Source organism: Candidatus Nitrosotalea sp. TS (assembly GCF_011319465.1).
In the GTDB taxonomy this organism is placed as follows: domain Archaea; phylum Thermoproteota; class Nitrososphaeria; order Nitrososphaerales; family Nitrosopumilaceae; genus Nitrosotalea.
Genome location: NZ_RCMB01000009.1, coordinates 107,090 through 155,224, shown reverse-complemented (window position 1 = coordinate 155,224; position 48,135 = coordinate 107,090). Strand labels below are relative to the sequence as shown.

Sequence of the window (48,135 nt, the reverse complement as noted above, 5' to 3'; positions counted from 1 at the left end):
TAAAGAATTCTGGATCAGTATATCACTAGTTATCTTTTACAGGATAAAATTCAGATAAAATATCAGTACATGTACAAAACAATTTTTTACTGCAACCAATTAGAAATCTTTTAAAATCACGGCGTGCTTTACTTTTTCATGAGATCCATTCATTGGGTCTCAGTTGAATGAGAGCTTCCCCCTCAAGAATTGATGTCTTGACAGGTGCAAAAATTATTCATAGGGGGATATCAAAACGCTTATACGCCCTCTCTGCGCTATTTACCTATTTTTCCCAATTCTGCCAAAAGGGCAGAAAGTTGAATCTCGGGATTGGCTCCAATTACAAGGCGATAATCGTATTTGGCAATTGATTCTAGAATCTCTGAAAGATTATCTGTCTTTAGTTTGTAGCATTCTTCGTTAAGATACTTTAGAAAATCAGATTCTGACATTCCATATATCTTGATTAGTTCCACCATCTTGTTTCTTGCATCTGTCAACTTTCCAGCCAATGCAGTCTTCAATATCTCTCCTACATCGCTGATCTTTGTAAGCCCAGAAGATGCCTTTACATTATCTTCATTTATCATTCCAAGACTTGCGGTTGCCTGCAGCATGTTGATGGAATGGCGCATATCTCCTTCTGAATATGAATATAGAGATTTGAGACCTTCCTTGTTGTACTTGATCTTTTCTTTTTTACAAATTTCTTCCAGATGGCCTATTATCTCTTCTTCTGAGATTCTGGTAAATTTGAATACCGCACACCTGCTTTGAAGCGGTTCTATAATTTTTGATATGTTATTTGCAATCATGATGAATCTGCAATGGCCTGCTGTGTCTTCTATGATTCTCCTAAGGGCAGTCTGTGCATCTGAGGTCATTTCGTCTGCTTCGTCTAGTATGACAAGCTTGAATGGTATCTTGGTATCAAGACCTGAGAATCTGGCAAATTTTTTTACCCTGTCTCTTACCATGTTTATTCCCCTTTCGTCTGAAGCATTCAACTCTAGAGTGTACTCTCTCCATGAATCTCCCAAGATTTCTCTTGCAAGACATATGGCAGTGGTGGTCTTGCCAACTCCTGCAGATCCAGAGAACATCAAATGTGGCATCTCGGATATATTTTTCAAAAGAGATTTCAGACTGCCTACTATCTCTTTTTGGTTTATTATGGATGATAGTTTGATGGGGCGGTATTTTTCAACCCACATAAATGACTCCGTCATATGGTCCTACCTCTTTGCCCTACTAATAAAATTAAGTCTATTATATCACATGAATAAATTGTTCATGATATAGATCTGATATAGAAATCTGGGTATACCATAATTACCCTTCTATTAAGATGGGCAGAATGGATTATTTCTAGAGCGATCACCAGTTGAACTTTATACTAAATGCCGCGAGACAGGATGATGGAAAGCAGCGTACTAACAACTAGATCAAATGATCAGAGTAAATGGTTAACAGAATTGATCGATCGATCCCTTAGAGGTCTAATGGAGAATCATGAAGTAAATTGGACATCTCAGAACTAATACAGATGCATAGTATAGGATATCGCCTACAGGATGTCAAGGTCAGCTTTGGGTATGATCTAAAGATAGATGCCCCAGAAGTATCAATTGACGCCAAACACGGTGAAATTTTGAGCATCCCAAGATGGGTGGCTGATGTATTATCGTCAGAAAAACTTGCTGAAGTACAGGATACCGATATGGTAGTAGCATTGAAACAAGCTATAGTAAAAGAAAATGTGCAGGGGGACTTTGATCTTTCTACCCTAGAGCCAGAATTTTACATAAAAATGAATTCGTTTCTGCAAAGATTGCCACAGGAAAACCATGACAAGCTGGGAAGCATGCTAAATTCCCTTGTTCGTAAAAGACAAGGAAAGATAATTCGATTGGCAGATTCATCCAAAATGGCTGCCGAACTTGCAAAGAAATTGACAGTTGAAGAGCGAGCCCTGTTTGATTATATTCACGATAACAGTGCGGAATTTAAAAAACAAGTTATAGGTGATAAAAAATGACCGTCCAGTCTGAATCTATTTCATCAAGCAAGCTTCAGGATCAGGTAAGGGAGTTTCTAAGTCAATTCAAGGATAAATTGGGTTCGTACAAGTATGTTGATGAAATTGACCAGATGATGGCAAAGAAGATCCAATACATTGTGGCAGATTACAATGATCTGGTATCATACCAAGAAATTGAGTCTGTTTTCAATATGGATCCAGATGAAATTCTTCATGCTTTCAATGGGGCAATAAAGGACATTCTCAAGGAAAGATTCCCACAATATGCAGAAAAGATTCGACATGACATCAGAGTTAGGATTTCAAATTATCCGGCACAGCGAAGTCTGCGTGAAGTAAATGCAGAGGTTATAGGAAAAATGATAAGCGTTTCTGGAATGGTTGTAAGATCTTCTGAGATTAAACCGCTTGCAAAAGAACTAGTTTACATCTGTCCAGATGGACATCAGACAAAAAGAATTCAGGAAAAAGGACTTGAATTCAAAGAGCCTCTAAAATGTGATAATGGAAAATGTACCCATCGGGATCTAGACTTGAATCCTGAGCAAAGCAAATTCATTGATTTTCAAATGGTAAGACTTCAGGAATTGCCAGAAGACCTGCCTCCAGGACAGTTGCCTCATTATCTTGATGTTACAGTGCTTCAAGACTTGGTTGACAATGCAAGACCAGGAGACCGTGTAATTCTAACAGGAATTGTAAGGATTGAACAAGAACACATCCCTTCTATGAAGGGAAAAAGTGGGATCTACAGACTGCGAATTCAGGGAAACAATATCGAGTTTCTCGGTGGTAAGGGAAACAAGAGCTCAAGAAGCACGGAAAGGGAAGAAATCTCTCCAGACGAAGAGAAGATAATCAAATCGCTTGGAAAAAACGCCGACATTTACGACAGGCTTGTAGCTTCGTTTGCTCCTCACGTTCATGGTCATGACATTATAAAAGAATCCATCTTGTTGTTGATTGTAGGCTCCACTCAAAAGCTTCTTGCTGACGGTGCCAAGATTCGTGGAGACATCAATGTATTTCTTGTAGGTGATCCTGGAACTGCGAAGAGTGAGATGCTAAAGTTTTGCGCAAGGATTGCCCCGAGAGGTCTGTATACATCAGGAAGAGGTTCTACTGCAGCAGGACTCACAGCAGCTGTAGTGCGAGATAAGATTGGTATAATGATGCTTGAAGCAGGTGCAGTTGTTCTCGGAGATCAAGGCCTTGTTTGTATAGACGAATTTGATAAAATGAAACCAGAAGACAGAAGTGCATTGCACGAAACTATGGAACAGCAATCGGTAAGCATTGCAAAAGGTGGAATTGTTGCAACACTGAATGCAAGAACCTCGATTTTGGCTGCCGCTAACCCAATGTATGGAAAATATGATCCCTTCAAAAACATCACAGAAAATGTAAATCTTCCAGTCCCACTTTTAACACGTTTTGATCTCATCTTTGTAGTCAGGGATATCCCATCAAAAGAAAGAGATACAAGAATTGCACGACACATATTGAATCTACACCGAACTTCAGGAACTGATATCAAATCATTAATTGACGTAGATATTCTTACAAAGTATCTGACATATGCGAAAAGATTTGATCCTATACTTACACCAGAAGCAGAGGAGAAGATTCTGGAATATTATATGACAATGAGAAATGTGGAATCGGAAGGAATGATTACAGTAACTCCAAGACAATTGGAAGGACTTGTAAGATTAGCTACTGCCAGAGCAAGGTTATTGATGAAGACACAAGTTGAGGGTGAAGATGCAGAGAGGGCAATATATCTAATACAGAGCATGCTTCAAGACGCAGGAGTAGATGTAAACACTGGAAAGGTAGACCTTGGAGTTCTTCAAGGCAGGCCTCACAGCGAAGTCTCAAAGATGCAGCTATTCATGGATGTAATGAAATCATTGGAAGGAGATGAGAAGAGACCCGTGGAAGAAAAAACCTTTGTAAAAGAACTGGTCAAGACAGGCAAATTCACTGAAGAGGAAGCAAGAAAATACATCAAGAAATTGCAGCGAGAGTCAGCTATTTATGAATCAAAATCCGGTCATTATAACCGGGTATGAAAATATCGGAATTAGATATCCCCAAGCCTGCAATTGAATTTCTTTATGAAAGTGGATTTGTTACTCTTTATCCGCCGCAAGAAAAGAGTGTAAAGGCCGGACTATTGGATGGAAAAAGCATAATTGTTTCTGCTCCAACTGCAAGCGGAAAGACGCTAATTGCCATGCTTGCCATAATAAAGCACATTTCTGAGAAAAAAGGCAAGGTGGTGTATCTCAGTCCTCTAAAAGCACTAGCTTCTGAAAAGTTTTCTGAATTTAAAAAATTAGAATCTGTAGACCTTGATGGAAAAATTAAGATTCAGATTTCAACAGGTGATTACGATCAGGCTGATAAAAATCTGGGATTGAGCGACATTCTTGTTCTTACTAATGAGAAGATGGACTCTGTCATGAGGCAAGGCGCAGAATGGTTAAATGAGATCAGTCTTGTTATTGCAGACGAGGTCCACTTGCTAGGGGATGAGGATAGGGGACCAACACTTGACATTGTGCTCACAAAACTAATGTCGCTTCAGAAAAAACCACAGATACTAGCACTTAGTGCAACCGTGACTAATGCTGATGAGATATCAAAATGGCTTGGCTGCAAACTTGTGGAAAGCGACTGGAGGCCGGTTCCCCTCTGGGAAGGAGTCTACGATCAGGGCATGGTGACAATGCACAACAAGAAAAACTTTCAAGTTGAAACAAGCGTTAGGGGGGCACCAGTTGACCTAGGCCTTGGATTCTCTCAAAAATGGAGGTCAGGCAATTCTGTTTGCTGAGACTAGAGCACGCTCTGTAGCTCTTGCAACAAAGGCATCTGATGCAGTCTCAAAGCATATCACCGAAGAAGAGAGCGAAAAACTCTAGAAAAAATCTCGCAAAGACTTCTTGAAGACAATGAGCATACTGAACTCATTAGAAATCTAGCCATGCTAGTGAAAAAGGGTGTCGCATTTCACCATGCAGGGCTGAACCAGAATTGCAGAGATGTTATAGAATCAGAATTCAGGAATAGAGGATAAAGATCCTCGCTTCTACACCAACGCTGCTGCCGGAGTGAATCTTCCGGCAAGAAGAGTGGTGAATTTCAAGTATCAATAGATACGACGTAAAATATGGAGTCAACAAACCTATCAGTGTTCTTGAATACAAACAGCTTTGTGGCAGAGCTGGGAGGCCTCAATATGATGAATATGGGGAATCAATTATTGTCGGAAGTTCTAACAGCCGATGATCTTTTTGATTATTACATTAATGGTACACCTGAGAGATATTTCTTCAAAGCTAACCGATGACAAGGCACTGCGAATTCACATACTGAGTCTGGTCTCAACTACTCCTGGAATAAAAAATGAAGAAATTGTAGATTTTTTTTCAAAAACACTTTCGGGATCTCAGGAAAGAAAATCAACTATAAAATTCAAGATTCAGATAGCAATGCGCTATCTTGAACTAGAAGAACTCTTGAAGCAAAAAGGAGGAAGATTCATCGCAACAGAATTTGGAAAAAAGACTTCAACTCTGTACATTGATCCACTCACGGCTGTCTACTTTCGAAAAACACTTCGGCAAATTACAAAAGGCAGAAAACATACTCTTGGTATATTACATATTATTACAAGTTGTGAAGATTTCTTCCCCAAATTTTCGTTAAGGAGCAAGGATCATGAGCTAATCGGTACGCTTCTTGAAAACTATTCTGACCAGTTGATTGAAAGCATTTCAGAATATGATTGCAATCGAAGCCTGCTTGCAATGCATGCCTGGATTACTGAATCAAGCGAGATTTCTCTTTCTGATAATCTGGGCATGGAATCAGGAGACATGCATAGGATGTCTGAAACGGCAGACTGGCTAATTCATGCATTTTACGAGCTTGCAAAGCTTGAGAAACTAGATAACGTGATGGATGAACTGGCTGCCTTACGAACCAGAGTGGTATATGGAATAAAAGAGGAATTAGTTGATCTTGTTAGGGTACGGGGCATTGGAAGAGTACGTGCAAGAATCCTATACAAGAATGGAATCAAGAACTTGGATGAATTAGAGTCCGTTCCTGTTGAAAAACTTGCCAAAATTGATAAGATTGGGTCTGGAATTGCAGAAAACATAAAGACACAACTCAAAAAGATAAGATGATGCTTGACAGGACAATAGCGGCCATAGTAATCTCAGCAATAGCATTTATCACAGTTTACGCCATTACTCCAACCCTTATCAAAACTCTTGAAAAAAGAAAACTTGTAGTCAAAGATTACAATAGGATTGGGGGTGCAATGGTGGCAAGGCCTGGAGGTCCGTCCATTCTTGCAGGAATCTTGGCATCAGAAATTGCCCTTTATGCATTCTTTTCTTCAATAGAAGTGCTGGCAATAATTCTCACTACTCTCCTAGCATTTTTTGTAGGTCTGGCAGATGACAGGAAGGTATTGGGTGGGTGGTTCAAGCCTCTTGCTCTTGCTGCTACTGCAATTCCAATCATTTTGTTAGGGGCGCATGGCTCGCATTTGGACTTTCCACTATTTGGTTCTGTGAACATTCCTGAATTGTATCTGGCCTTGATAATCATCATGATTCCAATTACTGGAAATACGGTAAATTCCATTGATGTACTAAATGGTGTTGCAAGCGGATTTATGACAATTGCAAGTTTTGCACTAACAATATGTCTGTTTATTGTTCATCATTATGACATAGCTATTGCAAGTTTGCCTTTAGGTTTTGTATCTCTGGCTTTTTACAAATATCACAAATTTCCCAGCAAAATATTTCCTGGAGATTCCTGGAGCACTCACCTTAGGTGCAATGTATGGGGCAATTGCCATAGTGGGTCATGTGGAAATAATTGCCGCAGTTGCTTTGTTGCCAGCAGTGATAAACTCATTTCTATTTCTGTCAAGCGTAAAAAGAATAGTTGAACACCGACAACTAAAATCAAGTCCTGTTGAACACACAGAAGATTTCAAATTGAAAGCTACTGAACATAAAGATGCTCCAGTGACATTGGTACGTTTGATTGTAGCCAATGGACCTATGACAGAAAAAGAAGTGGGATTTGCAATTTTCAAGTTGGCACTATTTTCTGCTGCACTTGCAATTATTACGGCATTTATGACAGGTATCAAGATATGAAAGGACAGATCTTTTACTACATCTTCATAATGTGGGTGATGATTTTGGCAGGAGGGGGGTTACTTGTGATAACAATTGCACCAATAACAATACACGGTTTTGGAAAGTATAGCGATGAATTTTTAGATTCAGGCATAAAGGCAGTGATTGCTGTCTTTCTTGTAGTACTCTGGATATTCATCATGTCAAAGATAAAGAACTGGATATTTCACAAGCAAATTAGAAGTTAGCTATCTTCCCAGCCTTTCTTCTTTTTGTCGTATTCTTCACGAGAATACTTGATTTTGGCCGGAACTCCGACAACTACAGTATTTGCAGGCACGTCTTTGATAACTACTGCTCCCATTGCCACCACGCTATTTTTTCCAATTGTTACACCAGCCTTGATGACCGCCCTTGAGCCTATCACTGCACCGTCTTCTATGGTGACTCCAATCATTTTCTTGCTTGCTGGATATGGGTCGTTTGTCAGAGCAGCAGCAGGTCCTATGAATACATTTTTTCCTATTCTGGAAAGAGGAGGAATGTATACCATGCCTTCTATCATGGTATTGTCCCCAATCTTTACATTATAATCCACATGAGCAAGAGAGCCAATCTTTACGTTATCTCCAATCTCTGCGTTGTCACCAACATATGCAAAATGCCATATTTTCACATTCTTGCCCAATTTTGCTTTCTCTGACACAAAATTTGTAACCATTTTTCATCACAAATGCCAAGGAGTGCCCTTGCTGACAATCTTTTCAGGTAGTTTGTCTTTGTACTTTTTCAAGAATTCCATCTCTTGATTTTTGTCCCTTAGCTCATCTGGTAGCATGATTGGAATCTCATCTATTATGGGATAAAATCGAGAACACTTGGAACAAAATATTGCACCTTCTGAAATAACATCTTCTTTTGATAAAACCTCAAAAATGTCCAGTGGGAAATGTTTGTCTATTGGACATGCGAGAATTTCCATCATTTTCTTGTTCATTTGAGATCTAGATAAATTGGAGTTCCTTTCTGACTAGATAAAAGTGCTGCCTCAGCTATTTTTGTTGTATTTAATGCGTCTTCTGGCCTTACCCTTATGTTTTCTTTGCCCTCTGATGCGGCGATAAAATTTTTAATTTCCAAAAGAAGCGGCTCTTCTACATCTTTACGTGGAATCTCAGCACCTATGTTGGTTTCTATCTTTACTTCTTGCGTGATAAAATCCGAGGAAATTATCGCATCGCCACAAACAGCATTGAATTTTCTAACTCTGATTGGAGTTATCCAGTTTGATGAAATGATGGCCACTTTATTTTCTCTAAATCCTAGCATTATTGTGGCAAAGTCTTCGTGTTCATGTCTTATCCTGCCGGATCTTGCAAAAACTACTTCTGGAACATCATCAAAAAGCCACATGGCTGTATCTATGTCATGAACTGAAGTGTCATAAATTATCCCGACATCTTTGATGTGTGGAGGCATTCTATTTTCTCGATGAAATTCAAGCATGATTAGTTCGCCATATTTTTTTGTCTTGACGTATTCCTTTACAAGAGATACTGCGGGATTGAATCTCTCAATGTATCCTGATGTCAGGGTTGCCTTGTTCTTCTTTGCCAACTCTAGCAGTTCTTCGCCCTCACGTGAGAGGTATGTCATGGGTTTTTCCACAAATACATTTTTCTTCTTTTGTAGTAACGTCTTGGCAATTTCAAAATGAGTTGAGGTGGGAGTGCAAACAAAGGCGGCATCAAATTGTTCTGATCCTAAAAGAGAATCAACGCTTGAATAATGATTAACTGAATATTTTGTTCCAAATTCCTTGGCTTTTGATGAATCTGCATCACATACTGCTGAAAGAACTCCTAGTTGGGAAAGAATTCTTGTATGATTCTTGCCAAAGCCTCCAACACCAATTTGTACAATTTTCATTTTAATACACCGGTGTTATCCAACTGTAATGCTTTTTGTTTCTTCCCATTACTATTTCTGAATACGTGCTCTGTATTTTCTGTGTTAGTTTTCCAGCTTTGCCATTTCCTACGCTCTTGCCATCGACTGAAACAATAGGAGTTATCTCAGCTGCTGTACCAGTCAAAAATACCTCATCGGCAAAATAAATCTCTGTTCTTGGAATGTCACGTTCTACTGTTTCGTAACCAAGTCTCTTGCTATTTTAATCACAGAGTCTTTTGTAATCCCTTCTAGTGCTGAAGAACTGGAGGATGGCGTCAGCAATTTCTCATCTCTTATGATGAATATGTTCTCGCCAGGGGCTTCGCTGATATTTCCAAGATGATCCAGTAGGATTGCCTCATCATATCCATTTCTCTTACACTCCTTGGGTTGCCAATATTGAATTCAAATAATTGCCGCCCATCTTTGCAAGGGGAGGCGTAGAAATATCGTGAATTCTTCTCCATGATGAAATACCTGCTTTAATCCCGTTCTTGTTGAATAGATCTCCGAAGGGAAACATCACAACTGCAGCATGAGTTGGGCTTTTTTCTGTCACATGAAGATTTATCCCGTATTGTCCTACAAAATAAAATGGTCGTATGTAACACGATTCTCTTACGTTGTTTTTCTTGCAGAGACCTATTATTGCATCAGCTATTTGTTTGTCTGTAAATCTTAGCGAAATGGAATATACCTTTCCTGAATTCCTAAATCTTTTGATATGATCCTGTAATCTGAAAATATAGAGATTTTTTGAGTTCCAATAACCACGTAATCCTTCAAAGACAGAAGTTCCATAATGGATGGCATGAGTCATCACCGAAACTCTTGCTTCATCATCCTTTACAAATTTCCCATCAAACCAAACAAACTTGGGAACAAAAGTTTTCATACACAAAACCAATTCTGCCTATAATTAATTTATTTCTACCAAAACCCTGTACTTGGAAATTTCATGCCAAGTACTCTATACGTCTGGTCAGGCGCGTTTGCGAATTTCTTTACAACATCCCAATTTTCATGTATGATCTTTACAATTTCAGGTTCCACATACTGTTCCCAATCTGTATCTTTTCCCATTGCAGATTCAAACATTTTTTGTTTTACAAATGAAGCCGACGTTTCTTTTCTTTGACCGACCTTTGGATTCAATCCATAAAGCCTTAGTACAAAGGCTTCTGCCTTGTCTCCAGTGTAGGTAAAGTAATCTGTTTTAATTTCATCCAAAATTTGCTTTTTGATATTCCACGAATAAGGTGAAATCAATGGTGGCATGTATTTTGAAAATGGTGAATAAAATGTGTAGTTTGATACTATGGATATGGAATCTCCAAACACTGATTCGAGCATCTTTTTTCTCAATTCATAGCTAAATGGAAAGCTCTTGCTGTTGATTTCACTGCCATCCAGTTTTGAATATTACTGGAAGAACCCTTACCTCGTTGTCATTTTTTAACTCGTTGATGATTTCAACGTGGGCTTTGGTAACAGGATTCAGATGAGCAAGGTAAATTGCTATAGTCAATTGTTTTCTATATTTGTCTGGTATATTTCAATCCTTGATCGAATTTGATCAAAACATCCCAATTTGTAGAAAATGGGGACGATGGGACTTGAACCCACGACATCCAGCGCCCGAGGCTGGCAGTCTGCCAAGCTAACCTACGTCCCCGTAGTCTCGCCAGAATGATAGAATATTATCTTTTCAAATGAAATTTGACTTATCCGTAGGACTCGTATTTTATCTCAAAGCTTTTGTCAGGTCTCTTGCTTCTCTCAGTTACAAATCCTTTCGGAGTCAACACATCAAGACATCCGTCTATGGTTCCCTGCCAACCACAAATGAAAAACACTGTATTATCCTTGGTAATTTTCTCTCCGACTAGTTTCTCAAGTGGTGACATTTCTTCATTTTTTGACTGCAAGAAAGTCTCTACTCTTCCTTTTTGTCCGTTCCAAGTTCTGTTGAACCATTCATCAGGTCTACTGATAGTTGATCTATATCTAAAGCTCCACTTGTCTTTGCCTCTGTCTAGACTTTCTTCTTCAAGTTGGGTGAGTTCCTCTCTGTAGCCAAGCTCATCTACATAGCTTGCCCCATGCAAAACAACTATCTCTCTCTTGCTTCCTGTATCGTGAAGATGACGTGCATAGCTGACAAATGGTGCCAAACCAGTACCGCCTCCTAAGCAAACGATTCTTCTGTCATCTGGTTCACCATTTGGTTTTTTTTCTTCAATGGTAAAGGCCCCGGTAGGCTTTATCCAAGTAATTTCATCTCCTTCTTTTGCGCTAAACAAAACTGTTGTAAGACGACCCGGAAGTGGCTTTCTGACCCATCTTATGTATAACTCGATGTATTTTCTGTTTTCTGGATTTGAGGCAATTGAATAAGCTCTTCTGATAACCTTGTTCTCTGATTGTACATGTGCACCTAGAGTTAAAAATTGGCCTGGCTTGTATTGAGGCAGGGTTTCTCCTTCTTTTGGTTTGAATCGGAAAACCGCCAAATCTTCTTTTTGAATTTGAATGTAGGAAATTATCGCTTTACTTTCTACTACCACGCGAAGAATTCCATTCTTGATAGTTAAATATCTTATGCTATTTTGGTCAAGCTAATTTTTGGGTCACGCTAAACGTTAATAACCTCACAAAAAAAGTTAATGCAAATCAGATTCCTACTCTGATTAAAATCGGGCCGGTCGTCTAGCCTAGTAGGATACGCCCTTGGCATGGGTGAGATCGTGGGTTCAAATCCCACCCGGTCCACTTTTTTAAAAATCAAGTTACAGTCATGTTAAATGTTGACACTGGTGCAAGTGGATCTATGTCGCGCAAATTATCCCAGATTAGTACCTCAATTTTGTATGTTCCGCTTGTATGGGGTGTCCAAGAAAGAGCTGCAGTAAGGGTTTGATTGGCAACAAGGGAACCTGTGGCATAATTTAGATCTGATGTAGCTCCGCTTGAATCGATTACCTGAACAATGTATGCCCAGTCTACCTCTTTTTGACTCACATTTTTCAATGATGTTTGCAAGTTAAGTTGTTGATCCACTACTGGAGAATTGATCTGTTCCCCAAGAGAATTAACTATTTTAAAATCAGATGCAGGTAACTTCACCATATCCATATGCTGAATTAATTCCAATTATTGCAAGAGCAAAAAATAACGCGAGAAAAAACTTCATTGTAGCAATTCTTGCATTCTTAGATTTAAATTATCCCAAGAGACAGAGACCGCATGTCCGAATCTAGAGAAACTATCTACATCGGCAAGAAGCCACTGATGGCGTACGTTACTTCTTCGCTCATACAGTTGGCAAATCAACCAAAGATATCTATCAAGGCAAGAGGACTAAGCATTGGTCGTGCAGTTGACGTAGCACAAATAATTGCACGAAAGACAGAAAATGCTGGTTACTCAATCGGAAACATCAAGATTGGATCAGAACAGCTTCAATCACAAGATGGACGCTCTAGGAACGTTTCTACTATAGAAATAGAAGTAAAAAGAAACTCTTAGGAAACCTTGACTGAAACCTTTCTTTTTTGTTATTTTCTATGATTTTGTTTCGTACTTGTCTTCCATCTTCTTGAATTTAGACAATTCTACAATTTCATTGAACTGATCAAAATTAACAAGATTATCTTTTAGCTTCTTAGTAGTTCCACTTTTCCTTAATTCTTTTAGAATTTGCATAGTTGCAAATGTATTGGCATACAATACGGAGAGTGGGTAAAGGATGAGATTGAAGCCCATCTTGTGTATCTCACTTGAAGAAAGCACTGGTGTAGCTCCGCCTTCTATCATGTTGGCCACCAATGGTGCTTTTATCGATTTTCCTATCTTTCTCATTTCATCAACTGATCTAGGAGCCTCTATGAATATTGCATCTGCTCCGATATCCTTGTACAAAAGGCCTCGCTCAATTGCAGCATCCAAGCCTTCAGTTGCACGAGCATCAGTCCTTGCTACTATGACAAAGTCATTGCTTTTTCTAGCATCTACTGCAGCCCTGAGTTTTTCGCTATACTCTTCTTTGGCAATCACTTCCTTCCCTGACATGTGCCCGCATCTCTTTGGCCATTTCTGATCTTCTAGGAAAATACCAGCAGCTCCGACTGCTTCTAACTCGTTAACAAGTTTCCATACACTCAAAGGGTTTCCATAACCTGTATCAGCATCAACTATCACTGGGACAGATACCGATTTGCAAATACGTCTTGCATTTTCAATAGTTTCTGTGGATCCAATAAAACCATAATCTGGCATCCCAAGCAACGCGGCTGAAGTTCCGTATCCTGTTTGAAACATGGCCTCAAACCCTGCTTTTTGGGCTATTCTGGCCGTAATCGCATCATAAACGCCAGGAAAAACAAGAGGTTTTGACTTGTCGTATACTAGTTTTCTAATACTTTTCAACTGTCGCTATACGGTTTTACAATTATTTATTGCTTAATTGATCTTGATTTCCTTGCCCTGTGATTTTTTTTCAGCCAAGTCCATCTTTCGAAGCTCGGATTCTAGAAACTTTCTGTATTTCTGGGTCTCATCCTTGGTCATGTATGAAATGTTTGAACTAAGTGAGGTTCCAATTGTATTGATTCGTTCTATCAGATCCATGGCTATGAATTTGCCAACATCGCCCATTCTAAAAATAACATCAAGTTGATTCTTGACTATCTTATCCAGCGACTCAAGGTCATCTGAAACTATTCTTCCTTTCTTGGTTATCTGGTATTTGCCGTCTTTTGTCTCTTCTACAAGACCTTCATCTAGCAGTCTCCCAAGTAGAGGATATATCAGTCCGGGAGAGGGTTTCCATTTTCCTTCACTTTGGGCAATTGCCGCATCTATTATCTCCTTTCCAGTGCTTGGTTTCTTCTTTAGTGCCTCTAAGATGAAGTATCTTGAAAATCCTCTAGGAATTGAACTTCCTACTCTTTGAAACCAATCCGAAATCATCACTAGTGATATCGCTAGCGATATATATTAATGATTCTGCTCCAGTCCTTCACAAGACATATTTATGAAGTGTGAAAAGGAAGATGTCGAATCATGGTTAACAGTATTGACAGTGATCTTCTGATCGTAGGTTCTGGTCTTGCTGGACTGAGGGCAGCGATTCAGGCAGCAAAAGTTGCTCCACATATCAAAATTGCCGTCATCTCAAAACTACAAGTCATGCGTTCGCATTCTGTTTCTGCTGAAGGTGGTACTGCAGCTGTTCTATATCCTGAAGATGGAGATACAATAGAGTCACATGTTTATGATACTGTAAAGGGAAGCGATTTTCTTGGCGATCAAGATGTAATTGAAAGACTAGTCAATGAGATGCCATCTGAGGTCTATCAACTTGAACATTGGGGAATGCCATGGTCAAGAAGAGATGACGGAAGGATTGGCCAGAGAAACTTTGGAGGATATAGCTTTCCAAGGGCAACATATGCTCAAGACAAAGTAGGATTTTACGAGATGCAAACTCTGTATGACACATGTCAAAAATTTGATAACATTGAATTCTATAACGAATGGTTTGTTACATCGATAGTCCATGACGGCCAAAGATTTTGCGGCCTCACTGCTATCGAGATGTCAAATGGCACTTTCTATACATTCAAGGCAAAGGCATTGATAATTGCAACTGGCGGAGCAGGAAGAGTATACAGCTTTTCAACTTACGCGCTAGCTTCGACTCCAGATGGTCTTGACATGGCATACAGGGCTGGAATGGCATTGAAGGACATGGAGTTTGTTCAGTTCCATCCTACTGGCATACTGCCTTCGGGAATCTTGATAACTGAAGGTGCCAGGGGAGAAGGAGGGTATCTTCTTAACAACAAGGGCGAGCGTTTTATGAAAAAATATGCCCCAAGCAAACTAGAGCTTGCATCAAGGGATGTTGTATCACGCGCAATGATTACTGAAATTAACGAAGGGCGAGGCTTCAAACATGATACTGGCGTGGATTGCCTGAAACTGGACTTGAGGCATCTGGGAAAGGAATTGATTATAAGAAAACTTCCTGCAATACGTGAGATATCGCTGAAATTCTCAGGAATAGACCCTTCTAATGAACCAGTAGATGTCAGGCCGGTATGCCATTACATGATGGGTGGTATTCACAGTAACATTGACGGTGCAACTGAAATTCAAGGTATATGGGCTGCAGGTGAAGCTGCATGCAACAGTGTTCATGGTGCAAATAGATTGGGTGCAAACTCTACTGCCGAATGTCTCGTGTGGGGTAAAATCACAGGCGAGCTTGCAGCTAAATACATCTTGGAAGAAAAGTCTTCTCCGCCATTTCCATTACATTTGGTTGCAACTGAGGAAAAAAGGATCTATGATGGAATATTTCGGGGTACAGGTAGTGTAAATCCATACGAGGTTAGGCAGGAATTAACAGAGATAATGAATAACAAGTCTTATGTTTTTAGAAATGAAACTGATCTTGTTGAGGGCCTCAAGTTAGTAAGAGCATTAAGACAAAAAACATGGAAACATGTAGACGACAAAGCTAAAGAGTACAATACCAACTTTACAAATGTGATGGAGCTTGATTCCATGTTTCGTGTATCTGAAGTAATTTTAATGGGTGCAATTTGGAGAAAAGAATCTCGAGGGGCGCATGCAAGAACTGATTATCCTGACAGGGACGACAAGAACTTTTTGGCTCACACTCTAGTTTACTATGACACAAAAGAGCCAGTCATCAAGACTCATCCTGTCACTATTACTAAATACAAGCCAGTGGAGAGAAAATACTGATGGCCGAACAGTTCTCTAACCGTGAAGGCATCAAGGGAATGATAAATCCTACTCGTTATGGATTGCACAGAGTAGCATATTGGCTACAAAGACTGAGTGGGCTTGGCCTGCTTGCATATTTGATTGGCCACATTTACGAAACAAGCACAATTCTAAACGGAAAGGCTGCATGGAACAACATGCTATCGCTAACGGAGACTCCTGGTGGTCACTTGGTACTTGTACTTGTAATAGGAATGTGTGTTTTTCATACGGGAAATGGAATACGACTAATGATAAGTGAGGGCGGAAAAGGCGTAGGAAAGCCCGGACAGCCTGAATATCCGTATCGTGCTTCTTCATTGAACTCAAAGCAGAGACTTTGCATCTGGGTATCAATAGCGCTTGCAGCGTTGGCAATGATGTATGGTGCCGGAGTATTATTTGGTAATTAAAATGAAAGAAAGCATAATCATGAAGATACATTATGGAACTGCGCTTGGAGCAGTGGCACTAGTAGCTGTGCACATTCTCATGAGACTGTCACAAAAGTTCTCTGATTCGTTACAATATCAAAATGTACTTGCAAATTATCACTTTCTACCATATGCGCTTATGCTTGAAGTCATACTGATCTTGTTGTCTGTACATGGATTCAATGGACTGCGAGTTATTCTGTTGGAGCTAAAACAAGGTGTTGCATATGAAAGAGCAATTAACTATGGTTCAATTGTTGCAATGATTGTTTTGGTAGCCTATGGTTCAAGAACTATATTGATGGCAGGAATGGGGCTCTCATAACAATGGCAACAGTAGAAGTTCCAAAGGAGCAAAAAGTAGAACCAACTACTCCAGCTCCTGCACCATCAAAGCCAAAGACAATAACACTTCGAATATCGCGGTTTAACCCGTCTGAGCATGCTGAAACAAAGTTTGAAGAGTTCAAGATTCCAGTCCAAAAATGGACTACTGTACTTGAGGCAATTCTGTATGTAAAACAAAGCCTTGATCATTCCGTTGCTGTCAGATATTCTTGCAGACAGGCATCATGTGGCTCATGTGGGATGAAAATTAATGGCAAGCCTCGCCTTGCTTGCTATACAAAGGTCTCTGAACTTGAATCAAATGTTATTACTGTAGAGCCAATGAACAACTTTCCTATAATTCGAGATTTGGCAGTTGACTTCAAGCAACTCTTCTCTACACATAAGAAGATGAAACCATTTATCATAAACGAGGAATCGGAGGTACAGCCTGGCACCAAGGAGTTTGTCCAGACACCAAAAGATCTTGAAAAGTTTCTGCAATTCTCATACTGTATAAAATGCGGTTTGTGCAACTCTGCATGCCCAACTATGGCAACAGACAAGTCGTTTATTGGTCCACAAGGCCTTGCCCAAGCATATCGATACACTGCAGATAACCGAGATCAAGGCAAAAAGGACAGGCTCAAGATAGTTGATCAGTCTCATGGAATATGGCGGTGTCACTTTGCAGGCTCGTGCAGTGATGTGTGTCCAAAGGGAGTGGATCCTGCAATGGCAATACAATTACTCCGAGGATACATGCTAGGATTTAGAAAATAGAATCTCTCTAAGGCTTTTTAGGATTTTTGCTAGAGTTTACCTGATTGTTGATGGCTTCGGCCATGAAATGATTTGAGACATTTAGTTTCACATCATTTACTCCATCTATCTTCAACAAGTTGTCATGAACATCTTGGGCAATCTTGAATCCAAATATTGCCGGACAGAAAGGACTGGTCAGGTGCAAATCTACTTTGACTTCTGGGCCTGCAATGTCGAATGTTATCTATCAATTCAAGCTCCATGATTGAGACATTGATTTCCGGATCAACTATTTTTGTCAATTCTTCGAAGATCTGTCTTCTCAAATCTGTAGACGCCTGCGACATAAATCAAAAAAGCGTCTATGCTATATATAACCATTCTAATTCCTAAATTGATGTACAGATCTAGATTAGACGGAAAGTTAGACGATGTAACATTAGAATTTCTCTCATCAATTTCTGACGACTTTGTAATTGCCCAGTATGATATTTTGGGAAGCCAAGCTCACACACTGATGCTCTTAGAAAATAAAATCATCAACAGGAAAGAGACAATCAAGATTCTAAATGCGCTTGAGAGGATAAAAAAAGAAAACATCTCAGAAAAATCTGAAGCCGAAGATATTCACGAGCTCATAGAGTCTCTGGTTATAAAAAAAGCCGGAAAAGAAGCTGGAGGAAAAATGCATACTGCAAGATCACGAAATGATCAAGTGGCACTTGATATTCGAATGAAGATTCGTGATGATATCAACGTGGTTTGTTTTTGCCTGAATCAAACAATAGAGACTCTCATTGATCTGGCAGAGAAAAACCAACGTGTCATAATGCCATTGTATACTCATACGCAGCAAGCCCAGATAGGCCTATTTTCTCACTTTCTTCTTGCGTATGCAGATGCGCTCTTCAGGGATCTTGATAGGTTCTATGTGGCATACGGACGTGTCAACGAGTCGCCACTAGGGGCAGGTCCTGTAGGCGGAACCAGCATTCCTATTGATAGGCAATTTACTGCCAAAATGCTTGGCTTCAAAGGCCTGGTGGAAAATTCTATCGATGCGACAACTTCCCGTGACTTTGTTGCTGAATATATTGGACATGCGGCAATATTGATGACAAACCTGAGCCGAATGGCAGAGGACTTTATCATTTGGTCCACATCAGAATTTTCTTTCATTGAACTAGCTGATAGGTTTACTTCAACTTCTAGTGTGATGCCACAAAAGAAAAACCCCGACGTGCTAGAGTTGATTCGAGGAAAGACATCCCAGGTCATAGGATACCAGATGTCTGTACTGTCAAATCTCAAGGGATTGCCATCTGGATACAATAGGGACTTGCAACAAATCAAGGTCTCAATATGGCCAACATCTAAAATAATAATATCGTCACTCTTGGTTGCAAACTCGCTTCTTAAGACAATGAAAGTAAATGAAAAGAAATTGCGTAAAGCAATAGATGGGGGATATTCGATATCTCTTGATATTGCAGAAGCTCTGGTAAGGAAAGGAATTCCTTTTAGGACTGCTCACAAAATTGTTGGCAATATGGTTCAAATTGCTTCCAATTCAAAAAAGCCACTCTCGGCACTTTCAGTCAATGAGGTAAAAACTGTGATCTCAGGCAATGAAATAGAACCAAGGGAATTGCATAAAATAATCCAGTCAACAACACCAGAGTCTTCACTTGAAACCCGAAAATCTCAAGGCTCTGCAGGAAAACATGAACAACAACGCATGATTGCTGACAGGAAACGCAAAGTTCAGGCCTACATTACAGGCACCAACAAAAGGACTAGTGAGACAAGAGAAGCCATTGAAGTGTTAAATGGCAAAGTACTGTCATTGATAAAAAACAAAGGTTAACGCAAACTAGACTTTGGATTTAGTTAGTTTGCCAAATATTTTGTTATGTACTGTAAGATCAATGCTTGCTATTTTTGCTCTTTTGAATGATTTTTAGTCCTGCACTTGTTCTCTTTTTTTGATTCCCTTGCTCTTTTCTTTGGGCACAGTATCTTTGATTGTTAGGTAATTTGTCTATGGTCTTACCCAGTTTGTTAATTGCGACAAGCGATAATTCGACCCATGAAGATATCAATTCCGCATTCACAAACGAGGCTGCAATAGACTTGTAGAGTGTTTTTACTAGCGGATCTGATTGATGGGTCGATTCCTTTAGGAATGCCTCCTTCATACCTTTGCAGTCATTGCGCAAATTTTTTAGATTTGACAAAGTCTCTTCATTTATGATCTGATTATGTGTAGATCCCATTTTCTGTCATCCTTTTTTCAAAATCCTTTGCCCTGTCATATGCCTCCTTGATGGGCTCTAGCGTTTGCTTTACTCTTTCACTTGTTTTACGTAATGCTTCTTTGAGATCGTCAAATTCTGCACTCTTTGGTAATTTTTCTATGGCGTTAGATAAGGTGTTAAGATCTTGTAAATGGCTAACTGTAAGTTGATAGTTATAGCCTACCGACTCGCAAAGCATGCTTAGAAAATGCCATTGTATTTTCTTATCAATGTCGTTTTCTTCATCACCATACTGATATAGCATATCAGAGTATTTGCGTACCATGTCTCCTATGGTTTTTAGATTCTGTCTATATTCTATGGGATAAAGCATCTATTCTTTCTCCCTCAATTCGTTTTTTACTCTTTTTGGATCTTCATCTTCTAACCACGTCTTTAATGCAATCTCTACTAATTGTGACAAATCTACATCTCCTGTCTATGGCATCTTTCTTTGCTTCCTTCCATACTGTGGGATCTATCTTGATTGATGTCGTTTCTCTTTTTACGGTTGGATCCAACTTAATCCTCACATGATCATTATACTACTAGTATTATTTAAATTTTGTAGTATTATTGCATTGATGGACGATTGTTAAACGAAAGTACAGAATCTGATGAAGCATCAACCAGATCATTATGGAGAATATTAACAGGTGGTTATACTGTAATCACAATGGAAGAATCTTTGGTGAACAAAGTCACGCATTTCATATCATCAACTAAACTGAAATGGCTTACAATTACACAATATCTAAAAAATAGATAAAGCTGAAATTAACTAAAATTTTTTGCAAATTATGACACATAAAGACGTGATTTTAATGGAGCATTCTTGACTTTTTCATTGATTTTACTTCACATGGCTATAGATAACAACTTTCTACAATGAGATGCAAGTATGTACCAATTCGTACAGCCACAAACCGACAAACCTAACTACACTGCAGGTCAGACGTGGGGGGCATTGAAGAAGGCATGGCGAGGATACAAAATTGCCAAAGTGCAAAGTGATCACGCCAGAATGTCAGAATATGCCAAAAAAATAAGAACCCTTCAGAATGACCTGGGAATAAAACAAGCAGAGTTCCCAGAATTACATCTGCATTAGTTAGAATTCCCTTCTTTTTAGAGGGAGTTTGCAGTGAAAACTATTAGATGAAATTTACAATTTTGGGATAATGGTAATTCTTAGTCAAATTATGATATGGCTCCATAGATTAACAACTTTTAGAGGAGAACCTATATTTGTTAAATATGTTCTACGAACTAAAATAACTTTATGAAAGCAAATTATACGTTAATACTAAAAGACAAAAGTTAGTTGATGTATTATAAATTCATAAAAGTAACTCGTAAGCACTTTTATTATTGACAACTTTTAGTACCGGCAACCCGATAGTTGACTTCTTTTACATATTGTTTAACGGAATATCTGAAATTCCTCTATTCAGTTCACCAATAACAGGAATACTAATTTTATCTGGTGTCTTGATAGCCTCAAGAAAAGCAGGTATTATGATGGCCCTGTCTGGACTGGTAGGTGCTGGCATGGCAATAATCCTTGGTGCAGATTATAAGCTAGTTACATTTGGCCTCTTTGGTTACAACTCCATACTTTCAGGAATGGCATTTTGGTCTGGTCCATTTTCTAAGACCAAAAGGGCAACATTTTGGTATTCCATCTTTGCTGCAGCTGCGACCGCTGTGTTTTGGATGGCTCAAACTCACATAATGGGAGATTTCTTTGTTCTAGGAGGCAATGGAACTGCGATACCTGGCTTTACTTCATCTTTTATATTCACAACATGGTTTCTTATGCTTGCGGCACAAAGATTTGGCCATGACGTAGGCCTCAAACAGGTAGGACAAACTTACAAGATGCACCATTATGGAGAAGATAATGTAAAGTTAGAAGTGCCAGAAGTGTCTGAACCCAAATTTAAATGGACTATACTAGAATTTATGAAATCTACGTTGAAGGGAGTTTCCCAAATAACATTTGTTGAAAACTGGAAGACTGGAGTTTTCTGGGTTGTTGGACTTACACTATCATTTGAGCTTGCACCGATGCTTACTGGAAATCCAACCCACTGGTGGTCAAATGGATATGCCGGCTCATCCAATCCATATTATCTTGCAGGGCTTATGGCACTGTGGGGTTCGGGGATTGGAACAGCTATGTCAATTCTTCTTGAAGATACCCACTTCTGAAACAAGAATTGGTCTGCATGGTTTTAACCAAGTCCTTGTAATGATTGCAATTACAAGCTTTCTTCCCTTGTCATGGATAACATTTCTTTACGGAACGCTTGCAACTGTGATGTGTACGTTTGTGATGTATTTCATGCAAAACTTCTTTGGCAAGTGGGGGTTACCAGCTTTGACGGGACCGTTTGTCTTTACAACTTGGTTCTTCTTGTTTGCAGTTTACGGATTTCAACACATACCTGCGGGTGTTGGCTGGGTTCGACCGTAAATTTCTATTTTGAAAATTTAGCCGGCGTCTACTGTGGCACATATTTTAGAAGACCTTATGCATTTTAGGATAATTCTTAAATTGATCTGGCCTTTGATTGTAAATTATTAAGGTTTACCTGTTTATCTTCTTGGTTACTTAATTTGTAAATATTCCAGATATCGTTGAATTTTGGATATTGGGTGGTGCATAGGCTGATGCATGTAGTGTTCCATAGACTGAATTTTGAATGGTCATTTCTATTATATGCGGAGTATCTGGAATGTCGTTTACTTCGGTATGAAATTGTGATGAGTAAAGGGTTCCAGAAAAGAGAACTCTCTCGTCATTTTTCATGGTTATAGTAACCTGGATGGTCTTGTCAGTAGTGTCGTCATATGAAAACAAAACGTTTGTTCCTTGGTTTACCGCGTTTAGCTGGACCGTCTGGAAGTATGGAGGCATAGTAGGATCAGATGTTTGGCCGCTGGAACCGTCATTATTATCAGAATTTGTAGGCGAGGTTGGCGATGAGTTTGTGGATGAGGCGGTCTGTGAACTTGCGCTACCGTCATTATTTGAATTCGAGTATGGGACGATTTGAACTGTGTTTCCTTGGCCAGGTGACTGGGTGTTATTTTGCTCTGGCGTTGTTGATATCACCTGGACTGGCTGGTTTACCTGAAGGTTACAGTTTGGGACCTCAATTACATGAGTAATCTCGGTGTGACCGTTGATTGTTTCTGCCATGCCCGGAACCGAGACTTGGCATATACCGTTTGTCTTCTCAAATACCTGACCTGTATATGCCTGCTTGATTAGGTTTTGCTGCGGAGGCTGAGTCACATTTGAGTCTGCTAAATTTGAGTTGCCAGCATTTCCTGAATTGGTATTAGAATTTCTAAGCAGGGTGCCATTTGCAATGGAATTTGTAACGTTTCCTTGGACGTGACCTGGTTGGTCAATACTTTGTTTGATGGTTTCAAGTGTAGAATTGTGAGAGCTGTCTTTTAGCAGATTTGGTAGAAAAACTATCGCTGCAGCTGCTATTATTCCAAAGACGATTAGTTTTCCTATCAACTTTCCATAGGTATTGCATTTTTGATAAAAGACGTGTAATGCATACAATTTGAGCAAATGTAGAAAAAGATTCTAGTGCGTACACCCAGAGTCAACCATCTCAGATCATAACAAGACTTGATCGAGTTGAAGAAATGATGTCAAAAGGTTGGAGACTTGTTATAACTCTACCATCTGAAAAAGCAGTTTTGGAGAAAAATGGGTTCGGAAAGCGACCTGTTTGAACTATATGTAAGAGCGGGTTCGCGGGGATTCGGACCCCGGACAGCCGGATTAAAAGTCCGGTACTCTACCTGGCTGAGCTACGAACCCACGCGAAAGGTCATAGTCGTGTATAATTTAGTCTTTTACAAAATTTTTAGATGAAAAGAAAGCTTTAAACTCAGATTTTTGTCCACAATATTTCAACGCCCTTGTAGTATAGAGAGGCTTGGGGTAAAATCCAATCCTTGTATAGCCCGGTCTAGAATGGGGCCCTGTCACGGCCTCGACGCGAGTTCAAATCCCGCCAAGGGCGCTTACACTTTTTTATGCTCAAAACTGTGCATGAATGTTCTGTTAGAGTCAGTTTGGCAGATTCAATTTCTCAAGAGTTTCATTGAGAATTTCCTGGCTTGCTGCTGCGATAAAAGAAATTCTTTGATCATAACCAAGACCAGAATCAAGTGGATTTGCATTTTTATCAACTATGACTCCTCCGGCCTCTAATGCGATAAGGTATCCAGCAGCAACATCTGTGACTCGCAGCTTTTCTCTGAGATCTACAAATAGGTCTACTCGACCGCTAGCAAATATTGCAAGCTCTAGTGCAACAGCACCAAAATGTCTAATGTGGTTAGATGCTGAAATGATAGGTGACAGTTTCTGCAGGGAAGCTTGGAGATATTCCAGACAAATCAACTCCTACCACAAAGTAAAGCGGTTTTTTCTTGTGGACCGTAATTTTTTTTCCATTCATAAAAGATCCTTTACCCATTGATGCAGAATACATATCTCCAGTGTACAAGTCAATGATTACTGCATCGGTAACAGAGCTAAGCGTATCCTTTGTGGCAAATGCAAGGGAGCAACACGAAAAGGGAATACCCCTTACTGCATTTGTAGATCCATCTACCGCATCCATTATTATGAAGCCTTCAGGATTTTTTGAAAGTTCAACCTTGCCGCATTCTTCGCCAAGAACTATGCATGGAAAATTAACCTCCTTTAGATAATCCAAAACTGTTTTCTCTGCTACTATGTCTATTCGTCGCGATATGTCTCCTCCAGCCCCTCTGCCAAAATCTCCCGCCGACTCTTCTGTTCCAGGAAGATGCTTGACATTCTCATAAACTCTCTTTGCAGCTTGCTCTAAAATCTCAATTTTTTCCACAGATTTTTCATCTCCGATCCTAATTTATTTCAAGTAATCAAGAAAACATCTCAATGCATAAATAGCAAAAGAAGTTGTGCCAATATGTGAGCGGCAAAGACGAATCTATTTTTAGCAAAGAGGCTTTGATGTCAACAAAACCAGGTAAGGACATAGTAAAACAAGCGTTATTCAAAAGTAAGGGCTATAGGCAATTTGATAAATACAAAAAGGAAGCAGAGGATGAACTTCCAAAATTTACAAAGAGATTTGCAGAAGATCTATTAAAACAAATAAAATCTGATAACACTCCTAACGAAACTCAAGAAAAATTTGCCGCTGAAGTAGGTTCAAGTGAGATAACTTTGGAGAAATCCCAAATAGATTCGGTCAAAAAAAGGCTTGAAGACTATGATACCCTGTTTGATAGGGTCACTCGAATTCTTAATTCAAACTTTGTTAAAATGACATTTCCAGTTTTTAGTGCTCTGTATGACGCCTCATCGCAGTATTTCGGTGATGCAAATGACGCCAAAAAGAAGACTGACATCATAGATGGTCACATTATTGCAATAGATCTAAGCGAGCCAATGGACAGGATAATGGACAAGGATGAGGACGTGGAATATCTTGATGATTACAAGCTAATGAACCCATACATTCTGCAACTTGCCAGAACTAAGATTGGAAGCGGAGGGCCAGAGGTATTGGAAGAATTTGAACGAGGATTCAAAGATGCAAGAATAGGTCAGTATGTAGATTTTAAACTGAAAATGAAACCAAAGGGGATCACCGAGGAGGCCATGATTGAATGTTATAAAAAATACAGAGCAGTCATGGGTACTGCAGGAAAGAACATGACACTTGCACGACTTCCTCTGGGCGAAATTTTCTATCTGGGTATGGCAAAAGCAGCTGAATCGGTGGGATGTGGCAACGAGATTGAAGACTCGATAAAGAACAAATTTGTAAAAATTCCTTCTTGGCCGCTCTATTATACAATCCTGACAAATGATGTGCAAAAAGGGTTTGAATTTACAATGAAAAAGAGCGAACTGTATCTAAGTGAAGCAAGGCTGGCTTTGGAACTCTTGCCTGAAAACTTTTCGCATAGGGACTTTCTTGAATTCCTATTTCTTACTGTGGAACATTACAACTCGTTCTGGTTTAATCAACTACAAAAACAGAAACTTTGGTCAGAATTTGATTCTAAACTACCCAAGTGATAGAAAATGATGTGGTCTGAAAAATATAGGCCAAAAAATCTTCTTGAAATGATTGGTAATGAAGAAGCAAAGGAGTCGTTTGTCAAGTGGATTGCAAAGTGGGTCAAGGGAACAAAGCCGCTGCTCTTGGTTGGGCCTCCGGGCATTGGAAAGACCACAATGGCAATGCTTTGCGCTAAACAGTTTGGGTATGATCTGATAAGTCTCAACGCAAGTGATGTCAGAAATAAACAACGCATACAAGAGATACTTAACCCAGTTCTGGGAAATACCGGCGTCCTTGGCAAATCAATGATAATTTTTGTGGATGAAGTGGATGGAATTCATGGCAGATCTGACTTTGGAGGCGTGGGGGCACTTGTAGATATTCTAAAGGAACCCACAGTGCCAATAATCCTGGCTGCAAATTCTGATACTTCTGATAAAATGAAGGACATCAAGAAAGCCACCACCACCATAAGAATGAGACCCATCCCGCCCAGACTTTTACGATTTTACTTGGAAGAGATTTTGAGACGGGAAGGTGCTTCCCTTAAGATTGGAACCATGATAAAATTAGTTCTTGATTCAAGAGGTGATATCCGATCCATTCTAAATTCTTCTCAAGCTCTTGTATCTGGATTTGAACCGCAAACTGAAAAATCCTTTGAAACAACAGATATCGAATCTGCAATAAACGCATTTTTCAAAGCAAAATCGTCTCAGGAAGCAATGGCCATACTTTATTCTTTAAGGATTGATCCACGAGAAAAGATAGATGCATTTTATTCAAGTGTAATAACAAGTCCACTCTCAAAAGAAGACATGCAAAAGATGCTGGATGTAATCTCAGAAGCTGATATGCTTTATGGAAAAATAATGAGAGAACAACAATGGAGACTTTTACGATATCTTGATTCAATTCTTGCCAGGCTCTACAAGATTGATGCCCCTGTTAGATATTCGCAATATAATCTACCTTGGCCTCTAATAACTCGGTTGAGATGGGATGGTAAAGCAATAAAGGAACTTGAAGCAAAGCTGGCAAAACACATGCATGTATCTAGAAGTGCTTTTGCAACTTTTTATTTTCCATATCTTCTGATGTGCATCAAAAACAAGACACTAGCAATGGATCTCAATGATGCCGAAAATGAAATCATCCAAAAGGAGATGGCTATCATAAAATGAGCTGGCGTACAATGCCTATGAAATTCCCAGGGACTTGTATAGTTTGTAAGAAAAAGATTGAAGTAAATGAAGTTGCATTGTGGGCAAAAGGCTTAGGGGTTAAACATCAGGCGTGTTCTGAGGTTGTAGATCTAAAATGTGCCATCTGTGGAGGACCTGCAGGATGTCTACAATGTGAATTCACAGATGACTGTGACAGAAATAAGGTCTCGCAGATGTGTATATGCAAAAAATGTCATGAGGGAAAGGACGTCTTTGTTCTCTATCAGAAGGCAATTTCAAACCATTTCCCAATCCTGAATCTAAAAGACTGAATTTGCCGACTAGTGCTTTGATTAGTCAAGAGTAAAAAGTTAAAATTTAACCTCAATAGAGTCTCATCAATGCCAGAAGGAACCACCAAGATTACTCCAGTTGATCCAATATTTCATGGAGAGTCAAACTATGAGGTAGGGCTTGAAAACTTGCTTGCCGAGACAAAAGAAAAGGCCAGAAAACTGCAATCCGATCCAAATGGGAACGAAGAGACTATAAAAGAACTAACTGAACAGTTGCAGGTTCTGGAGACTTTGTGGGAAAACTATCATATCGGAATGAACGTTTTCAGAAACGCAAAGGGTGGCCGTGACGGAATTCGAGAAATCCATCCTGAGTAAATTAATATAGGTTAAGAGTCGCTTCTAATTCGAAACATGCATTCTGAAAAATTGAAAAATTTTTTGCAGAAAAAGAGACAAGCAGAACAGAGTGGTGGAGAAGAAAGAATTCAAGCTCAGCATGAAAAAGGTAAGCTTACTGCAAGGGAGAGAGTAGATCTTTTACTTGATGAGGGTAGTTTCACAGAGATTGATGCTCTTGTGACACATCATTATTACGAATTTGACATGCAAAACAAAAAATTCTATGGGGATGGTGTATTGACCGGCTATGGAACAATAAACGGTCGTAAAGTTTTCCTTTTTGCCTATGATTTTACAGTTCTTGGCGGAACATTAAGCGAGATGGGAGCCAAAAAAATAACCAAAGTCATGGAACATGCAATACGTGCAGGGTGTCCAATAATTGGAATAGCAGATTCCGGAGGTGCTAGAATCCAGGAAGGAATTCTAAGTCTTGATGGATTTGCCAGTATATTCTATCGCAATCAACTTGCCTCTGGTGTAATTCCTCAAATTACTTGTAGTATAGGTCCATCTGCTGGCGGAGCAGTATATTCTCCTGCAATGACCGATTTTGTTATAATGGTAGACAAGATTGCAACCATGTTTGTAACAGGTCCTGAAGTAGTCAAGACTGTTCTTGGAGAAGAGGTTTCATTTGACGAACTTGGAGGTGCAATGTCTCACGGAAAAATTAGTGGCGTTTCACATTTTGTTGCCAAAAATGAATATCAATGCATGGACATTGTCAAGTCCATACTGTCGTACATGCCTCAAAACAGTACTGAGGAACCGCCTGTAGTAGATACTGGTGATGATCCAAACAGACTTGATAATAATTTGATAAACATAGTTCCTGAGAATCCATTACAGCCTTATGACATGAAAGAAATCATACATTCAATTGTTGATAATCACCAGTTCTTTGAGATTCATGAATTGTTTGCATCAAATGTAATTGTGGGATTTGGCAGACTGCATGGAAAAACTGTGGGAATTGTGGCAAATCAACCCATGGTATTGGCAGGTGCATTAGATATTGATTCATCAAACAAGGCGTCAAGATTTGTTAGACTCTGTGATTGCTACAACATTCCAATTGTCACTCTTGTCGATACTCCGGGATACATGCCAGGAACTCAACAAGAACACGGTGGTATAATCAGACATGGAAGCAAACTCTTGTATGCATACTGTGAAGCTACAGTACCAAAAATCACTATTATAATTGGAAAAGCCTACGGAGGCGCTTACATTGCAATGGGCAGCAAGAACTTGGGCACAGATATGAACTATGCATGGCCAACAGCTCAAATCGCAGTATTGGGTTCAGAAGCTGCAGTAAGAATTATGAATAGAAAGGAGATTGAGGCCGCAAAGGATCCTGCAGCACTAAAAAAACAACTTGTTGATAATTTCACTGAAAAGTTTGCAAATCCCTATGTGGCGGCATCGTATGGTACTATTGATACCGTGATTGATCCTGCTGAAACTAGACCTGCTATTATTCGCGCTTTAGAAGCTCTTGCAAACAAGAGGGAAAGAAGAATTCCACGCAAACACGGAAACATAAATCTCTAACTTGGATATGATCGAAAAAATTCTAATCGCAAATAGGGGAGAAATTGCAATCCGTGTAATCAAGACATGCAATGCTCTTGGAATCAAATCAGTTGCAGTCTATTCAGATGAAGATGTAAATTCAAAACATGTCAAGATGGCGTCTGAGGCATATCATATAGGTCCTCCACCTCCAGGGCAGAGCTATCTTAACATGGAAAAGATAGTTGAGACGGCATTAAGCTGTGGAGCCGATGCAATTCATCCAGGATATGGATTCCTCTCAGAGAATGCTGACTTTGCTGATCTCTGTGAAAAAAAGAAACTCAACTTCATAGGACCTTCTGGAAAATCTATGAGACTTTGTGGAGACAAAATGCTGTGCAAGGCTGCAATGATAAAAGCCAAAGTGCCAACCGTTCCAGGCAGTCCGGGAATTGTTGAAGAAGTAGAAAAAGCTCTCGACATAGCACATGAAATAGGATATCCAGTTATGCTAAAATCAGTATTTGGTGGTGGAGGTAGGGGAATTAGACTTGTACATGATGAAAAGGAACTCAGACAGGCGTTTGAACTTGCATCAGGTGAATCAAAAGCTGCCTTTGGCAAGTCTGCACTCTTTGTTGAAAAGTTTCTGCCAAAAATAAGACACATTGAATTTCAATTAGCTAGAGATAAACACGGAAACACAGTGCATATTTTTGAAAGAGAGTGTTCCATTCAGAGACGTCACCAGAAATTAATAGAAATGTCTCCATCTCCTGTGGTTGACCAAAAAATCCGTGACGAAATAGGTCAACTAGCAGTAAATGCTACAATTGCTGTGGATTATCTTAATGCAGGCACTGCAGAATTTCTCAGACTAGATGATGGCACATTCTATTTCATAGAGATAAATGCTAGACTTCAAGTTGAACACCCAGTAACAGAATTTGTTTCGGGACTTGATCTTGTAAAACTGCAAATTGATATTGCAAATGGAAAAGAACTGCCATTCAAACAAAAAGACCTGAAGGTAAACGGCTGTGCAATAGAATGCAGAATAAATGCAGAAGATACATTTCTTGACTTTGCTCCATCTACGGGAAAAATTTACGATGTCAATATTCCATCAGGTCCTGGAGTTAGGGTGGATACTTACCTGTATCCTGGCTGTACTGTATCACCATATTATGATTCATTGATGGGGAAACTCATCACATGGGGACAAAACTTTGAAGAGGCAAGACAAAGAATGCAAACTGCGCTCTCTGACTTTTACATCGAGGGAGTGGAAAATGCAATTCCTCTCTATAGGACTATACTTGATAGCAAAGAATTCATCTCAGGAGATCTGTCCACTGATTTCCTTGATAGGTTCAAGATTCTTGACAGATTACAAAGTGATCTTAAAAAAGAAGCATCACAAAAATCTGAAGTCGCTCTAGCTGCCACACTAATACACTCTGAATTTCTAAAAAATAGAGTAAAATCACACAAAGAACACGGTATTCGCTGGAAAACGCAATTGGATAGGAATTAGAAATGAAGTTTAAACTTGAAAACACTGATGAAACTTTGGAGGGCGCATTTGTCAAGTCGCTTGGAAACAACGAATTTATTATAAAAATCAAAAACAGCGAACGCAATCTGAAGATCATAGACATGAGCTATGACAAGATAGAATTCATGCTAGATAATTCATTTCATACTACAAAATATCTGGAAACTAGTACATCAAAGATTACCGTAGTGGTAGATGGAGTAAAACTAACTTTTAACAAGCGTCCTGATTTGGACAAGATTGTTTACAAAAACTCTGGCATGGAATCTGCCACTGACTCTCAAGTGAGCTTGAAAAGCCAAATACCTGGAAGAGTTGTTTCGATAAATGTATCACAAGGTGACAATGTAAAGAAAGGAGATGTAGTGTGTGTCTTAGAATCAATGAAGATGCAGGTTTCAATTAAATCGCACAAGGACGGCCTGATAAAGTCTCTAAAAGTAAAACAAGGTGCGTCAGTTGCAAAAAATGACGTTCTTGCAGAAATAGAATAAAGTTTTTTAAAATTAGAAAATAAAATTAAGGAGAAATTATTTTCCTTTCTTTAGGAAGTCGATTATCTCTTGGTAGTTTGGTTCTATCAGAGGATTATCAGAAACCCACTTGTACACAATAGTCCCTTTCTCGTCTACAATGAAGATAGATCTCTTGGCCGCATCGTATCCTTTTACATGTAGCAAATCGGGCATTAGTATTCCATAATCTCGGATAGTCTGGCTTTTGTAATCTCCAAGCACGGGAAAATTGAGATGGTGTATCTCTGCAAATGCCTTGTTGGCAAACGGTCCATCGTTGCTTATGCCAATTACTTGGGCGCCAAGTTTTGAGATCTCATCCCAGCTATCTCTGAAGGTACACATCTCTTTGGTGCATACTGGTGAACTTGCAGCAACAAAAAATGAAAGAACTACTTTCTTTCCTTTAAAGTCGTCCAGATTTTGCATCTTAAGGTCTGTGTCTACCAAGGTAAAAGATGGTGCTTTGTCTCCAACGTTTACCATAAGAAGAGTTCCACAATGTCATATATCAATCATTTTCAAGAATTCAAATGTACGATTAATTTTTTTAAAAAATTTTATCCAATTAATTAATAGAGATTATTGATTACTTTGCAGAAAATTGATGAAAAATTACTTTCAAATTAAAATAATGATCGCAGAATGTGCATAGCTTTTTATACTCTCCGATTGGCTTGTTAGCTACTTTGGTAGGAGAAGCTGCGAGTAGTTTTAGTCCAGTTTTACTAATGTTCGGATTTGCAGTCGTAGCAACAGGGCCGGCTCTGATTCTTTCTAGAATGATTGCACCTAGAAAAACACCAAGTCCAGTGAAATTCCTTCCTATGGAATCAGGTCAAGTTCCAAAAGAAGAAGGACGTACACATTTCATGATGCAGTATTATTCCTATGTCCTGATGTTTGTTGTCTTTGACGTGATGTCTATTTTTCTATATGCCTGGGGTAGCAGTATCATAGGTTTGCCAAAAACGGCAACTCTTCCAATTATTGCTTTTCTTGGGATAATGTTTGCAGCTTTTGGCTACGCTCTGAATCAAGCAGGGAGGAAAAACATTTGGTAACTTTTAAATCAAATATTGAACGAGTCCGAGGTAGGAAAGAGAGATGCTAAAAGAATTCTTTAATCAAGAAACCGCGCCACACGCCACTAATGTACTAGTTGGAAAACTAGGTGAAGTACTTGTAAAGGCTGTTGGCAAACCTTTGGATTATGCTATAAACTGGGGTAGAATCTGGTCGTTGTGGCCTGTGCATCTTGAGACTGCATGTTGTAGTGTAGAATTTGGTGCCGCCTCAAGTCCTAGATATGATGTAGAAAGATTCGGAATTATCGAGGCATTTGGTTCTCTCAGACAATGTGATCTAATCGTGGTAATGGGCACTATTACAAGAAAGATGGCGCCAAGACTAAGAATGGTTTATGATCAAATGCCAGATCCAAAGTACGTAATAGCTATGGGGGCATGTGCAATTACTGGAGGATTATATTTTGATTCATACAACGTGCTTCCTGGAATTGACGGCGTACTTCCAGTAGATGTCTATGTTCCGGGCTGTCCACCAAGACCTGAAACTCTTATTCAAGGATGTATGTTGCTTCAAGAAAAAATTAAACGGATGAAGGGCGCATAAAAATGAGCTCAGAGAACGAAAAGGACGAACAATCCAGTGATACTGCGGCGACATCTTCTGAAGATGCTGGGTCTTTATCAAAAGACGAAACAAAAAAATTTTATGAAGAAAAAGGCATCGATTTCTCTCCTGATTCTCCCGTTCGCCCAAAACCAATTCCTCCATTTGAAAAATCTATTTCCGATAAAATTGCTTCAAAATTTGGTTCTAAAGTAAATGTAGACTATGTAAGAGCAAGCAGAATTCGAGTCTCTACAAAAAAAGAGGATATCTTAGATGTGGCCTTTTTTATTCGCGATGAATTAGGATATGACCACGCTGAATCAGTTGCTGGTGTAGATTATCCTGATTCAAAAGAAATTGAAGTCGTATATCATCTGGGGTCTTATACCGATGACAAACTGGCTACTCAGATTCTAACACTTGCTACTCGTGTGCCGCGAGAAGAAATTCCAAATCCCGGAAAAGATAGTACACGGATGACATCATTGAGAGAGGTTTTTTACAGCGTTGAATTCCATGAAAGAGAATGCTTTGAAATGTTTGGTGTATACTTTGAAGGTCATCCAGATAATAGAAGACTACTTTTACCGGAGGACTGGGCAGACATTCCTCCATTTAGAAAAGATTTCAAGATAAAGGGAAGATAAGATGACAACACCACTACCTCCAGGAATTCAACTTGAAAAAGTAGATGATAGAATAATGACGCTCAACGTTGGACCGCAACATCCAGGTTCAGGCCACATGAGACTTATCATAAAAGTAGACGGAGATTACATTGTTTCATGTGATCCAGACCCAGGATACGTCCATCGTGGTGAAGAAAAAATGGCAGAGTACAGAAACTACATTCAAAACATTCCACACTTGGAAAGACCTGTAATTCATGATTCATGCAACGTTTTGTATCCGTATTGTCTAGCTGTTGAGGAGCTTCTGGGAATTGAAGTTCCAGAGAGAGCAAAGTACATTCGAGTTATCGCATCTGAGCTTAACAGGTGCATCTATACACTTTACTGGCTTGCAATCTATGGCATCTTCTTGGGTCACTCTACAATGTTCATGTGGCCAGCAGGAGATCGTGAATTATTCATTGATCTTTTGGAGGCAATGTCTGGTGCACGGGTAACTCATGCATATCTTGTACCAGGTGGAGTGCGAAATGACTTGCCTGCTAACTTTGAGGAAAGATGTCTCAGACAAGTAGACTATTTTGAAAAGAGACTAAAAGAGTATCAAGCTATATTTTACAAAAATCCACTTCTGATAAGCAGAACGGAAGGAACTGGTATACTGTCAAGAACTGATGCGATAAGACTTGGCACCACTGGTTCTGTTCTGAGAGCCTCCGGCGTGGACTTTGATTTACGAAAGAAGGAACCATATGATGTCTATGAAAATTTGGATTTCCAAACTGTAGTAATGAAGGAAGGTGACTCTTACGCAAGATCTTACATTCCATATCTTGAGATGTTTGAAAGTTGCAGAATCATTAGAGATGCAATAAGAAAGATGCCCAAGTCAGGATCTGTACGCACTAAACTAAAACCAAATCCAAAAGGCGGAAATGATGAAGTGTACAAAAGAGTAGAATCTGGCAGGGGCTCACTTGGATATTACATTGTATCAAACAACAGACCAGAACCATACCGAGTTAAGATTAGTGTCGGTTCCTTTAGAAATCTGATTTGCATGCCATACTTGTTAAAAGGTGAGCTATTGGGTAACATGCCATCTGTTTACTGGGGACTTAATTATTGGCCTGTGGAGGCAGATAGGTAAATGTCAACAATTGCACCACAGTTTAGGCTAAGCAGATTCATTGGTTCGCTATTTGATATAATATTCTGGGTTCTACTGCTGTTCTCTCTTATTGGACTTCCAGTTGTCTTCATCATATTATTTTACATCAAGATGCCAATTATTAATCATCAATTACTGACGCCATATCTTGCCCTGACATGGATGGCAGATCCCTCGCGTACGTTGCCTATAATCAAGACACTGCTTCACACAACATTCTTTCACGTCATTGCGTTTCCAGGATTTGGATTTGCGGCACTTCTTGCAGCAGCTACCATATTCGTCGAGCGAAAATTCCTAGCCAAAATACAGCTTAGGGTTGGACCTCTTTATTGCGGTAAAATAGAAGGAATACTTCAGCTGATGGGCGACGGCCTGAAATTGATATCAAAGGAAATCATAATTCCAGCCAAGGCAGACAAACCAATCTTCTGGGTTGGACCACTGCTATTTCTTGGCACTGCAGCCGCTCTTGTATCATTAATTCCAGTTGCACCTGGTGGATGGGTTGTTGCAAATCCAAATGTTGGATTGCTTGCAGTTTTTGCTACAATTGGATTCTTTCCAATAATCACAGTTCTTACCGCTTGGGCTGCAAATAACAAGTGGACGTTCATTGGTGGCCTCAGAGCGCTGCACCAAATGATTGCATTTGAAATCCCGTTGATTCTTTCTTTGCTCAGCATTGTCATTCTAACAGGAACGCTTAATCTTACACAAATTGTCGAGTCTCAGCAACATTTCTGGTGGATTATCTTTGCACCAATCAGTGCTATTGTCTTCTTCATTTGCATAATTGCTGAGCTTGAAAGAGTGCCATTTGATCTTCCAGAAGCAGAAAGTGAGATAGTAGCAGGATGGTTAACTGAATTCTCAGGCATGATGTATGGACTTATTCAGCTTGGAACCTACCTGAAGCTATATGCGTTTGCCGGACTGTTTACCGTCTTATTCCTTGGTGGATGGAATGGACCTTCGGTTTGGCCACAATTTCCAGCAGATATAGTGACTCAAGGAATCACTATAGGACCAATAACGGCAAAGATAGCAGGTCTTCCTCTCTTTGATCAAGAGATGCTCAACGGAACCTTGTGGTTTGTAATAAAAACTGTTGGAGTAATTCTTATGATTCTATTGCCACGTGGTGTATTTCCAAGAATTAGGATAGACATGTTGCTGCATACTGGTTGGTACAAATTGATCGGTCTTGCCTTCATTAACATCTTTATAGCTCTTGGATTGTTATACGCAGGTGTCTTGGGGCCCGGAGGATTGATTCAATGAGTACTGCTGGCGGAATTATAAGAGCACTAAATTCAGGTGTAAAACACCTTGCAATTAGGAGATTTACGCTACGCTATCCTGAGCAGAAGCTAAAATTTGTAGGTGACGGTTTTCAATTTAATCCCGAGACTGGAGTAGGAATAGCCGGGCTGCGAGGTAGGCACATACTGTACCACGAACACTGTACCGGTTGTCAGCTTTGTGCCGTGGCATGTGAAGGAATCGCAGAGGCCATTGGTATGGTCAAGGTAAATGAGACATGGAAACAAAACAAAAAGGCAATAATGCCACAGATAGATTATGGCAAATGCGTATTCTGTGGCCTATGTGTTGATGCATGTCCGTTCTATGCATTATACATGACAAACGATTACGAGCTTTCTTCCTTTACCAAGTCTGCCTTGATTTACACCCCTGCCCAGCTTGCAATCAAGCCGAAGATCTCACAGGATGTGGAAATAAAAATAGATGACAGGGGTGCAACACATGGTTGATGCTGTATTTCTTGCTCTCTCTGTTTTAACAATTGGCAGTGCTATTGTAGCACTTGAGATTCGCTCACTGATTTATGGTTCTATAGCACTCATGATAACATTGTCTGGCATAGCTGGATTTTTCTTGCTGCTTGATGCGCCTTTTGTAGCAATGTTTCAACTCTCTGTTTACGTAGGCTCTGTTGCAGTACTAATTTTGTTCACTGTGATGTTAGTAAGACGCGAATTGATATTCAACAAGATTGAGGACAAGCGAAGAAGATACGCAGGAATTGGACTCATGCTTGCGTTGATGTTAGGTATTGGTATGATAATTATTGGCTCTGGTATGAAATCGATGGAAACAAACTCTCCATCAGTAGATTACAAGCAAATAGGTCAAGACTTTCTTACATATTATTCGCCAGCACTCATAGTTATGGCGCTGGTTTTGGCTGCATCAGTTGTTGGTGCTTTGACTTTGGCAAGAAGGGAGGATATAACAAATGACCAACGGGTTAATTGACTTTGTTCTAGTTTCTGTGGCCCTTTTGGCCATTGGAATTTATGGAATGGCAGTGAAGCGAAATGCAATCCGAATGTTATTTGGAGTAGAAATGATAATCAACTCTGCAAATCTGAATTTGGTAGCATTTGCAAGATTCATTCCAAACAGCCAAGGCCAAACTCTGGCACTCTTTTCCATAGCAATTGCAGCGGCTGAAGTTGCAGTCGGACTTGCACTAGTTATTGTGGCATATAGAATGTACAAGAATATTGATATCGAAGACTTTAGGAGCTTGAAAGGATAATGCAGTTTGTTCTACTTCAGGCAATCTTTCTGCCACTATTACTGTCTCCAGTAGCATATTACCTTGGAAAGAAATCAGGACCAAATGCTGCAACATGGTTTAGTTTTGGAATATTGGCTTATTGCACTGCAATAATTGCACTAGCATCATTGGCAGGTACCTATGAAGAACATTATACCTGGACACAACAATTTGGAGAATTTGGGCTGGTATTAGATGGTCTGTCATCGCCATTTGCAATCATGATCTATGTAATTTCCACAGTGGTGGTTCTGTTTTCAAAGCCATACATGGTTGCAAAGCTGACCGCACAATATGAAGAAAAGATGCATGCTCAAAAACAAGTAGTTGGTGATGGACCAACTGCAATGGTAGAATCATCATCGCTGAAAAGTTATGTGAATCATCAGATCGGCGTTTACTATGCGCTTCTTCTTGTCATGGCCATGGGCATGCTGGGCTCTGTACTTGCAACAAATCTGATAGAATTTTACGTCTTCTTTGAGGTTATGCTGATTCCAGGGATTCTTTATGATTGCACTCTGGGGCTATGAAGCAAAAAGAAGAGTTGCTCTACTATTCTTCTTCTGGACTCATGTTGGGGCAGTAATTCTACTTCTTGGTTTTCTTACAATAGGGTTTGGTGCAGGCAGTTTCAACTATGCTGACATTCATGCAAGTGCGATACCGCATCATCTTTTGGCACTTGCTGCTGTGGCAATAATTGTGGGACTTGGTGTAAAGATGGCTGCATTTGTTGTACACATGTGGTTACCACATACGTATAAAGCGGCTCCTACTCCACTTAACGCACTATCATCTGGAGCGATGCTAGGTGTTGGCGCTTACGGTTTCTTCAGACTGATAATAATGCTCATACCAGGTGAGTATGCTCATTTTGCTTTGTTCTTGAATCTGTGGGGTGTTGGAACCATGATCTACGGCGGTATAATGGCGCTAGTACAAGATGACATTAAAAAATTCTTTGCTTATTCAAGTATTAGTCAAATGGGGTATATTCTATTTGGAATAGGTTCTGCCTCGGCCTTGGGGCTTTCTGGCTCTGAAATGTTGTTTGTGTCACACAGTATTGGCAAAGTGATTCTCTTCATGATGGTTGGCGCAATTATTCTTCAAGTTGGTACCAGAAGCATTACAAAGATGGGTGGACTTGCATCAAAAATGCCCATCACTGCAACTTGTGCAATGATTGGTGTACTTACTATAGTGGGAATTCCACCAACGAGTGGATTCATGGCAGAATGGACAATGTTCAATGGCGCGTTACAGACAGCAATTCAAGAGGGATCTACAATTAGGATGATCTCATTTGGACTTGGATTAGTTGCGACTGTCATTACCATGGCGTATTCTTTGTGGATGATAAAAAGAGTCTTCCTTGGAAAACTTCCAGTACATCTTGAAAATACTAAAGAAGCAAACTGGTATGTAACAGGCCCAATGATGATGTTAGCAGGATTTACAGTTGTTATTGGAATTGATCCCTGATATATTTTTCAATCAAATAATTCCTTTCATGAAAGGACTGGTGGGAGTATAGGGCATGGATTTTAGTTCTCTTGGTCTTGGTGCTAGCGCGTTAAACGTATGGGCAATTTGGATATTGCCATTTGTTGGCGCATTGATAATCCCTGCAGTAGCTAAAGTCTCGAAAAAATCTCCAGGATATGTGGCAGTAGCATTTGCTCTGGCCAGTGCTGTTTCAGCTGCAACACTCATTCCAGTTGCATTACACAATCAAGAAATTCATAATCAAATTCCATGGATATCATCAATTGGACTAAAAGCTGGTATCTTGGCCGACCCGCTGGCTGCAATCATGGCCAACGTAGTTGCATGGATATCATTTCTGATTTTCATATACAGCACGGGTTACATGAAAGGCGACAAGGACATCATGAGGTTCTTCTTCTGGATGTCTTTCTTCATTGGCTCTATGCAACTAATTGTATTATCTGATAATTTCCTGCAACTCTTCTTTGGTTGGGAGGGTGTAGGTCTTGCATCATACGCACTAGTAGGATTTTGGTATAGGGACAAAAAGAAGGATCACGTTGGAGTAGAAGGACGTACAGTCCTTGGCTTGCTTGACTATTATTCTCCTACTCAAGCAGGAATTAAGGCATTCATCATGACAAAAGTTGGAGATATCATGATGTTAGCTGGAATGTTTCTAATCTTTGCATTTGCAGGAACTTTTGGATTCAAAGAACTGGCGACAAACACAAGCTGGGCAACTGCAATGTCTGCTCAAAATCTGCTGATTCCAGCTGCAATTTTGCTATTTGGAGGAGCTATAGGAAAATCAGCGCAATTCCCACTAAACGAATGGTTACTTGAGGCAATGACTGGCCCTACTCCAGTCTCTGCACTCATTCATGCGGCTACAATGGTAAAGGCAGGTGTATTCTTGGTAGCAAGATTAGGCCCACTCTTCTTTGCCTTGGCTGCAGTTGGTATCAACATGGATCAATTCTTCGAGGTAGTGGCATGGGTTGGAGCAATCACTGCATTCCTATTAGCTACTCAAGGAATGGTTCAAACTGAAATAAAGAAAGTACTTGCATATTCAACAGGCTCGCAAATTGGTTACATGATGATGGCCCTTGGCATAGCTGGACTTTCAAGGCAATTTGTTGATGGTTATACTGCAGGGTTCTTCCATCTTATTTCCCATGCAATGTTCAAAGCTTCCTTGTTCATGGCAGCAGGATCGTTATTGCATATAGTTGGGTCTAGATTCATGACCGACATGGGAGGACTCCAGAAGGATCATGTCAAAGACATACATCTTCATGTGGGCCTGCAGGACTTGGATTGATGGGTGCTCCGTTTATCACAACAGGTTTCTGGAGCAAAGATGCCATCTTCGGAGCTGTATATCAATCGGGTAGCACTTGGGCTTTGCCAATATTTATCATCGCAGTAGTAACTGCAGCTATCACAACATTCTACACCACTAGGATGATTGGAATGGTCTTCTTTGGTAACAAGAGCAAACACGTAGAGCACTTGGAGAAGGAAGGACATATTCACGAAGCAAGTCCAGTAATGTGGATTCCATATGGAATTCTAGCAGCTCTTACAATTGGAGTTGGTGTTCTGGGCTTGGCATTTGAACACAAAATACATGACATTTTCACAGCATATCTATCGTCAGCATTTGGAATCCAGTCTCAAGCCGGAGCAGTTGCTACTGGCTCCTCACAACTACTTGGAGGATTCCTAGAGGGTGTCAACCCAATTGCGCTAGTTGCCTCTCTCTCAGCATTTGCAATTGGATTTGTGCTAGGATACATCTTCTATATCGGAAAATTTGCAGATCCTGCAAAATTTGTAAATTCAAATATTGTCTTTTACGCGATACACAAGTTTTTCCTCAACAGGTGGTATCTTGACGCATTGATCAACTGGACATTTGTTGTAGGACCACTGTATCTTGCAAGAGGAGTCTATCGATACTTTGAAGAGAGGGTAATGGAAGGGTTCAACTTGGTGCCTGAAAAAACTATGGCTGGTGGTGCAAGAATATTACAATCTACACAAACAGGAATTTCTCAATCTTACTTGTATGTATTTGGTGCTGGCATATTGATAGTAGTGTTACTGTTATTCATTTAGGTGAAAAAATATGATGGACTTTACCTCAACCCCAATAATTCTAACTCTGATGCTAGGAGCTGTCGGCGTACTCATTCCAGTAATTAGCGTAGTAAGAAAAGAGAAAAACGATTCACTTTATGGCGGAATTGCATTTGGTGCGTTAGCTGCTGCAATTGCATTTGTTGTATATCAAATAATTTCACACCATGTTACACCTGCAGCAATTTTCTCAAAGGACGTACTTGCAAACGACATGTTTGGATCTTTCTTTGCAATTGCAATGTTGATAGTCGGCATAATGACAACAGTTGGTTCATTCAATTACATGAAAGGAAAAGGGAATCCAGCTGTCTACTATTCCCTGATAGTATTATCGTCAATAGGAATGGTGTTGATTGCATATTCGACTGATCTAGTAATGTTATTTGTTGCTTGGGAATTGATGAGCATTCCAACTTATGTCTTGGCTGGGTTTCACAAAAAGGATCCAACCTCAAATGAAGCAGCTATCAAATACTTTTTGTTTGGTGCACTATCTTCAGGAATAATTCTCTGGGGAATATCAATAGCATACGGTCTTACGGGTTCAACCAATATCGAACAAGTGATAAATGGATTTTCGCATCTAAGCCCAGACCTGTTACCCTTGGCCATACTGGCAGTTGGAATGTTCATAGCAGGATTTGGATTCAAAATCGGTCTTGTACCTTTCCACATGTGGCTTCCAGATACGTATGAAGGGTCGCCGCCAACAATCGCTGCATTGCTTGCAGCAGGAACGAAAAAAGCTGGCTTTGCTGCGGCTCTACGTGTAATAGTAATGGGTGCAATAGCCCTTAATCTTCAACTGGTCTCTTGCCCTTGCTGTAATAGCCATAGTCACTATGACTTGGGGAAACCTGGCAGCTATTAGGCAGAAAAGCATCTCAAGAATGCTTGCATACTCTAGCATCGGTCATGCTGGATACATTCTGATTGGCTTGAGCATTGCTCCATTTACTGCAATTGGTATTGCAGCTGCACTATTCCATATTCTAAACCACGCTGTCATGAAAGCTGCGGCGTTCATAGCTGTGGCAGGGAATAGCCGTAACACTATCTGTCACTCACATTGACAAGCTTCGCGGACTTGGAAAACGAATGCCAATTACTTCGCTTGGTCTAGTCATATCCCTTTTAGCTTTAGCAGGAGTTCCACCACTCAATGGATTTTGGAGTAAGCTCATGTTGTTTCGGAGCTGCGATAAATGCTGGTACATCAATACCATGGGCACCATACTTGGCTGTCGCAGGAGTGTTGAACAGTGCACTATCTCTTGCATACTATGGTTGGATAATACGAAAGATGTACTTTGAAGAAGGCGAATCTGAAAAGAGAGTGAAAGAACCAAGATCCATAATAGCTGTCATGATATTTTCAATAATCTTCATGGTTGGAATTGGAGTGTATCCAGGTCCGTTCATTGCACTTGCAAAATCAGCTGTACCAGTTCTTACAAGTCTTCCTACTATACATTAAGCATAGTAAGATCTAGCAGACTCTCAAGTCTTCTTCTTGCAGGACCGTCATCCATTTTTCGAAGTGCTATCTTTGCTTTCTTTGAATAATTGGTTAGCAACATGTCCATATGATCAAAAACATTACGCGGGTCTGAGCTTTTCTTAATCAATGTATTGAATAGCTTGTCTTCGTTATTCCAATCCTGTAAATCGTCGCGAATCTGGTAGGCAATTCCCATGTTCTTACCGTATTCCGCAAATGCCATGATTTGTTCTTCATTGCCTCCGCCTAGGATGGCGCCAATCTTTGTTGCTGCCTCAAATGCGGTAGCTGTCTTGTATTCGATTACTTTGAGATAGTCATCAAAGGTGATATCCTCGCTTGTCTCTAGCCTTGTTTCTATCATCTCGCCATCACTCATCATCATGGCAGTGTTGGCAAGTTCTCTTGCTATTCGTGAATTGTCAAGACGTGAGGATATGTTCAAGATTAATCCCAGAACAAAATCGCCAGTCATTATACTCGTGTTATATCCATACTTGATGTGAAATGGATCCTTTCGCCTTCTTAGAATCTCATTATCGATTATATCGTCGTGAATTACAGACTCGGTGTGTAATAGTTCAACTGCGCAAGCTGCAATGAAAGCATGTTCGTTACACTTGCCAACACTTTCAGCAGCCAAGACAAGAATGATCGGTCTTATTCTTTTTCCTCCCTCAAGTGCATATTGCAGGGGTTCGAAAAATTCTGAAGCGGAATAAAGTTCCAGTTCTTTTTTAAGTGCTTGATTTATTGAATCAATATAGTTTTTGTAGTCTTTGATTAAAGGATTGATCTCAAAGTTTTTTCTATCCAAAAAATTGCACTAGCGTGCGTAGGGAATGGTAAGAATATTAATGCTTTTGTAGGTGCTCCAGCCGGGATTTTCATCAAATAGAATTTGAACCCGGGTCGGAGGATTGAAAGTCCCCCATGCTTGACCGGTCTACACCACTGGAGCCCGACCTGAATCCTGTTTCTTATCCATAAAATCCTTTTGGAGTCATTCAAAAGATTTTTTTAGTACTGAATTTTGATAAATCGCATGAGCACGCTTATTCAAAGAATTGATAAAATCATTGAAGAACAAAGTCTCCTAAAACACAAATTCTATGTGATGTGGAATGAGGGACAATTATCGCTTGAATCTCTTAGTGGTTATTCCAAAGAATACTTTCAGTTAGTAAAATCAGTTCCTTCTTTTGTTGGTGCAATAATGGAAAATAGCCCGTCTGATCTACGAGGAAAAATCTCAGCAAACCAAAATGAAGAATATGAGCATATTGAACCTTGGACAAAATTTGCAGGCTCCTTGGGTGTCTCACGTGAAGAAATGCAAAATTATGCCGGTCTTGATAAAACAAGACAGGCAATATCTAACATGTCTGCATTGATGACTTCCTTTGAAGAAGGTGCAGCCGCAATGTATGCTCTAGAGCAAGAAATTCCAAAGATCAGTCTCTCAAAGATTGATGGTTTGAGGAAATTCTATGGTATCGCAGACGATGATGCAATCGAATACTTTAGACTTCACACTGAGGCTGATATTAGACACGCTGCACTGTGGAGAAAAGTACTCGAAAACACACCAGCATCCAAGGAAGATGATCTAGTTCAAACTGCCGGCAAATCAATGGAAGCTCAGAATCTCTTACTGGACAGCTGCCATCAAGCATACTGTTAACTCTATACCATTTTATATCACATATCAAATTGTTCTGTCGTTGGGCCCATAACTCAGCTTGGTAGAGTAACCGGCTCATAACCGGTGAGCCAAGGGATCGAAGCCCTTTGGGCCCATCAATTTAACTCAATTAACTTTTGTTGTGTATTCTAAAAGAAAACTTGTTTTAGTGAATCATTTACTTTGCAACACTCGTTTAAACCGTGAAACCAATTTTAAAATAATCAGTTAACTATCTTGATTTGGCTGCAATGAGGAATCAGAGTTATGGCTGAAATGAATGATGTAAAGGCATTTGTCTGAGCTGCCAATAATCTAAAAGAGATCTGATAAATTTGACATAAAGAACATCTGCATGAAACGATACAGAGTATATATAAAGCCCATATATAAGGAGCGGAATGCCTCAAACAAAACCGATTGTCAGTATCGAAAATGTTGTGGCTTCTGCTTCAGTTGATCAACGCATTGATCTTAATGTCATTACTCAAACTTTTCCTGATGTTGAATATCATCCTGATCAGTTTCCGGGTCTTGTCTTTAGAATAAAATCTCCTAAAACTGCAACACTGATCTTCAGTTCAGGTAAAATGGTTTGCACCGGTGCAAAATCTGAAGAACAATCAATCAAAGCAGTGCGAACTGTAGTCCAAAAATTAAGAAAAGGAGGAATCAAGATAAAAAAAGACGCGGTAATAGTCATCCAGAACATAGTGGCCTCAGCTAGTCTTGGAGGCAAAATACACCTAGAACAGGCGGCAAGAAGCCTGCCTAGGAGTATGTATGAACCAGAACAATTTCCTGGCCTGATACACAGAATGCTTGATCCAAAGACTGTCATCTTGCTATTTGCATCTGGAAAATTAGTCTGTACCGGAGCGAAAAAAGAGTCAGATGTATACCGGGCCGTACATAATCTACACACACTACTTGAAGAAAAAGAACTAATGATCTACGAAAGCTAAATACTCGGCTTTTTTGCCTTAGGACGCATTCATTTGTTTTTTGATTCGCTCAAACGTTTGCTCATCAAGTAGTTTTTCATCATATAATAGACTTGAGATTTGTATCACGTCCATAACTTCATGTAATTTTACGCCTTCTGAAGCCAAAAGTTCTCTTGCGCCCTCAAATCTATTTACTATAACAAATGCATCAGTTACAATCATTTTGGCTTCCTTTAGTGCCTTTATGGCATTAATTAGTGACTGTCCTGTTGTTCCAACATCATCAACAAGCAGTATCTTTGTTCCCTGTGTTATCTTTCCCTCTATTAGGCTGCCTGTGCCATAGTCTTTTGGTTTTTGTCTGATGTATACAAGCGGCTTTACTGTTTCTATTGCTAAAGCAGAAGCTATCACAAGCCCAGATGTTGGCACTGATGCAATACAATCAAAACTATCAAGACCGATTTTCTCAGCTATGTTGTTTTGAAGATGTTTTATCATCTTTCTAAATTGGTGCGGAAAACTTGGTATTATTCGAAGATCAATGTAATATGCACTCTTCTTTCCGCTGGAAAGGTTGAAATCTCCAAACTTTATGGCAGTACTTTCCTGTAAAAATATTGCAAATTCTTTGACAAAATCCACAGCAAAATTTACCGAACTAGATTTATTTTAACTGTCCCATCGGTATGGTATGCCTGAAATTTGGCTTAGCTATGGCCCGACAGAGGTTGTATTGGACATAAAGGTCGAAAACCTTGAGCGACAAATAGGGTCAGAGGGCACACATTTGAGCTGATTCTGACATTGTTTCAAAATTACAGTCAATAGATCTTACAAAACCAACTGAGATTGTCATTTTAGAATCCACAAAAGCAGTTCAAAAAGTAATCTCCAGTCTGTTGGAAATCTGCAATCAAAAATCACTTCCCAAACCCAGGATTCTTGTAGATAAATCCAATCTACACCTTGTCAAAAACATGTTCTCGGATCCTTCCATATCAATTTCTGAATTTAACAATTCTCAGCTAACTGGTACAAATCTTATGTTTGTCGGTGAAATGGAATTTGATGGATTATTTGGATATAGTACAGTCTCTACAAAATTATTGCGAAGATTTGGAAAAGAACAGATGTTGCATGCATATGAAAAGAAAATTGGAAACTTGCCACATCCTGGGGAAGATTTGTCAACTATTGAGGTGGCAAAAAAATTCACCGATGGGTTTGAGATATCCTCGCTTGAGGTAGTTGCAAATTCATCAGGAATAGTTGATGTATCTGCAGGGCATCCTTCTTCGACAATGGACACTCTCAAAATCTCTGTCTTCTGCAATGATAAACGATGTAGGAAAACACAGGATACTGTTTATCAGCACTGGCAAGGAAGCAAGTAATGAAACATTGAACAGATCACTTTCTGCATTGTGGAATTGTGCAAACGCTGTAAAAGAAGAAGGTCTTGCAATACTTTTGGCTGAATGTAAAAATGGCTTGGGATCAGAAGCCCTTCTTCAATATACCGAAGGCAGCATGAGTTTGGACCGATTAAAAAGCCCTGCCAAGTATATTGATGGAATGGAGAATCTTCTTTTCTTAACTGAGATTCAAAAACAATTCAAGATTGGGATCGTCTCTGTATTGCCACATCATTATGCAAAAGATAAACTTGCAATGATTCCATTTGGGGGAACCAAAGAATCAATGGAGTATGTGCTCAAAACATATGGTGAGAGACAAAAAGCTGTTATAGCATCAGATGGTTCACATGTTCTACTTAGGTAACATGGAAAACGGAAAAGCCTACTCAATATTTCCATAATACGTTTACATTGATTCTTTTATTTTGCTTAAAGTTAAATAATTAATAATTCAAGTATTCTCGTAATGCAAGTGGCTCTCAGAGACATTGGTAATTGCGTAATTCGAAGATGCGATCCTTCTGACATAATACCTGTAATGGAAATCAACATGAAAACTCTCCCGGAGCACTATTCGGATTATTTCTATGAAAGCTTGCTTGCTGAGCTACCAGAAGCATTTCTTGTGGCTGAGGCTGAAAAAAAATTGATTGGATACATAATGTGCAAGATTGAGTATGGCTTTTCAAATTTCAAAAAACTTGGATTTGTAAAAAAAGGCCATGTTGTATCTATTGCAGTTTTGCCTGAACACAGGCAAAAAGGAATTGGCAGGGCACTAGTTGAGGAAGCTATATCTGGTGTAAAACTAAAGAGATCGGATGAATTGTATCTTGAGGTAAGATGCAGCAATAATGAAGCGATAAAACTGTATGAAAAACTTGGTTTTATAATAAAACAGAGACTAAAGGCATACTACAGAGATGGCGAAGACGCGTATCTTATGACAATTGAGTTCTCATACTAGATTAAAATAAATAACTCTGCAAAAGTGTTTAGCGTTATGGCAAAACGACGTTCTGTGGGAATAATGATCTTTGTCTTATCAATAGGTGGATTCTTTGTATATGCATATTTGTTGATGCTTTCAGAATGGAGCCCAATAGTGCTTCAACTCTCAGTGCTTATGGCAGTGGGAGGAATTTTGGGAGTAATATCTTGGATTGGATATAACATGGCAACATCCAGGCCGTCGCCCTCTTCTTTCATAACTGACGAAAAAAAATAATCATTTGGATATTACGGCATCTACTACTGCCTGATAAAACCTTGGACCTACAGGTCTGACAATTTTTGAGCCAAGTACTTCTGATTTGACCTTTACAACTGATAAAAAGTGATTAGTAACTACTTCTTTGAGCTGATTTTTTTTATCTGAATGTATGTGACAATAATAGTGCAGTACTCCTTTCTGTTTTAATGCCTTTATTGCGATATCAAGAAATTCATCTGATCTCTCAGGAAGCAACATCAGAACTCTATCTCCTTTGCCGACTAGCTGTTTTTCTATGATCTCTGTAGCGTCTCCTTCTATTGACTCAACTGTACCCTTTAACTTGTTAAGAATGAC

55 protein-coding genes, 6 tRNA genes and 5 pseudogenes (1 of these 66 running past the window's edge) are annotated in these 48,135 nt (G+C 39.6%); 42 read left to right on the top strand and 24 right to left on the bottom strand.

The window, feature by feature from the left end; all coding sequences use genetic code 11:
• Positions 1-257: 257 nt before the first annotated feature.
• Positions 258-1,211: a replication factor C small subunit gene (locus tag DYY67_RS04955; protein WP_166391243.1), complete on the bottom strand. Its 954-nt coding sequence runs from the start codon at positions 1,209-1,211 to the stop codon at positions 258-260.
• Positions 1,212-1,504: 293 nt separating this feature from the next.
• Here DYY67_RS04955 and DYY67_RS04950 point away from each other — a divergent pair, with 293 nt between their 5' ends.
• The 6 genes and pseudogenes from DYY67_RS04950 (at position 1,505) to DYY67_RS04930 (ending at position 7,448) form a co-directional block, all read left to right on the top strand.
• Positions 1,505-2,020, top strand: coding sequence for a DNA replication complex GINS family protein (locus DYY67_RS04950; protein WP_255492820.1), 516 nt, complete (start codon positions 1,505-1,507; stop codon positions 2,018-2,020).
• Positions 2,017-4,098, top strand: a complete 2,082-nt coding sequence (locus DYY67_RS04945; protein ID WP_166391241.1) for a minichromosome maintenance protein MCM — start codon at positions 2,017-2,019, stop codon at positions 4,096-4,098. Before DYY67_RS04950 ends, DYY67_RS04945 begins: the two co-directional genes overlap by 4 nt.
• Positions 4,095-4,865 (top strand): DEAD/DEAH box helicase, encoded by a 771-nt coding sequence (locus tag DYY67_RS10795; protein ID WP_255492819.1) that lies wholly within the window; start codon positions 4,095-4,097, stop codon positions 4,863-4,865. The genes DYY67_RS04945 and DYY67_RS10795 overlap by 4 nt, the downstream gene beginning before the upstream one ends.
• 475 nt (positions 4,866-5,340) lie before the next feature.
• Positions 5,341-6,225 (top strand): helix-hairpin-helix domain-containing protein, encoded by an 885-nt coding sequence (locus DYY67_RS10790; RefSeq protein ID WP_255492818.1) that lies wholly within the window; start codon positions 5,341-5,343, stop codon positions 6,223-6,225.
• Positions 6,225-7,218 (top strand): annotated as a pseudogene (locus tag DYY67_RS04935) (MraY family glycosyltransferase). The gene DYY67_RS10790 and the pseudogene DYY67_RS04935 overlap by 1 nt, the downstream one beginning before the upstream one ends.
• Complete coding sequence (locus tag DYY67_RS04930) at positions 7,215-7,448, top strand: hypothetical protein (RefSeq protein WP_166391239.1); 234 nt, start codon at positions 7,215-7,217, stop codon at positions 7,446-7,448. Before DYY67_RS04935 ends, DYY67_RS04930 begins: the two are co-directional and overlap by 4 nt.
• Here DYY67_RS04930 and DYY67_RS04925 read toward each other — a convergent pair.
• The 8 genes and pseudogenes from DYY67_RS04925 to DYY67_RS04895 all read right to left on the bottom strand — a co-directional run bounded on the left by DYY67_RS04925 (position 7,445) and on the right by DYY67_RS04895 (position 11,720).
• On the bottom strand, positions 7,445-7,921 hold the full coding sequence (locus DYY67_RS04925) for an acyltransferase (RefSeq protein ID WP_166391237.1): 477 nt from the start codon (positions 7,919-7,921) through the stop codon (positions 7,445-7,447). The two genes, DYY67_RS04930 and DYY67_RS04925, sit on opposite strands and share 4 nt — an antisense overlap.
• Positions 7,922-7,927: 6 nt before the next feature.
• Positions 7,928-8,197 (bottom strand): Trm112 family protein, encoded by a 270-nt coding sequence (locus tag DYY67_RS04920; protein ID WP_166391235.1) that lies wholly within the window; start codon positions 8,195-8,197, stop codon positions 7,928-7,930.
• Positions 8,194-9,129 (bottom strand): Gfo/Idh/MocA family protein, encoded by a 936-nt coding sequence (locus tag DYY67_RS04915; RefSeq protein ID WP_166391233.1) that lies wholly within the window; start codon positions 9,127-9,129, stop codon positions 8,194-8,196. Before DYY67_RS04915 ends, DYY67_RS04920 begins: the two co-directional genes overlap by 4 nt.
• 1 nt (position 9,130) lies before the next feature.
• Positions 9,131-10,048 (bottom strand): annotated as a pseudogene (locus DYY67_RS04910) (branched-chain amino acid transaminase).
• Between the two features lie 35 nt (positions 10,049-10,083).
• Positions 10,084-10,506 (bottom strand): hypothetical protein, encoded by a 423-nt coding sequence (locus DYY67_RS04905; RefSeq protein ID WP_320415973.1) that lies wholly within the window; start codon positions 10,504-10,506, stop codon positions 10,084-10,086.
• Between the two features lie 46 nt (positions 10,507-10,552).
• Positions 10,553-10,681, bottom strand: a complete 129-nt coding sequence (locus tag DYY67_RS11560) for a hypothetical protein (RefSeq protein WP_320415972.1) — start codon at positions 10,679-10,681, stop codon at positions 10,553-10,555.
• A gap of 73 nt (positions 10,682-10,754) precedes the next feature.
• Positions 10,755-10,828, bottom strand: a tRNA-Pro gene (locus DYY67_RS04900).
• Between the two features lie 49 nt (positions 10,829-10,877).
• Positions 10,878-11,720: an FAD-binding oxidoreductase gene (locus tag DYY67_RS04895; protein ID WP_166391231.1), complete on the bottom strand. Its 843-nt coding sequence runs from the start codon at positions 11,718-11,720 to the stop codon at positions 10,878-10,880.
• A gap of 131 nt (positions 11,721-11,851) precedes the next feature.
• Here DYY67_RS04895 and DYY67_RS04890 point away from each other — a divergent pair.
• Positions 11,852-11,925 (top strand) — tRNA-Ala (locus tag DYY67_RS04890).
• A 12-nt stretch (positions 11,926-11,937) separates the two neighbouring features.
• On the opposite strand, the gene DYY67_RS04885 is transcribed toward DYY67_RS04890, so the two are convergent.
• A complete protein-coding gene (locus tag DYY67_RS04885; protein WP_166391229.1) occupies positions 11,938-12,282 on the bottom strand; it encodes a hypothetical protein in 345 nt (114 codons plus the stop codon).
• A 117-nt stretch (positions 12,283-12,399) separates the two neighbouring features.
• Between DYY67_RS04885 and DYY67_RS04880 the strand changes: the two genes are divergently transcribed.
• Positions 12,400-12,681: a DNA-binding protein gene (locus DYY67_RS04880; RefSeq protein ID WP_166391227.1), complete on the top strand. Its 282-nt coding sequence runs from the start codon at positions 12,400-12,402 to the stop codon at positions 12,679-12,681.
• A 36-nt stretch (positions 12,682-12,717) separates the two neighbouring features.
• On the opposite strand, the gene DYY67_RS04875 is transcribed toward DYY67_RS04880, so the two are convergent.
• Both DYY67_RS04875 and DYY67_RS04870 read right to left on the bottom strand, forming a co-directional pair.
• On the bottom strand, positions 12,718-13,581 hold the full coding sequence (locus tag DYY67_RS04875) for an isocitrate lyase/PEP mutase family protein (protein ID WP_166391225.1): 864 nt from the start codon (positions 13,579-13,581) through the stop codon (positions 12,718-12,720).
• 33 nt (positions 13,582-13,614) lie between these two features.
• Complete coding sequence (locus tag DYY67_RS04870; RefSeq protein WP_166391269.1) at positions 13,615-14,124, bottom strand: PadR family transcriptional regulator; 510 nt, start codon at positions 14,122-14,124, stop codon at positions 13,615-13,617.
• Between the two features lie 93 nt (positions 14,125-14,217).
• Between DYY67_RS04870 and DYY67_RS04865 the strand changes: the two genes are divergently transcribed.
• From DYY67_RS04865 to DYY67_RS04850, 4 genes are read left to right on the top strand one after another with little or no spacing between them, the layout of a single operon-like run.
• On the top strand, positions 14,218-15,930 hold the full coding sequence (locus tag DYY67_RS04865; RefSeq protein ID WP_166391223.1) for a succinate dehydrogenase/fumarate reductase flavoprotein subunit: 1,713 nt from the start codon (positions 14,218-14,220) through the stop codon (positions 15,928-15,930).
• Positions 15,930-16,364, top strand: a complete 435-nt coding sequence (locus DYY67_RS04860; RefSeq protein ID WP_166391221.1) for a succinate dehydrogenase — start codon at positions 15,930-15,932, stop codon at positions 16,362-16,364. Before DYY67_RS04865 ends, DYY67_RS04860 begins: the two co-directional genes overlap by 1 nt.
• A gap of 1 nt (position 16,365) precedes the next feature.
• Positions 16,366-16,710 (top strand): succinate dehydrogenase, encoded by a 345-nt coding sequence (locus tag DYY67_RS04855; RefSeq protein WP_166391219.1) that lies wholly within the window; start codon positions 16,366-16,368, stop codon positions 16,708-16,710.
• 2 nt (positions 16,711-16,712) lie between these two features.
• Positions 16,713-17,495, top strand: a complete 783-nt coding sequence (locus tag DYY67_RS04850) for a succinate dehydrogenase/fumarate reductase iron-sulfur subunit (RefSeq protein WP_166391217.1) — start codon at positions 16,713-16,715, stop codon at positions 17,493-17,495.
• A 7-nt stretch (positions 17,496-17,502) separates the two neighbouring features.
• Here the strand turns inward: DYY67_RS04850 and DYY67_RS04845 are convergent.
• Positions 17,503-17,824, bottom strand: a pseudogene (locus DYY67_RS04845) (metal-sulfur cluster assembly factor).
• Positions 17,825-17,874: 50 nt separating this feature from the next.
• Here DYY67_RS04845 and argH point away from each other — a divergent pair.
• On the top strand, positions 17,875-19,344 hold the full coding sequence (gene argH / locus DYY67_RS04840; protein ID WP_166391215.1) for an argininosuccinate lyase: 1,470 nt from the start codon (positions 17,875-17,877) through the stop codon (positions 19,342-19,344).
• A gap of 58 nt (positions 19,345-19,402) precedes the next feature.
• Here argH and DYY67_RS04835 read toward each other — a convergent pair whose 3' ends face one another.
• Together DYY67_RS04835 and DYY67_RS04830 are read right to left on the bottom strand one after the other, a co-directional pair.
• Complete coding sequence (locus DYY67_RS04835) at positions 19,403-19,675, bottom strand: hypothetical protein (protein WP_166391213.1); 273 nt, start codon at positions 19,673-19,675, stop codon at positions 19,403-19,405.
• A 61-nt stretch (positions 19,676-19,736) separates the two neighbouring features.
• On the bottom strand, positions 19,737-20,108 hold the full coding sequence (locus tag DYY67_RS04830) for a hypothetical protein (protein WP_166391211.1): 372 nt from the start codon (positions 20,106-20,108) through the stop codon (positions 19,737-19,739).
• A 567-nt stretch (positions 20,109-20,675) separates the two neighbouring features.
• Here DYY67_RS04830 and DYY67_RS04825 point away from each other — a divergent pair.
• The 3 genes from DYY67_RS04825 to DYY67_RS04815 all read left to right on the top strand — a co-directional run bounded on the left by DYY67_RS04825 (position 20,676) and on the right by DYY67_RS04815 (position 22,253).
• A complete protein-coding gene (locus DYY67_RS04825) occupies positions 20,676-20,885 on the top strand; it encodes a hypothetical protein (protein WP_166391209.1) in 210 nt (69 codons plus the stop codon).
• A 260-nt stretch (positions 20,886-21,145) separates the two neighbouring features.
• The gene (locus tag DYY67_RS04820) at positions 21,146-21,988 is read left to right on the top strand and encodes an urea transporter (RefSeq protein WP_166391207.1); all 843 of its coding nucleotides are present in this window, start codon (positions 21,146-21,148) and stop codon (positions 21,986-21,988) included.
• Entirely contained in the window at positions 21,969-22,253 is a 285-nt protein-coding gene (locus DYY67_RS04815; RefSeq protein WP_166391205.1) for an urea transporter, read from the top strand. Before DYY67_RS04820 ends, DYY67_RS04815 begins: the two co-directional genes overlap by 20 nt.
• Before the next feature lie 138 nt (positions 22,254-22,391).
• On the opposite strand, the gene DYY67_RS04810 is transcribed toward DYY67_RS04815, so the two are convergent.
• Both DYY67_RS04810 and DYY67_RS04805 read right to left on the bottom strand, forming a co-directional pair.
• A complete protein-coding gene (locus DYY67_RS04810) occupies positions 22,392-23,312 on the bottom strand; it encodes a hypothetical protein (protein WP_166391203.1) in 921 nt (306 codons plus the stop codon).
• Between the two features lie 238 nt (positions 23,313-23,550).
• Positions 23,551-23,624: transfer RNA gene (locus DYY67_RS04805), tRNA-Lys, on the bottom strand.
• A gap of 97 nt (positions 23,625-23,721) precedes the next feature.
• On the opposite strand from DYY67_RS04805, the gene DYY67_RS04800 reads away from it, so the two are divergent.
• Positions 23,722-23,829 (top strand) — tRNA-Asp (locus DYY67_RS04800).
• Positions 23,830-23,876: 47 nt separating this feature from the next.
• On the opposite strand, the gene DYY67_RS11555 is transcribed toward DYY67_RS04800, so the two are convergent.
• Positions 23,877-24,212: an inositol monophosphatase family protein gene (locus DYY67_RS11555; RefSeq protein WP_320415971.1), complete on the bottom strand. Its 336-nt coding sequence runs from the start codon at positions 24,210-24,212 to the stop codon at positions 23,877-23,879.
• On the bottom strand, positions 24,148-24,684 hold the full coding sequence (locus DYY67_RS04795) for an inositol monophosphatase family protein (protein WP_320415970.1): 537 nt from the start codon (positions 24,682-24,684) through the stop codon (positions 24,148-24,150). The genes DYY67_RS11555 and DYY67_RS04795 overlap by 65 nt, the downstream gene beginning before the upstream one ends.
• Positions 24,685-24,770: 86 nt before the next feature.
• On the opposite strand from DYY67_RS04795, the gene DYY67_RS04790 reads away from it, so the two are divergent.
• From DYY67_RS04790 to DYY67_RS04760, 6 genes are all read left to right on the top strand, one after another.
• The gene (locus DYY67_RS04790) at positions 24,771-25,889 is read left to right on the top strand and encodes a hypothetical protein (protein WP_166391201.1); all 1,119 of its coding nucleotides are present in this window, start codon (positions 24,771-24,773) and stop codon (positions 25,887-25,889) included.
• A 9-nt stretch (positions 25,890-25,898) separates the two neighbouring features.
• Complete coding sequence (locus DYY67_RS04785) at positions 25,899-27,059, top strand: AAA family ATPase (protein WP_166391267.1); 1,161 nt, start codon at positions 25,899-25,901, stop codon at positions 27,057-27,059.
• 383 nt (positions 27,060-27,442) lie between these two features.
• Positions 27,443-27,715, top strand: coding sequence for a hypothetical protein (locus DYY67_RS04775; RefSeq protein ID WP_166391197.1), 273 nt, complete (start codon positions 27,443-27,445; stop codon positions 27,713-27,715).
• A 36-nt stretch (positions 27,716-27,751) separates the two neighbouring features.
• On the top strand, positions 27,752-29,299 hold the full coding sequence (locus DYY67_RS04770) for an acyl-CoA carboxylase subunit beta (protein ID WP_166391195.1): 1,548 nt from the start codon (positions 27,752-27,754) through the stop codon (positions 29,297-29,299).
• A 7-nt stretch (positions 29,300-29,306) separates the two neighbouring features.
• Positions 29,307-30,800 carry an acetyl-CoA carboxylase biotin carboxylase subunit gene (locus DYY67_RS04765; protein WP_166391193.1) on the top strand — a complete coding sequence of 498 codons (1,494 nt, stop codon included), beginning with the start codon at positions 29,307-29,309 and terminating at the stop codon, positions 30,798-30,800.
• A 2-nt stretch (positions 30,801-30,802) separates the two neighbouring features.
• On the top strand, positions 30,803-31,315 hold the full coding sequence (locus DYY67_RS04760) for an acetyl-CoA carboxylase biotin carboxyl carrier protein subunit (RefSeq protein WP_166391191.1): 513 nt from the start codon (positions 30,803-30,805) through the stop codon (positions 31,313-31,315).
• A gap of 36 nt (positions 31,316-31,351) precedes the next feature.
• Here DYY67_RS04760 and DYY67_RS04755 read toward each other — a convergent pair whose 3' ends face one another.
• Positions 31,352-31,822, bottom strand: coding sequence for a redoxin domain-containing protein (locus DYY67_RS04755; protein ID WP_166391189.1), 471 nt, complete (start codon positions 31,820-31,822; stop codon positions 31,352-31,354).
• A gap of 245 nt (positions 31,823-32,067) precedes the next feature.
• Between DYY67_RS04755 and DYY67_RS04750 the strand changes: the two genes are divergently transcribed.
• From DYY67_RS04750 to DYY67_RS04700, 12 genes and pseudogenes are all read left to right on the top strand, one after another.
• A complete protein-coding gene (locus DYY67_RS04750) occupies positions 32,068-32,400 on the top strand; it encodes an NADH-quinone oxidoreductase subunit A (RefSeq protein ID WP_166391265.1) in 333 nt (110 codons plus the stop codon).
• Positions 32,401-32,443: 43 nt separating this feature from the next.
• Positions 32,444-32,971, top strand: a complete 528-nt coding sequence (locus tag DYY67_RS04745) for an NADH-quinone oxidoreductase subunit B (RefSeq protein ID WP_166391187.1) — start codon at positions 32,444-32,446, stop codon at positions 32,969-32,971.
• 2 nt (positions 32,972-32,973) lie between these two features.
• Positions 32,974-33,621, top strand: a complete 648-nt coding sequence (locus tag DYY67_RS04740) for an NADH-quinone oxidoreductase subunit C (protein WP_166391185.1) — start codon at positions 32,974-32,976, stop codon at positions 33,619-33,621.
• Position 33,622: 1 nt separating this feature from the next.
• Positions 33,623-34,756, top strand: coding sequence for an NADH-quinone oxidoreductase subunit D (locus tag DYY67_RS04735; RefSeq protein WP_166391183.1), 1,134 nt, complete (start codon positions 33,623-33,625; stop codon positions 34,754-34,756).
• Positions 34,757-36,061, top strand: a complete 1,305-nt coding sequence (nuoH, locus tag DYY67_RS04730; protein WP_166391181.1) for an NADH-quinone oxidoreductase subunit NuoH — start codon at positions 34,757-34,759, stop codon at positions 36,059-36,061.
• Positions 36,058-36,555 (top strand): NADH-quinone oxidoreductase subunit I, encoded by a 498-nt coding sequence (locus DYY67_RS04725; RefSeq protein ID WP_166391179.1) that lies wholly within the window; start codon positions 36,058-36,060, stop codon positions 36,553-36,555. Before nuoH ends, DYY67_RS04725 begins: the two co-directional genes overlap by 4 nt.
• Positions 36,548-37,060 carry an NADH-quinone oxidoreductase subunit J family protein gene (locus DYY67_RS04720; protein ID WP_166391263.1) on the top strand — a complete coding sequence of 171 codons (513 nt, stop codon included), beginning with the start codon at positions 36,548-36,550 and terminating at the stop codon, positions 37,058-37,060. The genes DYY67_RS04725 and DYY67_RS04720 overlap by 8 nt, the downstream gene beginning before the upstream one ends.
• Complete coding sequence (gene nuoK, locus DYY67_RS04715; RefSeq protein WP_166391177.1) at positions 37,041-37,346, top strand: NADH-quinone oxidoreductase subunit NuoK; 306 nt, start codon at positions 37,041-37,043, stop codon at positions 37,344-37,346. Before DYY67_RS04720 ends, nuoK begins: the two co-directional genes overlap by 20 nt.
• Positions 37,346-37,900 carry a hypothetical protein gene (locus DYY67_RS10780; protein ID WP_255492817.1) on the top strand — a complete coding sequence of 185 codons (555 nt, stop codon included), beginning with the start codon at positions 37,346-37,348 and terminating at the stop codon, positions 37,898-37,900. The genes nuoK and DYY67_RS10780 overlap by 1 nt, the downstream gene beginning before the upstream one ends.
• Positions 37,878-38,855, top strand: a complete 978-nt coding sequence (locus DYY67_RS10775) for a complex I subunit 4 family protein (protein WP_255492816.1) — start codon at positions 37,878-37,880, stop codon at positions 38,853-38,855. The genes DYY67_RS10780 and DYY67_RS10775 overlap by 23 nt, the downstream gene beginning before the upstream one ends.
• Positions 38,856-38,910: 55 nt before the next feature.
• Positions 38,911-40,988 (top strand): annotated as a pseudogene (locus DYY67_RS04705) (NADH-quinone oxidoreductase subunit 5 family protein).
• A 10-nt stretch (positions 40,989-40,998) separates the two neighbouring features.
• Positions 40,999-42,489: pseudogene (locus tag DYY67_RS04700) on the top strand (NADH-quinone oxidoreductase subunit N).
• Here DYY67_RS04700 and DYY67_RS04695 read toward each other — a convergent pair.
• Together DYY67_RS04695 and DYY67_RS04690 are read right to left on the bottom strand one after the other, a co-directional pair.
• On the bottom strand, positions 42,479-43,330 hold the full coding sequence (locus tag DYY67_RS04695) for a polyprenyl synthetase family protein (protein WP_166391175.1): 852 nt from the start codon (positions 43,328-43,330) through the stop codon (positions 42,479-42,481). The pseudogene DYY67_RS04700 and the gene DYY67_RS04695 sit on opposite strands and share 11 nt — an antisense overlap.
• Before the next feature lie 53 nt (positions 43,331-43,383).
• A tRNA-Glu gene (locus DYY67_RS04690) sits at positions 43,384-43,474 on the bottom strand.
• Between the two features lie 84 nt (positions 43,475-43,558).
• Between DYY67_RS04690 and DYY67_RS04685 the strand changes: the two genes are divergently transcribed.
• From DYY67_RS04685 to DYY67_RS04675, 3 genes are all read left to right on the top strand, one after another.
• Positions 43,559-44,197, top strand: a complete 639-nt coding sequence (locus DYY67_RS04685; protein WP_166391173.1) for a TenA family transcriptional regulator — start codon at positions 43,559-43,561, stop codon at positions 44,195-44,197.
• Between the two features lie 42 nt (positions 44,198-44,239).
• Positions 44,240-44,313 (top strand) — tRNA-Ile (locus tag DYY67_RS04680).
• Positions 44,314-44,598: 285 nt separating this feature from the next.
• The gene (locus DYY67_RS04675) at positions 44,599-45,162 is read left to right on the top strand and encodes a TATA-box-binding protein (RefSeq protein WP_166391171.1); all 564 of its coding nucleotides are present in this window, start codon (positions 44,599-44,601) and stop codon (positions 45,160-45,162) included.
• Between the two features lie 18 nt (positions 45,163-45,180).
• Here the strand turns inward: DYY67_RS04675 and pyrE are convergent, their stop codons facing one another.
• The gene (gene pyrE, locus DYY67_RS04670) at positions 45,181-45,789 is read right to left on the bottom strand and encodes an orotate phosphoribosyltransferase (RefSeq protein WP_166391169.1); all 609 of its coding nucleotides are present in this window, start codon (positions 45,787-45,789) and stop codon (positions 45,181-45,183) included.
• 335 nt (positions 45,790-46,124) lie between these two features.
• Here pyrE and DYY67_RS10770 point away from each other — a divergent pair, with 335 nt between their 5' ends.
• From DYY67_RS10770 to DYY67_RS04655, 4 genes are all read left to right on the top strand, one after another.
• Positions 46,125-46,541 carry a hypothetical protein gene (locus DYY67_RS10770; protein WP_255492815.1) on the top strand — a complete coding sequence of 139 codons (417 nt, stop codon included), beginning with the start codon at positions 46,125-46,127 and terminating at the stop codon, positions 46,539-46,541.
• Entirely contained in the window at positions 46,480-46,929 is a 450-nt protein-coding gene (locus tag DYY67_RS10765) for a hypothetical protein (RefSeq protein WP_255492814.1), read from the top strand. Before DYY67_RS10770 ends, DYY67_RS10765 begins: the two co-directional genes overlap by 62 nt.
• 102 nt (positions 46,930-47,031) lie before the next feature.
• A complete protein-coding gene (rimI, locus tag DYY67_RS04660) occupies positions 47,032-47,532 on the top strand; it encodes a ribosomal protein S18-alanine N-acetyltransferase (RefSeq protein ID WP_166391167.1) in 501 nt (166 codons plus the stop codon).
• A 36-nt stretch (positions 47,533-47,568) separates the two neighbouring features.
• Complete coding sequence (locus DYY67_RS04655) at positions 47,569-47,793, top strand: transcriptional regulator (RefSeq protein WP_166391165.1); 225 nt, start codon at positions 47,569-47,571, stop codon at positions 47,791-47,793.
• Here the strand turns inward: DYY67_RS04655 and DYY67_RS04650 are convergent, their stop codons facing one another.
• Positions 47,794-48,135 carry the end of a class I SAM-dependent methyltransferase gene (locus tag DYY67_RS04650; protein WP_166391163.1) on the bottom strand. The gene runs 486 nt beyond the window's last position, so the window shows 342 of its 828 coding nt (coding positions 487-828); the start codon falls outside the window, past its right edge — the gene reads right to left on this strand; it ends in the stop codon at positions 47,794-47,796. It lies immediately after the preceding gene.

Excerpts from the sequence above, each read along its gene's own strand:
- DYY67_RS04955 (WP_166391243.1), bottom strand. The coding sequence starts at position 1,211 with ATGACGGAGTCATTTATGTGGGTTGAAAAATACCGCCCCATCAAACTA.
- DYY67_RS04945 (WP_166391241.1), top strand. The coding sequence starts at position 2,017 with ATGACCGTCCAGTCTGAATCTATTTCATCAAGCAAGCTTCAGGATCAG.
- DYY67_RS10795 (WP_255492819.1), top strand. The coding sequence starts at position 4,095 with ATGAAAATATCGGAATTAGATATCCCCAAGCCTGCAATTGAATTTCTT.
- DYY67_RS10790 (WP_255492818.1), top strand. The coding sequence starts at position 5,341 with ATGGTACACCTGAGAGATATTTCTTCAAAGCTAACCGATGACAAGGCA.
- DYY67_RS04930 (WP_166391239.1), top strand. The coding sequence starts at position 7,215 with ATGAAAGGACAGATCTTTTACTACATCTTCATAATGTGGGTGATGATT.
- DYY67_RS04925 (WP_166391237.1), bottom strand. The coding sequence starts at position 7,921 with ATGGTTACAAATTTTGTGTCAGAGAAAGCAAAATTGGGCAAGAATGTG.
- DYY67_RS04920 (WP_166391235.1), bottom strand. The coding sequence starts at position 8,197 with ATGAACAAGAAAATGATGGAAATTCTCGCATGTCCAATAGACAAACAT.
- DYY67_RS04915 (WP_166391233.1), bottom strand. The coding sequence starts at position 9,129 with ATGAAAATTGTACAAATTGGTGTTGGAGGCTTTGGCAAGAATCATACA.
- DYY67_RS04905 (WP_320415973.1), bottom strand. The coding sequence starts at position 10,506 with ATGCTCGAATCAGTGTTTGGAGATTCCATATCCATAGTATCAAACTAC.
- DYY67_RS04885 (WP_166391229.1), bottom strand. The coding sequence starts at position 12,282 with ATGGTGAAGTTACCTGCATCTGATTTTAAAATAGTTAATTCTCTTGGG.
- DYY67_RS04880 (WP_166391227.1), top strand. The coding sequence starts at position 12,400 with ATGTCCGAATCTAGAGAAACTATCTACATCGGCAAGAAGCCACTGATG.
- DYY67_RS04870 (WP_166391269.1), bottom strand. The coding sequence starts at position 14,124 with ATGATTTCGGATTGGTTTCAAAGAGTAGGAAGTTCAATTCCTAGAGGA.
- DYY67_RS04865 (WP_166391223.1), top strand. The coding sequence starts at position 14,218 with ATGGTTAACAGTATTGACAGTGATCTTCTGATCGTAGGTTCTGGTCTT.
- DYY67_RS04860 (WP_166391221.1), top strand. The coding sequence starts at position 15,930 with ATGGCCGAACAGTTCTCTAACCGTGAAGGCATCAAGGGAATGATAAAT.
- DYY67_RS04855 (WP_166391219.1), top strand. The coding sequence starts at position 16,366 with ATGAAAGAAAGCATAATCATGAAGATACATTATGGAACTGCGCTTGGA.
- DYY67_RS04850 (WP_166391217.1), top strand. The coding sequence starts at position 16,713 with ATGGCAACAGTAGAAGTTCCAAAGGAGCAAAAAGTAGAACCAACTACT.
- argH (WP_166391215.1), top strand. The coding sequence starts at position 17,875 with ATGTACAGATCTAGATTAGACGGAAAGTTAGACGATGTAACATTAGAA.
- DYY67_RS04835 (WP_166391213.1), bottom strand. The coding sequence starts at position 19,675 with ATGAAGGAGGCATTCCTAAAGGAATCGACCCATCAATCAGATCCGCTA.
- DYY67_RS04830 (WP_166391211.1), bottom strand. The coding sequence starts at position 20,108 with ATGCTTTATCCCATAGAATATAGACAGAATCTAAAAACCATAGGAGAC.
- DYY67_RS04825 (WP_166391209.1), top strand. The coding sequence starts at position 20,676 with ATGTACCAATTCGTACAGCCACAAACCGACAAACCTAACTACACTGCA.
- DYY67_RS04785 (WP_166391267.1), top strand. The coding sequence starts at position 25,899 with ATGTGGTCTGAAAAATATAGGCCAAAAAATCTTCTTGAAATGATTGGT.
- DYY67_RS04775 (WP_166391197.1), top strand. The coding sequence starts at position 27,443 with ATGCCAGAAGGAACCACCAAGATTACTCCAGTTGATCCAATATTTCAT.
- DYY67_RS04770 (WP_166391195.1), top strand. The coding sequence starts at position 27,752 with ATGCATTCTGAAAAATTGAAAAATTTTTTGCAGAAAAAGAGACAAGCA.
- DYY67_RS04765 (WP_166391193.1), top strand. The coding sequence starts at position 29,307 with ATGATCGAAAAAATTCTAATCGCAAATAGGGGAGAAATTGCAATCCGT.
- DYY67_RS04760 (WP_166391191.1), top strand. The coding sequence starts at position 30,803 with ATGAAGTTTAAACTTGAAAACACTGATGAAACTTTGGAGGGCGCATTT.
- DYY67_RS04755 (WP_166391189.1), bottom strand. The coding sequence starts at position 31,822 with ATGGTAAACGTTGGAGACAAAGCACCATCTTTTACCTTGGTAGACACA.
- DYY67_RS04750 (WP_166391265.1), top strand. The coding sequence starts at position 32,068 with ATGTTCGGATTTGCAGTCGTAGCAACAGGGCCGGCTCTGATTCTTTCT.
- DYY67_RS04745 (WP_166391187.1), top strand. The coding sequence starts at position 32,444 with ATGCTAAAAGAATTCTTTAATCAAGAAACCGCGCCACACGCCACTAAT.
- DYY67_RS04740 (WP_166391185.1), top strand. The coding sequence starts at position 32,974 with ATGAGCTCAGAGAACGAAAAGGACGAACAATCCAGTGATACTGCGGCG.
- DYY67_RS04735 (WP_166391183.1), top strand. The coding sequence starts at position 33,623 with ATGACAACACCACTACCTCCAGGAATTCAACTTGAAAAAGTAGATGAT.
- nuoH (WP_166391181.1), top strand. The coding sequence starts at position 34,757 with ATGTCAACAATTGCACCACAGTTTAGGCTAAGCAGATTCATTGGTTCG.
- DYY67_RS04725 (WP_166391179.1), top strand. The coding sequence starts at position 36,058 with ATGAGTACTGCTGGCGGAATTATAAGAGCACTAAATTCAGGTGTAAAA.
- DYY67_RS04720 (WP_166391263.1), top strand. The coding sequence starts at position 36,548 with ATGGTTGATGCTGTATTTCTTGCTCTCTCTGTTTTAACAATTGGCAGT.
- nuoK (WP_166391177.1), top strand. The coding sequence starts at position 37,041 with ATGACCAACGGGTTAATTGACTTTGTTCTAGTTTCTGTGGCCCTTTTG.
- DYY67_RS10780 (WP_255492817.1), top strand. The coding sequence starts at position 37,346 with ATGCAGTTTGTTCTACTTCAGGCAATCTTTCTGCCACTATTACTGTCT.
- DYY67_RS10775 (WP_255492816.1), top strand. The coding sequence starts at position 37,878 with ATGATTGCACTCTGGGGCTATGAAGCAAAAAGAAGAGTTGCTCTACTA.
- DYY67_RS04685 (WP_166391173.1), top strand. The coding sequence starts at position 43,559 with ATGAGCACGCTTATTCAAAGAATTGATAAAATCATTGAAGAACAAAGT.
- DYY67_RS04675 (WP_166391171.1), top strand. The coding sequence starts at position 44,599 with ATGCCTCAAACAAAACCGATTGTCAGTATCGAAAATGTTGTGGCTTCT.
- DYY67_RS10770 (WP_255492815.1), top strand. The coding sequence starts at position 46,125 with ATGTTCTCGGATCCTTCCATATCAATTTCTGAATTTAACAATTCTCAG.
- DYY67_RS10765 (WP_255492814.1), top strand. The coding sequence starts at position 46,480 with ATGATAAACGATGTAGGAAAACACAGGATACTGTTTATCAGCACTGGC.
- rimI (WP_166391167.1), top strand. The coding sequence starts at position 47,032 with ATGCAAGTGGCTCTCAGAGACATTGGTAATTGCGTAATTCGAAGATGC.
- DYY67_RS04655 (WP_166391165.1), top strand. The coding sequence starts at position 47,569 with ATGGCAAAACGACGTTCTGTGGGAATAATGATCTTTGTCTTATCAATA.